The sequence below is a fragment of the Pseudomonas sp. GD04058 genome, from assembly GCF_029836855.1.
GTDB lineage: Bacteria > Pseudomonadota > Gammaproteobacteria > Pseudomonadales > Pseudomonadaceae > Aquipseudomonas > Aquipseudomonas bharatica.
In genome coordinates this window covers 111801-169471 of sequence record NZ_JAOECN010000007.1, presented here as the reverse complement: position 1 = coordinate 169471, position 57671 = coordinate 111801, and the positions used below count along the sequence as shown (strand labels likewise).

The window sequence follows — 57671 nt, the reverse complement described above, 5'->3', positions numbered from 1 at the left end:
GTTGCCCAACCTGTCGTACCGCTACAACAGTGCGCGCAACGACTCCGAGGTGACCCAGTCGACCACGGTCGGGAATATCACCCAGCAGCGCGACTACCGCAGTTACTCCTCGACCCTGACCCTGCAACAGCCGCTGTTCGACTACGGCGCCTGGGCCGAGTATCGCCAGGGCGTGGCCAAGGCCCTGCTGGCCGATGCGCAGTTCCGTGGGCGCGGGCAGGAACTGGCGGTGCGCCTCTTCCAGGCCTACAGCGAGGCGCTGTTCGCCAACGAGCAGATTGCCCTGGCCCAGGCCCAGCGCCGGGCCTATGCCGAGCAACTGACCCTCAACGAGCGGCTGCTCAAAGGCGGCGAGGGCACCCGCACCGATGTCCTGGAAACCCGCGCCCGCTATGAACTGGCAAAGGCCCAGGAGATCGAGGCTACGGACAATCTCGATGCCGCGTTGCGCACCTTGCGGGCCATCGTCGGCGAGCCGCTGGAGGTGGAGGATCTTGCACCGCTGGCGGACGACTTCCAGGTGGAGCCCCTGGCGCCAGGCAATTTCGAACATTGGCGCAACCTGGCGGTGAGCAACAACGCCCAGCTCATTGCCCAGCGACATGCCGTTGAAGCGGCGGACCAGGGCATCGAACGCAATCGCGCCGGACACCTGCCGAGCCTCAGCGCCTATGCCAGCACCGGACGTTCCAGCTCCAGTTCGGAGAGCACCTACAACCAGCGCTATGACACCGACAGCATCGGCATCCAGCTGAACGTGCCGCTGTTCGCCGGTGGCGGTGTGTCGGCGGCGACCCGTCAGGCGGCGGCGCAGCGCGACCAGGTGCAGTACCAGTTGGATGGGCTGCTGAGCGAGACCCTCAACGAACTGCGCAAGCAGTTCAACCTGTGTGCCAGCAGCGCGGCGAAGATCCGTGCCTATGAGCTCGCGGTGGAGTCGGCGGATCGCCTGATCGAAGCGACGCGCAAGAGCGTGGCCGGCGGGGAACGGGTCAATCTCGATGTGCTGGATGCCGAGCAGCAGTTGTACGGCGCCCGGCGTGACCTGGCCCAGGCCCGCCATGACTACTTGCGGGCCTGGTTGCAGGTTCACTATCTGGCGGGGACCCTGGAGGCCAGTGACTTGCAGCGGCTGGACAGGTACTTCGCCAGCCGTGGTGCAAGAGCATCCGCCAGCCGTTGACCACCCGGCAGCGGCCAGCGCCAGCGAGCCTTGCGGGCCGGGAGCAGGCGTTCGTACGCCAGCCAGACCATGCACGCCAGCATCAGCAGGCTGTGGCCCTGTTGCACCAGGCTGGGTAGCAGCATCGCCGGCCAGCAGGCGCCGATGCACCAGAAACCATTGGTCAGCCCGTAGCGCAGGCAATCCCGCAGCATCGGCCAGCCGAAGGCGGAGATCCGCGGCGGATAGTGGCAGTTGTTCAGGCAGTGCTGCTTGGCTGGCGAGGCCTGCCAGAGCATGCACAGGACGAACACCAGCCCCAGCATGAGCCACGGGCTTTCGCTGCCCAGCAATTGCGCGGTAACACTGAGCAAAGCAATAAGCACCCCGGCGGCAGTCCACACCAGGCAATAGCTGAGCAGGAACAGCCCGATGGCCAAGGGGCGGCGGCGGCGCAGGCTACGCTTCCACAGGTAGACCAACGGACCACCCAGCAACAGCGGCATCATCGCCAGCAGCATCAGCAGCCAGGCGACCAGCAGGCCCTGCGGGTCGAAGGTCAGGGCCAGGGTCCAGGCGGACCACAGCCCATCGGAGACCCGCGAAGCCACCGAACCGCAGAATGCCGGGAGCATCAGCTGTGCTGGTGCCCCGAGCATTGCCGCCCAACCGGCGAGACTGGCCACGGCCAGCCAGGGCCATGGTCCGTGCAGCAGCCTCGCTGCGAATTGCCGGTTGAACATCGTTACTGGCCCTGGCGGTAGACGCTGATGCGACCGATGGAGATATCGGCCGCCGGCGTCAGGTCGGTGCTGGCGAACAGGCTGATGTGCAGATGATCCAGGTTCAGGTCACCTTGTACATTCAGACGGTTGACGATGTCGGTAATGTCGAGGACCGCTGTCAGGCCGGCCCCGGCGTGACTTTCATCCTTCTGGCTGGCTACCCGTACGCCGAACAATCCGATGTCGCCTGCGTAGAGTTCGGGATGGGCCTCCGGCGACGCGCCATCGGGCAGGTTGACGTAGAGCGAGAGGATCACGGCGTTGAGCTTGCCACGAATATTCTCCACGTTCAGGTAGACCCGCTCCTCTGGTAACGGCGCCGCGTTGCCGGCCGTCAGCAGCCCGCGCGCGGCAAGTTTCTGCGCGACCTTGGCGATACCGGGCTTGTCCAGGCGTACAGGGCTTTCGAAACGACTGCCGAGCAGCTTGATCGGCTGGGCATTGGCACCGAGCAGTTCGGTGACTTTGGTATCGGCCACTGCCGTTGCCTCCACCTTCGCGGTGGCGAGGTTCGCCTGGGGTGGTGTTGGAAGGTCCTGGTAGGTATAGCCCAGGTCTTGCAGGCTGAGCATCTGCGAGACGATGTAGGTGTAGGTGCTGCCGTCCGGTGCCGGCATGATGAACGGGCGGCCACCCGAAGGAGGACCCTCGACCCAGGCCGGATCATCGACCGGGTTCTTGTGGGCCGGATTGCGATCGAGCCAGACCTGCCAGAGGCGGTCGATGTTGGCATGGTGGAGCCAGAATACGGGATCCAGGCCGGCCATTTGCGGGTCAGACATCAGGCCTTCGAACGGGTCTTTCTCGCCGGGCCTGTTGATGTGGCCACCTACAGCGATGTGCACTGGGTTATGCGGGTTGTTTTCCAGGCCGCCTTGTACGTCGCCGTCGAAATGGAAGACGGTTTCCGGGCCACCGAAGCCAGGCGTACCGCCCGTGGCGCCGCCGGTGAACAGGGCGATGTCCAGGGACTTGAGGTTGATTTTCAGCGGGTTGATAACCACGCGCCCGTCGATCGTGTTGCCAAAGCGCAGTTTCGGCAGGGCCAGCGGGTTGTTGGTGCCGTCGGGCAACTTGGCTTCGTAGAAGATGTGCGGCAGCGTGACACTGTGCAACCGGGTGCCGATCTCGTTGTAGTTCCAGTAGGGCAGGGCCCAGTCCGATGGGCCATTGAGCTGGATGATCGTCTCGCGCACGATGTTTTCGAACGCCAGCAGGTAGCCACGGTGCCAGGGCAGGAAGTACCAGCTCTGGTGCTGGCATTGGTTCCAGAACAGATCCTGGTCCTTCTGCGTGGGCAGGGGCGTTTCTTCGTCGATCTGCCAGTGGCTGATCCACAGGTCTTTCTTGAAGCCATGGATAGCGCCGAGGAATTGCCAACTGGTGTTGTCGGTGATCGGTCGCTTCTGCAATTCCTGTACGGCCTTGGCGTACCACAACATGGTGTCGTTCCAGCCGTCTCCCAGATCCCACAGATCCTTACGCACATATGTCATGTTCACGCTCTCCATATTCCATGTGAGGGGATGTTCCATACGGGCCTGCTCACGATAGGCCTGTGGCATCAAAGTGCCATATCCACGCGTCGGGATGTTGAAGGAAATATACGTGCGCCAACCAAACGAAAAGGGGCCGATGCTTGCGCATCGGCCCCTTGGGGGGACTGCCGTGTAATCAGTGCTCGGCAACGGCCTTTCGTCGCGGCGCCGTTGCGGCATGCTCATCCTCGGCCACCATCGGGATTTCCTTGCCGTCGGCATCGAACAGCTTGCCGTCCTTGAAGTAGTCGCCGTCACGCAGGGCGGAGATGTCGGAATAGACCACGGTGCGCTCATAACCGGCTGCGAATACCGATTGCTGGTCGGAGTTGCCGATCTTGAAGTGGTTGAACAGCAGGTTCAGGGAAATCGCCATGATCGCCGCCGAGCTGATGCCCGAGTGGAAGATGGTCTCGAACCAGTTGGGGAAGTGATCGTAGAAGTTCGGCGCGGCGATCGGGATCATGCCGAAGCCCAGGGAGGCGGCGACGATGATCAGGTTCATGTTGTTCTTGTATTCCACCTTGGACAGGGTGCGGATCCCGCTCGCCGCCACGGTGCCGAACAGCACGATGCCCGCGCCACCCAGCACCGAGGTCGGTACTGCGGCAATCACCCGGCCCATGATCGGCAGCAGGCCGAGGATCACCAGGATCACGCCACCGGTGGCCACCACGTAGCGGCTTTTCACGCCGGTGACTGCGACCAGGCCGACGTTTTGGGCGAAGGCGCTCTGGGTGAAGGAGCCGAAGATCGGCGCCAGGATGCTCGACGCCATGTCGGCGCGCAGGCCGTCGCCGAGGCGGCGCGAATCGACCTTGGTGTCGATGATTTCACCGACGGCGAGGATGTCGGCCGAGGTTTCCACCAGGGTCACGATGATCACGATGCACATCGACAGGATCGCGGCGATGTGGAAGGTCGGCATGCCGAAGTGGAACGGCGACGGCATCGCCACCAGCGGGCCGTCCAGCACCTTGCTGAAGTCGGCCATGCCCAGCGACCAGGCGATCAGGGTGCCGATGATCATGGCCAGCAGGATCGACAGGCGCGAGATCGAGGCGCTGCCGAGCTTGCTCAGCGCCAGCACGAAGGTGAAGGTCAGGGCGGCCAGGCCGATGTTCTCCATGCTGCCGAATTCCGGCGACTTGCTGTTGCCGCCCATCACCCAGCGCGCCGCGACCGGCATCAGGGTCAGGCCGATGGTGGTGATGACGATGCCGGTCACCAGCGGGGGGAAGTACTTGGTAATGCGCGAGAAGATCGGGGTGATCAGGAAACCGAGGAACGAGGCGGCCATCACCGCCCCGAGCACGCCTGGCAAGCCGCCGCCGCCTTCGGTGGAGAGGATCGCGCCCATGGTCGCCACACCGGCGAATGACACGCCCTGCACCAGCGGCAACTGGCAACCGAAGAACGGCAGGCCGAGGGTTTGCAGCAGTGTCGCCAGGCCACCGGCGAACAGCGATGCGGCGATCAGCAGGCCAATCTCGGCAGGGCCGAGGCCGGCAGCCTGGCCAAGAATCAGCGGCACCGCAACGATACCGCCATACATCGTCAGAACGTGTTGCAGACCATAAGCGACGTTGGCACCCAGGCCGAGGTTTTCATCTTCCGGACGAGGCGCAGTGGAAGACGTGCTTGGTGAGGACGTATTCATGGGAGCAGGATCTCGGTATTTATTGTTGTGCCGCTACTGTAGACATCTGTTGCCAAACATTGCCAGATAAATTGTATACAATTTATCGATTGACTCAGGAACAGTAAGGCCATTGATTTGGCCTGGTAACGGTTGCAGTAATCGTTCCAAAAAGGCGAGACGCTGTACCACGGTGTAGGAAAAAACCGTGTACAGCGCTAAATAAGCTGTCTGGTTGGACAGGAAATGCAGGCGGGGCGAAAAGGTTAGGGCGCTAAAAGATCTTGATCTTCGATCAATTGATGGAATTCGCGCTCCAGTTCGGTGCGGTCTGCCAGGTTAAGCTCCACAAGGCGGCGCAGGTGCTCCATCGACGCCAGGTCGATGTGCAGGCAGATGAAGCCCAGCTGGGTTTCCTCTATATGGCGCAATTGCACCTGCATCAGCACCTTCGCATCGGGACTGAGGGTGACCTCGGCGTCGAACAACTGTTCGCCATCGGCATCCCAACTGGACGGGACCTCCACCAGCAGCCCCTTGAGGGAGATGTCGACCAGCGCGGCCTTCCAGCGCCGGGTGCCCTGGATCAATTCGGTAGGGGCATCGAAGGCAATGCGTTTGAAGCGTCGACGTTCGTTCTGCTCGCTCATGCTCGGCCCTCCGGGTGGGTTCGACAACTATAGTCCAGCCCTTGCCAGTACCGCCCAAGGGGCGCAATCTTCGATAGTGGCGAAGGGCTTCAGAGGCTCTAGACCAACGTGGGGGCTGGCCTTTCCGGCCAGTGTCGCTAGACTCGAAACGCTACCTTTAATCAATTTGCTGGAAGCGAACCATGAACAACAATAATAGCCTGGCCCGCCATATCCCCTGGCTGGTGCTGGCAGTACTAGGGGCCTGTGCGCTCGGGGTGGTTGCCCTGCGGCGTGGCGAAGCCATCAATGCCTTGTGGATTGTCGTCGCCTCGGTGGCGATCTACCTGGTCGCGTACCGTTACTACAGCCTGTTCATCGCCACCAAGGTGATGCAGCTGGACCCTCGCCGGGCCACTCCGGCGGTGCTCAACAACGATGGCCTGGATTATGTCCCGACCAACAAGCACATCCTCTTCGGCCACCACTTCGCGGCCATCGCCGGCGCGGGGCCACTGGTCGGGCCGGTGCTTGCCGCACAGATGGGCTACCTGCCCGGCACCCTGTGGCTGATCGCCGGTGTCGTGCTGGCCGGTGCGGTGCAGGACTTCATGATCCTGTTCCTCTCCACCCGTCGCAACGGTCGCTCCCTGGGCGACATGGTGCGCGAGGAGATGGGCCGGATCCCGGGCACCATCGCCCTGTTCGGCTGCTTCCTGATCATGATCATCATCCTCGCCGTGCTGGCGCTGATCGTGGTGAAAGCCCTGGCTGAAAGCCCGTGGGGCATGTTCACCGTGATCGCGACCATCCCGATCGCGATGTTCATGGGCATCTACATGCGCTACATCCGCCCGGGCCGCATCGGTGAAATCTCCATCATCGGCGTGGTCCTGCTGCTGCTGTCCATCTGGCTGGGGGGCCAGGTTGCCGCAGATCCGGTATGGGGCCCTGCATTCACCTTCACCGGCGTGCAGATCACCTGGATGCTGGTGGGCTATGGTTTCGTCGCCGCCGTACTGCCGGTATGGCTGGTGCTGGCACCGCGTGACTACCTCTCCACCTTCCTCAAGATCGGCACCATCGTCGGCCTGGCCATCGGTATCCTGATCATCGCGCCAGAGCTGAAAATGCCGGCGCTGACCCAGTTCACCGACGGTACCGGCCCGGTCTGGAAGGGCACCCTGTTCCCGTTCCTGTTCATCACCATCGCCTGTGGCGCGGTGTCCGGCTTCCACGCGCTGATCTCTTCGGGGACCACGCCGAAGCTGCTGGATAACGAAGTCAACGCCCGCTACATCGGCTACGGCGGCATGCTGATGGAGTCGTTCGTTGCCATCATGGCCATGGTCGCCGCCTCGGTGATCGAGCCGGGTGTCTACTTCGCCATGAACAGCCCGGCCGCCGTGGTCGGTGCCGACGTCGTGTCGGTGGCGCAGACGGTCAGCAGCTGGGGCTTCACCATCACCCCCGAGCAACTTGAAGCCACCGCCCGCGACATCGGCGAGCACACCATCCTGGCCCGTGCCGGTGGTGCGCCGACCCTCGCAGTGGGTATCGCGCAGATCCTCCACCAGGTATTGCCGGGTGAAAACACCATGGCCTTCTGGTACCACTTCGCGATCCTCTTCGAGGCGCTGTTCATCCTCACCGCGGTGGACGCCGGTACCCGTGCCGGTCGCTTCATGCTGCAGGACCTGCTGGGCAGCTTCGTCCCGGCGCTGAAACGTACCGAGTCCTGGGGCGCCAACCTGCTCGCGACTGCCGGCTGCGTAGCGCTCTGGGGTTACCTGCTGTACCAGGGCGTGATCGATCCGCTGGGAGGCATCAACACCCTGTGGCCGCTGTTCGGCATCTCCAACCAGATGCTCGCCGGCATCGCCCTGATGCTCGGCACCGTGGTGCTGATCAAGATGAAGCGCCAGCAGTACATCTGGGTCACCCTGGTGCCTGCGGTGTGGCTGCTGATCTGCACCACCACGGCGGGCCTGATCAAGCTGTTCGACCCGAACCCGGCGGTCGGCTTCCTGGCCCTGGCCAAGAAGTACAGCACCGCGCTGGACGCTGGCCAGGTCCTGGCCCCGGCCAAGGACATCGGGCAGATGCAGCACGTGATCTTCAACGCCTACACTAACGCGACCCTGACCGTGCTGTTCCTGGTGGTAGTCTTCAGCATCCTGTTCTTCGCCCTCAAGGTCGGCTACGCCGCCCTCGGCAAGAAGGAGCGCAGCGACAAGGAAACCCCGTTCCAGGCCCAGCCGGAAGCTTGATAGAGGAATGCAGTGATGTTCAACGACCTGGGTCGACTGGGTAAGTACCTGGGGCAGGCAGCCCGCCTGATGGTCGGCATGCCCGACTACGACAACTACGTCGAGCACATGCAGAAGAAGCACCCGGACCAGCCGGTGATGAGCTACGAGGCGTTCTTCCGCGAACGCCAGGAAGCCCGTTACGGCGGCAAGGGTGGGCCGAAGTGCTGTTGAGCTTCGGCCGCTAGCGACAAACCTGTGGGAGCCCGGGGCACCGGGCTCCCACAGTCATTTTCAGCGTCAGGAGAATTCGTGTGCATTCCCCCATTCCCGTAACCGTGCTCAGTGGTTTTCTCGGTGCCGGCAAGACCACCCTGCTGCGCCATATCCTCAAGGCCGAGCACGGCCTGAAGATCGCCGTCATCGAAAACGAATTCAGCGATGCCGGCATCGACACCCAACTGCTCGGCGACGCGCCGGTCGAGGTCATGACCCTGGCCAACGGCTGCGTCTGCTGCAGCATCCACACCGACTTGACCAAGGCCCTGTTCCTGCTGTTGGAGCGCCTGGACAGCGGTGAGATCGCCTTCGACCGCCTGGTGATCGAATGCACCGGCCTGGCCGACCCGGCGCCGGTGGCGCAGACCTTCTTCATCGATGAGGAACTGCGTGATCGCTACATCCTCGATGGCATCATCACCCTGGTGGACGCGGCCCATGCCGACCTGCACCTGACCCAGGCCATCGCCCAGGCCCAGGTCGGGTTCGCCGACCGCCTGCTGCTGAGCAAGACCGACCTGGTGGACGACTTCACGGTCGAGGCACTGACGGCACGGCTCGGCCGGATCAACCGTCGCGCGCCGGTGCGGGTGGTGGACCACGGGCAGATCGACCTGGCCGAATTGCTGGATGTGCGGGGTTTCAATCTCAATGCCGACCTCGGTGGCGGCATGAGCCTGCGGCCGGTACTGGCGACCACCACCCCGGACCGGATTTCCAGCCTGGTGCTGCGCACTGAAACGCCTCTGGATATCGACCGGCTCAGCGAGTTCATGAACGAGCTGCTGGAGGAGCATGGCAAGCAGCTGCTGCGCTACAAGGGCGTGCTGAATATCGCCGGGGAGGATCGGCGCCTGGTGTTCCAGGGCGTGCTGAAGCTGTATGGCTTCGACTGGGACACCGAATGGGCCGAGGGCGAAACGAGGGAAAGCGTGATGGTGTTCATCGCCGATCAGTTGCCGGAAGAGAAGATCCGGGCGGGGTTCGAGGCGTTGAGTCGCTGATCCAGAGAACACCGCAGGCCCGGGCCGGCCTCATCGCTGGCAAGCCAGCTCCCACAGGGGGCTTTGTGGGAGCTGGCTTGCCAGCGATGAGGCCATCAGCCACACCGCAAATTCCAGCTACAAAAAAACCGATGCCGGTCACCCGGCATCGGTTTTTTCAGTACAGCCCTGAATCAGTTGCCGTAGACAGGCAGCTTCTTGCAGATGGCCTTGACCTTCTCGCGAACGGCGTCGATCACCGCTTCGTTGTTCAGGTCAGCCAGGATGTCGCAGATCCAGCCAGCCAGTTCCTTGCACTCCGCTTCCTTGAAGCCGCGAGTGGTGACGGCTGGAGTACCGAAGCGCAGGCCCGAAGTGACGAACGGGGAGCGCGGGTCGTTAGGCACGGAGTTCTTGTTGACAGTGATGTAGGCGCGGCCCAGGGCAGCGTCGGCATCTTTGCCGGAGATCTCCTGCTTGATCAGCGAAAGCAGGAACAGGTGGTTCTGGGTGCCGCCGGAAACGACGTCGAAACCACGCTCGATGAACACGCTGGCCATGGCCTGGGCGTTTTTCACGACCTGCTGCTGGTAGGCCTTGAACTCAGGCTGCAGCGCTTCCTTGAAGCAGATGGCCTTGGCCGCGATCACGTGCTCCAGCGGGCCGCCCTGGGCGCCCGGGAAGACTGCGGAGTTCAGCTTTTTCTCGATGTCGGCGTTGGCACGGGCCAGGATCAGGCCGCCACGCGGACCACGCAGGGTCTTGTGGGTGGTGGTGGTGACGACGTCGGCGAACGGAACCGGGTTCGGGTAGACGCCTGCGGCAACCAGGCCGGCCACGTGGGCCATGTCGACGAACAGGTAGGCACCCACTTTGTCGGCGATGGCGCGGAAGCGGGCGAAGTCCAGGACCTGCGAGTAGGCCGAGAAGCCGGCAACGATCATTTTCGGCTTGTGCTCGACCGCCAGGCGCTCGACTTCGTCGTAATCGATCAGGCCGTTACCGTCGATGCCGTACTGGATGGCGTTGTACAGCTTGCCCGACGAGCTTACCGACGCACCGTGGGTCAGGTGGCCACCGTGGGCCAGGCTCATGCCCAGGATGGTGTCGCCAGCCGACAGCAGGGCCAGGTAGACCGCGGCGTTGGCCTGGGAGCCGGCGTGCGGCTGGACGTTGGCGTAGTCGGCACCGAACAGTTCCTTGGCACGATCGATGGCCAGTTGCTCGACCACGTCGACGTACTCGCAACCACCGTAGTAGCGCTTGCCCGGGTAGCCTTCGGCGTACTTGTTGGTCAGGACCGAGCCCTGGGCCTCCATCACGGCCGGGCTGGTGTAGTTTTCCGAAGCGATCAGCTCGATGTGCTCTTCCTGGCGCTGGGCTTCCTGCTGCATGGCTTCGAAGAGCTCGGCGTCGTACTTGGCAATGGTCAAATCACGGCTGAACATGGCGGTCCTCAAGGATCGGGCTGAAATAGGCCGGCATTCTACCCCATAGACTTTTGTCTGGCATATGAAAGGGCGTCATCTGGCGGACAAATGGGATTCAAGCAGGGGAAAACCGGCTGCTATTCCAGCATGAACAGGGTTTCGTTGCTGAATTGCGCCTCGAACTGGTGGGCCGGCATCGGCCGGCCGAACAGATAACCCTGGACTTCGTCGCAGCCATGTTCGCGGAGGAACTCCAGCTGTTCATGGGTTTCCACGCCCTCGGCGATCACCGCCAGGTTGAGGCTGTGGGCCATGGCGATGATCGCCCGGGCGATCTGTGCGTCCTGCTCGCCCTCGGGAAGGCCGTCGACGAAAGTGCGGTCGATCTTCAGCACGTCGATGGGGAACTGCTTGAGGTAGTTGAGCGACGAGTAGCCTGTACCGAAATCGTCGACGGCGATGCTCAGGCCGAGGTTCTTCAGGCTGTCGAGGATCTGCATGGCCTCGTGGACTTCACGCATCAGGATACTTTCGGTCAGTTCCAGCTCCAGGCACGTCGGCGGCAGGCCGGTGTCCTTGAGTATGGCGGCGATGCGGTTGCCCAGCTGGCCGTCGGAGAACTGCCGCGCCGAGATGTTTACCGAGACCTTCGGCACCCGCACCCTGGCCTGGTGCCAGGCCTTGAGCTGGCGCGAGGCTTCGGCGATGACCCAGTCGCCCACATCCACCACCAGGCCCAGTTCCTCCATCACCGGGATGAAATCCCCCGGCGGCACCAGCCCGCGCTGCGGATGCCGCCAGCGCAGCAGGGCCTCGGCGCCGGTCAGGCGCTTGCCGTCGCCGCTGAACTGCGGTTGGTAATAGAGGATGAACTCGTTCTGCTCCAGGGCATGGCGCAGGTCGCTTTCCAGCTCCAGGCGCTCCAGGGCGCTGGCGTTCATGTCGGCCTGGTAGAACTGGAAGTTGTTCTTGCCGCGTTCCTTGGCGTGGTACATCGCGGTGTCGGCGTTCTTCATCAACTGGCTCAGCTCGCTGCCGTCCTGCGGGCTGAGGGCGATGCCGATACTGGCGGTGACGAAGAACTCGCGGTTCTCCAGGACGAACGGCCGCACCAGGCTGGTGAGGATCTGCTCGGCCACATGCACGGCGCGGTGCAGCGCCATTTCCCGGGTCGCCCGCGGCTGCAGGAGCAGGGTGAACTCGTCGCCACCCATGCGCGCCACCGTGTCGTCGTCATCGACGCAATCGAGCAGGCGCTCGGCCATGTCCTTGAGCATGCGGTCGCCGGCGGCATGGCCGAGGGAGTCGTTGATCGGCTTGAAGCGGTCGAGGTCGAGGAACATCAGCACCACCCACGACTTGTGCCGCTCGGCCTGCTGCAGCGCGGTGTACAGGCGGTCCTGGAACAGCGTGCGGTTGGGCAGGTGGGTGAGGGCGTCATAGTAGGCCAGGCGATGGATGCGCTGTTCGCTGGCCTTGCGCTCGCTGATATCGGTGAAGAAGCACACGTAGCTGGCCAGGTCGCCTTCGTCGTCGAGCACCGCGGTGATGCCGACCCACGCCGGGTAGTGCTCGCCATTGCGTCGCTTGAGCCAGATCTCGCCTTCCCAGGTGCCGTGCTGGTGCAGTTGCTTGAGGATGTAGCGCAGGGTGGAGTCCTGCTGGCCGTCGACCGTGAGCATGCTCGGTACCTGGTCGAGCACGTCGCGCACGGCATAGCCGCTGACCCGGCTGAAGGCTTCGTTGGCCTGGACGATGTAGCCGGCCGGATCGGTGATCAGGATCGCCGACGTGGAATGCTCGAAGACCGTCGCGGCCATGCGCAGGTCTTTTTCCGCACGGCGCTGCTGGCTGATATCGCGACCGACGCCGAGGATTCCGCCGAACTGGTCATGTTCGTCCCAGACCAGCACCAGGCGCAGTTCGATAGGGATTTTGCGGCCATCGGCGCGCAGGCAGTCGAAGAGGAACAACTGGGTCGGCACCTGGGTGCGCAGCGCGGCCAGTTGCGCGGCATCGCCGAGCGCGCGGTTGACCCGCTCGACCAGGGTATACAGCCCGGCCAGTTGTGCCGGGTTGGCGATGGTCGACTGCCAGCCGTTGCTGAAAATCCACTCGACGTCGTAGCCCAGCACCGAGTGCACCGAAGGACTGACGTAGTTGAGCTGGAGGCGGTCGTCGGTGGAGAAGATCACGTCGCTGATGCTTTCGGCGAGCATGCGATAGCGCTGTTCGCTGTCGCGCAGGGATTCGCTGGCCTCCAGCTGGTCGGTGACGTCCTTGGCCACGCCGATGATCCGCGTGACGTTGCCGGCGGCATCGCGGGTCAGCACCTGCTCGCGGATGTCGTAGCGGCGCCAGCGCTGGTCGTGATGGCGGAAGCGCAACTGGCAATGCAGTTGCTCGACATAGCCGCTTTCCCGCTGCTGGCGGCGCAGGTCGCGGTACAGCTCGGCGTCTTCCGGGTGCAGCAGGATCTCCCAGAAGAACTCGCCCATGCGCGCCAGCTCGTGGCGCTCGTAGCCGAGGGTCTGCCCAAGATGGCGGTTGCTGAAGATCATCCGCAGGCTTTGCACGTCCTGGACGTAGAGCTGGTCCGGCACGGTGCGGACCACGTCGGACCAGAAACTCTCGCGCTCCAGCAGTGACAGTTCGACACGCTTGCGGCTGGTGATATCGCTAATGCTGAGGATCACCGCCCGATAATCGCGGCGTTGCTCGGGGAAGCGCACCATCAGCCACAGGTGCTGGTCCAGGCCATGCGCCGTCGGCAAGCGGACTTCCAGTTCCAGGCGCGCCTGGCGGTCCAGCACCGCCGCTACCAGTTGCTCGCCGACGCCGCCGTTTTCCAGGGCATTGCCGGCGATCAGGTGCCGCCAGGTGCCTTCGCAGCAATCGACACCCAGCAGTTGCAGGGCAACCTGGTTGACTTCCGTCACCTTCAGCTCGCGCAGCAATTGCTCGCGCAGGGTCGGGTCGGCGTCCAGGCGTTGTTCCAGTTCCAGGCGGCTGCGCAGGCGCAGGCGGTCGAGGATTGGGTCCAGGCCCGACAGGTCCAGCACGCACAGGGCGACGCCGGTGCTTTCGAAGATGTCCTGGTAGCGGCGGCGCCCGGCCTGGAGCATCTGGTTGCGCCGGCGCATGTTGAACAGTGCCAGCACGGGCAGCAGGGCGCAGAGCAGGCCGAGCAGGGCCTTGCCGACCAGCGCCGGGAGCAGTTCACCGCGGGTGCGCTCGGCATCGTGGAAGCCGCGCAGTTGCCAGTCGCTGTTATCGACGAAGGCCAGCATTACGCTTTGCAGCGGTGCGGTTTCGGTCGTCGGCGACGTCGCCTGTTGGCGTTGCAGGTGCTGGTGGATGATCGCGGCGGTCTGGCCGTTTTCCAGTTGCCACTGGAGAGGGTCGGCGGGCTCCAGGCGTTCGGCCAGTTGCTGGTACCAGGACGGTTCGAAGCGCAGCAGCCAGTAGCCAGCGCCGTCGTGCTGGCGCAGCAGCAGATAGACCCGCTCGTTGCCGGGCGCATTGCTGAAGTGATGATCCTGCTCGTGGTTCAGGCGCAGCAGTTCGGTCATGGCCGCCTGGTCCGGCGACGGGCCAAGGCTGTCGCGCAGGATCCGCCCGTCGCCATCGAGCCAGGCCAGGCTGGCGAGGGCGGGCTGGCGCTGGTGCAGGCGGGCGTACAGCCCCGCCAGCACGTCGGTATCTGGTGCAGTGGCACCGACCGGCAGCAGGTTGCGTGTGCGTTCGGCTTCCAGGGCCAGGCTCAGGTTGAGGCGATCGGCAATCTCGGCGCTGGCATCGATGCTGTGCTGGCGGCGTTCGGTGACGGTGCGGCGGTATTGATCGAAGGTTTGCCACAGCAGCAGGGCCAGCAACAGCAAGGCCAGGGTGGCCAGGGCACCCTTGAGCGAGCCGCGCAGGGGCTGACCCGACGCAACGGCGGCTTTGCGCAAGGAAGGCGGCTGATTGAGGTCGGTCAAACGGTGTTCCTGCGGTATGGCTGGCTGGTCGTCGCAGCGCGCACTATAAGCCGGACGCCCGAAGGGCGGCTAGCATGCCCTGACTTGTGGCAAAGTGCCAGTCCTGTTCATCGGGCCGGCACCTGCCCGGCTGTGCTGCCCCTGCCCGGCGGCGTCCAGTTGGGGTAACCTTGGCGGTTCCGATTATCCGTTACCGAGGGTGAGGCCGCTGCCCGTGCCCGCCGTGAGCCTGCCCTGACAGAACACGGCGCTCCACCCCGATACCCGGTTTTTGTCCAGCCCTGTCCCGTGGACGGGGCTTTTCCAACGATTCGAGCGAGGTCCGCATTTTGGCTCAATATGCATATCTGCGCTATTAGTTTTTGGTCGCGTTTTCTGATTGAGAGATTTTTCCCCTACAGTTCTGGGCTCCAGCCTATCGGCAATGGCAAAAAATCTAAAAAACGTTGCCTTGTCTAAATTTTAGTAACCTTTTGGCGCTTTTGGGGCCAGATCTAACCTCGAAACTTAACTTTTTTCATCTGGCAGAAAGCTCGGTTCGCCGGTCATCGCATGTGTGGCGCAACTCTAATCTCTAAAACTGCAGGTCCTAAGCACCCTACATGCTGAACAGACAGCTGAAAGTTTGATAGCTGTATAAGTTTGCAGAATTTGTAGGTGTTCTGGTGCACGCATGGATCATGCTTGGTGTTCGACTTTTTAGTTTTAGCAAAAGTTATCTAGTTGCAGATGCTTGCAGGTTCTCCCGGCCAGCATGCTGCTTCGCGGGTACCTGGCTATCCTTGGAGTGGCATTTTTACAGAGGGCGGCTCATCGTCCTCGCAAGCAAAGCCGCTCGTCGACTGTCATTGAAAATCCGAGCTGAGGCTTTGGAAATACTGGACAAATAGCCACCCTAGGCGATACTCTTGCAGTAAGCTTAGTGTAAGAGTTTTTAGAGTTTGCACTATAGCAATTATTGGAAAGGAGTCCGTTCATGTTAGCTCTCATTGATTCAGCCTGTTAGTTGTACTGCTTAGGGCAAGAATTGGTTTCATGAGTTGACGACTCTGAGAAACAACCTAATTGCAGGACCTATCAAATGGCTAACGGAAAAATACTACGGCAGCTCTTCAAGGCCGGAACGCTCGGAGATCAGGCGGCCTTCCGTCGTGCTTCGGAAGCTATTATCGAAGAAGAGCGGCAAAAACAGCACCACCTTCTGGCTAACGATTTGGAACAGATTCTTTACGGCGGCGACATGCATGTTCAGTCCGCACGTAAACCGCAATTTACCGCTGACATTCCTGTAGATAAGGAGCGTGGACTTCCGCTTCTCGATATTAGGCCGCCCAAGCGATCGCTTGAAGAGATCATCCTCCCTGAGAGCAGTTCCGTCATGATCGAGGAGATGCTTGAGGAGCATCGCCGTTCTGAGGTCCTTCGCAGTTACGGCATGAAGCCATCAGGCAAGGTCATTTTCTTCGGTCCACCAGGTTGCGGTAAGACTCTTGCGGCTGAAGTGATCGCCTTCGAGTTGGACCGGCCACTGGCTATCGTCCGGCTCGACGCACTGGTGTCGTCGTTCCTCGGAGAAACTGCCGCCAACCTGCGAAAGGTGTTTGAGTTCATTTCCAAGCATCAGTTGGTTGTTTTGTTTGACGAGTTTGATGCGATTGGCAAAGAGCGTGGTGATAGTTCTGATCACGGTGAGCTCCGCCGTGTGGTCAATGCTGTATTGCAGATGATGGATGCTTACGATGGTCAGAGCCTCATTTTGGCAGCGACCAACCACGAAAGTATTCTTGATTCAGCAATTTGGCGCCGGTTTGATGACGCCATTGAATTTCCACTTCCTGATAGGAAACAGCTTACCTCGTTGTTGCAGCTAAAGTTGCGGGGTATTCGCCGACAATTTGAGCTAGATGACGGCGAGTTGCTGGCAGAGCTTGAAGGGAAAAGTGGTGCCGATGTCGAACGAGTTGTTCGGCGTGCCATTAAGCGTATGATATTGCGAAACCAAGAGTTCCTCACCATCAAAGAGCTTCGTAGTGCACTGGTGCGAGAGGGGCTTCGAAAACACTGATCCGCTGCAATCAAGGACGATGAATGGCAACGTACAAGCACCTGAGCTTTGAGCGCGAAAATCTCGACAATGCCCGCCGGACAAAAAATCCGCCGAAGTTCGCCAAGCGTGGTGACTTGCGCGGGCATGGTCAAAAGCTGAACGGCTACTTCGCCACTGCCGCAGGCATTGCGCGCCAGCAAATCAAGTCTGCAGAAAACTCCCCTTTCGTGCTTAAGTTGCAGTACGACGGCGCGATGACCTTCGAAAATCTCCAAAAGCATGGCCTAGAGTTCATCAGTCAGGAAGGCAAGCAGGTGTGTGTCGTCTTCGCCACCGAGCAGGGCCTAGCGGTTTTCCAAGATCACCTGAACAAGCTCGGCGTCCTGGGTCAGACCGTAAGCTATAAGCAGATTCTCGAAGCCATCGAGGGTATCGACGCCTGGTCTGCCGAGGATAGGAAGAGCTGGGCGCTGCGCAATCTTGGCCTCCCCGAGGGGGAGCACTTCAAGCTGGATGTTGAGCTATGGCCTCACTACGTCATGAATCACCCAGCACGGATTCGCCTCGTCACGGGTTTTGAAAAATGGTTGGAAGAGGCTGGCATGCAGACAGTGCACAAGCTGAATTACGACAGCTTGGTCATGTATCGCGTCGAAGCTACGCAGGCGCAGGCTGACCTACTTTTGAATCACAGCGATGTGCGTCTGGTCGATCGGATACCGCAGACTGGCATCACTTATGCCCAGCTGAACCGAGATATAGCTGAGCTTCCAGGCAATATTCCGCAACCTGCTCTCGAAGCAGCACGAGTATGCATTCTCGACAGTGGGATCAATACGAACCATCCACTTCTTAGATCCGCAATTGCCGAGAGTGAATCATTCGTTGAAGGCCAAGACGAGTTTGATGAAGTGGGGCATGGTACCGCTGTAGCCGGCATCGCTCTGTATGGTGACGTTGAAGCTTGTGACCGCAGTAATTACTGGCGTCCGGAGTTTTGGCTCTACAACGGCAAGGTCATGCGGAAATGTCCAGATACCGAAAATCCTATTTACGACGAGCACACCGTTGAGGCTACTCTGACGGAGGCTGTTGAGCACTTCGTAGGTTTAGGGTGCAGGATCTTCAACCTCTCATTGGGGAACAGTAATGCTCCCTATGACGGCAGCCACGTTCGCGGGTTGGCTTACATCCTGGATGTGCTTGCGCGTAAGCACAACGTCCTGTTCGTAGTCTCGACCGGTAACTTCATGGGGTCATCTGACCCAGCTGTACCTATCAATAGCTGGCGCGAAGAGTACCCAGAATACCTGTTGCACGAGAGCAGCGTCATCATTGATCCAGCACCTGCGATGAACGTGCTAACGGTAGGCAGTATTGCCCGACACGATGCCACCGTGGATAGTCAGCGTTATCCTGAAATTCATCAGCTATCCCCGTCCTGTGAGAATCAGCCATCACCATTCACGCGGCATGGCCCGTCGGTTAAAGGCGCGTTGAAGCCGGAGCTGGTGGCTCATGGAGGAAACCTGGCGTGCCCGGTACATTTCAGGAACAACCAGTGGAAGACGGAAATGCGCGGCCTGGGCGTTCTGACCTTGAACTACCAGTTTCAGGGCAATACGCTGTTCAAAGAAATCTGCGGTACTAGTTTCTCTGCCCCCTACATCACCTACCTTTCCGGCCGTTTACTCAATGAATATCCGGACGCCTCGGCCAACTTGCTGCGAGCGATGCTGGTGAATCACGCATCGCTGCCGAGCGAGATTGAGACCGCTTTCCCTGACGAAATGAGGAAGGGATACAAGGTCAACAAAGCCACCTATAACCGTGAGATTTCTCGCGACGTTGCCGGCTATGGGCAGGTGAACGAAAGCGATTTGTTTCGATCCTCAGATCACTGCGTAGTGCTAATGTGCGAGGAGACGATTGAAAAAGACGCCTGCCAGTTCTTCGAGTTGCCACTGCCAGCGTCTTATCTGCGCAAAGCGAGAGGGCTGAGGGAATTGAGCGTGACCCTCGCTTATTCGCCAGCTGTGAGAACCACGCGGTTGGATTATCTCGCCACGCAGATTAGCTACAGGTTGGTCAAAGGTAAGTCGCTTGATGAAGTGCAGGCGCACTTCAACAAGGAAAACCAGGACGAAGCAGAGACACGAAACGACGATGCAGCCACCAATCGTGATATCTCTGCGCAGCTGCGAAGCAGAGGTACTGTGCAATCCTCAAAATGGACCTTCAAGCAGCGCAATCCGGACGAGAAGTGGTTCGTGGTGGTAATTCGCCAGGATCGGGAGTGGAATCATCCGGATGTGCTGGTTGAAGAACCCTACGCGCTTGTAGTGACGGTTTCAGACCGTGATAACGAGCAGGCGCAATTATACAGCGAGATTCAAGCCACCCTAGCTCTGCAGTTACAGGCAAGAGAGCAGGCACGTCAGCGGGCCGCGATATAGTTTGCAAAGCGAGAGAGTCTAGCCAGAGCTCTCTTGTTTACTCTAAGTTGACGGGGCCACCACCCCAACTGCAGTACGGATTGTGGTGGCTCTTCCTAGTTGCTAGTCTGAGAGTATCAGCTATGCATCACTCGTCTATTTATTGGGTAAGCGGATTAAATGGTTGATCTTACCTTTGCATGAGAGTGAGACAGACCGGCATCTCATCGGATTATCTGGTTGATGCTTCACCTACTGCTGGTGCATGTTTCCTTCGCTAATTCCAGCAAGAACCCCACACGCCTCAACTTCCCGGTCATCGTTGCAACTCGCTCTCAGTGAAACGAGTTGTTTCTCAAGCGCTTGCAGAGCGGTTATCTGCGACCGCACATGAGAGATGTGATCATCGAGCAAGGCGTTGACGGCGGTACAAGGCTGATGAGGGTCGTCCTGATAGCGCTTTAGTTCGTGAATTTCTGCCAGTGACAGATCCAGGATGCGGCAGCGACGAATAAAGGCCAGCCGCTCAACGTGTTTCTCGGTATAGACACGGTAACCGTTGTCCTGCCGATCAGGCGGCGGCAACAAGCCCTGCTGTTCATAGAAGCGGATCGTCTGTGTTTCGACCCCTACCAACTGCGCCAACTGACCAATGCGCATCAGCCTCCTCCCCAACGGATTCTTTACTCTATTGACCTTATAGTAGCTTTATAGTTTTAAATGGTACCACAACATTGTTCAAGTGGAGTCGTATCATGAGCAAATCCTGTGGTGGCGCCTGTGGCGGTGATGCAACGTCCGCAGCGGATACCGATATACAGGCCTCCTCCGAGGCGCCAGGGAGATGGGTCAGTGTTTATGCCGTGCCGAAGATGGACTGTCCATCAGAAGAACGAATGATTCGCCTAGCCCTGAACGGCTTTGAGGAGATTCGGGCGCTGTCCTTCGACTTGTCGAACCGCCGGCTGAAGGTCGTGCATGACGGCGAGGTCGAGCCCGTCACCTCGAAACTGAAGACCTTGGGGCTAGGCGCCTCGCTTCAGGAAACCGTCGCTGCAAATCCGGAGACCATCAAGGCCGCCGAGTTTTCGGCAGCTTCTGCTAAGCAAGAATCCGGGACCCTGCGCTGGTTGCTCGGCATCAATGCACTTCTGTTCGTGGTGGAAATGACTGCCGGTCTGATCGCCCGGTCCACCGGCCTGATTGGAGAATCCCTGGACAATTTTGCCGATGCGGCGGTGTACGGGCTTGCCCTTTATGCGGTTGGACATAGCGTGAAAATGCAGGTACGTGCCGCGCATCTTGCTGGTGTACTGCAACTGATCTTGGCTGTGGGCGTGCTCGTAGAGGTGGTGAGACGCTTTGTATTCGGTAGTGAGCCTGAATCGCTGGTGATGATGGCTATCGCATTCGTCGCATTGATTGCCAATACCAGTTGTCTGCTGCTCATATCCAAACATCGGGAAGGCGGGGCGCACATGAAGGCAAGCTGGATATTCTCGGCCAACGACGTGGTGATCAACCTGGGGGTCATCACCGCCGGCGCCCTGGTCGCGTGGACCGGTTCCAATTATCCGGATCTGATTATCGGCACCATCGCGGGGGGCATTGTACTTAACGGTGCCAGACGCATTTTGGCGTTGAAGGGTTAAATAATGCTCATTATTGGCAAAAAGCTCTCGCCGTATGCCCTATTGTCCATATCGGGCCTGCTGGCAGCGTCTGATCAGGCTGTAAAGTGGCTGGTGCAGCAATCAATGGCCTATGGCGAGTATGTTTCGGTGACCCCGTTCTTTAACTGGGTGCACCTATGGAACACCGGTGCCGCATTCAGTCTTTTTGCGAATGGTGGAGGCTGGCAGCGCTACTTTTTTATCGGAATCGCGGTAGTGGTCTCGATTTTTCTGATCAAGCTGATCCTTGAAAATCGTCATAAAGGAGAAGCCATCGCTTACAGTCTTATCCTCGGTGGCGCCATGGGCAACCTGATTGACCGGGTCTTTCGCGGCTATGTTGTGGATTCCTTTGATTTCTATTGGCGAGACTGGCATTGGCCGGCCTTCAACCTGGCTGATATTGCAATTGTCCTCGGTGCCTTACTTTTCGTTTCCAGCAGCTTGTTGGGTAAAAAAGCAAACACCAATGCCGAGTCGGATGGATCTGACTGACACCTACGCCTATACAACACCATGACCGAACTTCCCGACAACATCCTTCACCTGCCGCAATACCAAGTACTGGGCTGCAAATCAACCGACGACGAAATGCACTTCCAGGTGGACGTGCCCGATCCCATCGCCTGCGAGGAATGCGGCGTGCAGGGTGAGTTCGTACGGTTCGGCAAGCGTGACGTTCCCTATCGTGATCTGCCCATCCACGGCAAGCGGGTCACTCTCTGGGTGGTCCGCCGCCGATACACCTGCCGGGCCTGCAAGACAACATTCAGGCCCCAGCTACCGGAGATGGTGGACGGATTCCGTATGACACTGCGGCTGCATGAGTACGTGGAGAAGGAATCCTTCAACCACCCCTACACCTTTGTGGCGGCACAGACCGGCCTGGACGAGAAGACGGTGCGCGACATCTTCAACGCCCGCGCCGAGTTCCTGGGGCGCTGGCACCGCTTCGAGACGCCCCGCATCCTGGGCATTGACGAGCTATACCTGAACAAGCGCTACCGCTGCATTCTGACCAACATTGAGGAGCGAACCCTGCTCGACCTGCTGGCCACCCGCCGCCAGGACGTGGTGACCAACTACCTGATGAAGCTGAAAGACCGGCAGAAGGTCGAGATCGTCAGCATGGACATGTGGAACCCCTACCGGGCAGCGGTCAAGGCTGTGCTGCCCCAGGCCCGTATCGTGGTCGATAAGTTCCATGTGGTGCGCATGGCCAACGATGCCCTAGAGAGAGTGCGCAAGGGCCTCAGAAAGGAGCTGAAACCGTCCCAGAGCCGGACTCTCAAGGGAGACCGGAAAATCCTGCTGAAACGCGCTCACGAAGTCTCAGACCGGGAGCGCCTCATCATGGAGACCTGGACAGGCGCGTTCCCGCAACTGCTGGCCGCCTACGAGCACAAGGAGCGCTTCTACGGCATCTGGGACGCCACCACACGGCTCCAGGCAGAAGCCGCCCTGGACGAGTGGATAGCCACCATCCCGAAGGGCCAAAAGGAAGTCTGGAGCGATCTGGTCAGGGCAGTGGGAAACTGGCGCGAAGAGACCATGACCTACTTCGAGACGGACATGCCCGTCACCAACGCTTACACGGAGTCCATCAACCGACTGGCCAAGGACAAGAACCGTGAAGGGCGCGGTTACTCCTTCGAGGTGATGCGGGCACGAATGCTCTACACCACGAAGCACAAGAAGAAGGCACCGACTGCGAAGGTCTCTCCTTTCTACAAGAAAACCATCGGTTACGGACTGCCGGACTTCGCAGAGGAACTCAACTACGGAGTCGATCTATCAACCATCTGAGGGTGGTATCAGATTGATGGGGTGAAGGTGCCCCATCAACCATTAAATCCGTATACCCTATTTATTTAGGTGGAGTATAAAGTCAGCCTAAATCAAAGCATGTTTGCACAACTCTGACTGCTCTTGAATCGAAAATGGCATTCAAGTATTACAATGCGGATAGTGACGAATAAGATATGCGGAGCCTCTCGTGGTAATTCAGGCAGGTGACGCGTCTTTTTTAGCGACGAGTTCGATATTGTCTGCCTGAACGACAAGCGTCCAGATGATGCTGATCAGAAGTAGCTTTCGTTCGGCGTGTCGCCGAGCTACGCGATGACTGACCAATTGAACCTGCTCAACGAAGTTTGGCGAGGTCAGTGGAGGCACCAAAAATATCAATCTCTCTTTCTCGTGGTCGACGCCCAAGCTTTATTGTTTATATCCCCGAATGACTTTTAGTGCAATTGTCGGAGCCTGAATTCCAGAATCGGTCGCGACAACGGAGATGTTAGTTGTATCTTGATTTGAGGATTTTATTGTTCCCTAAATCTTTCAGTTCGCATTTATAGCGCAGTTGGCCAGTGCTGAGCGCATCCACTTGGGCATTTTGCATGCCATGAGCTTTTTGAATTCTTCAGCGCTGAGCGAGTTGGCAATCTTGCTCGCGACCTGCTCATTCACCCCATTTTCTCCGAGATAGAAAAAAGCAGTCAGGGCCGTACCTATTCGCGTTCCAGCTTGCTGAAGTCGTTGGCGAGACGCATGGCGCAGCCGAACAACCGCGCTACCTATCTTGATCTCACGGGTCGCTCCACTGGTGTAGTAAGTAGGCAAAACCTGCATCTGAACACTCAGTCCAAGTCGACGAACAGCTTCTGCACCATGGATCTGGATAGTCTCGCCTCTTGCCCTGGCAACAGCTTCCATTACAGAAATCGGGTTGGCTCGAACCCTTTTGCCCGTGTATTGGCTGTACTTGGGACGCATGTAAACGCCGCGGGCCACACGCTCTAGGTAACCCCTGAGTACCATCCGAGACAGAGCTTTGTTCACCGCAGAGCGGGAGCCCGCTCGCTCGAATACCGCCCTAACAAAGGGCCTTCCCTTAGGCATGCGCTTGATACAGTTGGAAATAGATTCTGCGACAGACACAGCTAATCCTATGTCATGCGGGTTGACAGGTCGTCTGGATATGAACCTACCGGCGTTAAGCGTAGACACCGTACTCAATTCGACCTAGAAGTGTCACCACCTGCTGGTAGCCCGATCCGGTTTCCAAGATGTTGCAAGGCACTTGATGCCTTAGGCCGATCGCTGGCTTGTATAGCCATTGTGCGGCAAGTACTCGACTGCCAAGTACTCGCGTTGCCAGGTGCCCGATTTGCTCGCACCTTCCCTTGAAGCATCGGTGGCCGATGCTCCAGCACCCCAACGGTGAACTGGGGCAAAGCGCCAGTATCTGTGGATCGTTCATTTGCACACCTCAAATGTGAAAGCGTATCTCTCAACCGGCAAGTCGGCCAACGGGCTCCATTCTCTTGCCGGCTTGTGCCGCGATATCGAGGAGCTTTCCTTGCGTCTGTGCCCGCCCTCGCAAAAGCTCTTGGGCGCTGCCTTCCTGTTCCGACTTGATACGCCACTTCTCAGTCTTTACCTTCCGCCGGCCTTTCAATGTCTCTCCTTTTCTGCATAGGTAGGGCCCAGGCGCAACCCAGCCACTGGGTCAGGCAGCGCAGACTTTGATTGCATCAGACAGTACATCTCAGCCCATGCTGAAGGAGGCAGGTGCCCATCCTCATCGGTCAGATGGCGTCACGCTGAGCTCCTCACGAACGCGCTGAATGATTGAATCCAGAGTGGCATCCTTGTCCATAAAAAGGTAGCACTGGGTCAAGATCGTCAAAGGATGAACATTCATGACAGTGGCGAGCCCATGCACCATTTCGAGGGTAGGGCCTTTTCCACCGGCTTCCAGTTGACTGAGGTAGGTTTGGCTGCTGTGGCCACCGAAATCTTCTTGGTTGAGGTTGCGGGATTTTCTAAGCTGCCTCATTGCTTTCCCAAATGCCTGTTTCAGTTCCATTTTTTCATTCCTACAAAAGGAATGATGAAGCCGTCTTGAACGTCGGACATCCATTAACTATTGTTAATATTTTGAGGATTTTTCGATGTTCAAGACCTACAGGCACGCCGAACTCAGCTCAGCCGACATTTTCGGAGAGCCTTCCAGTCGCCGCTGGAAATTTATTGAGCTGGAGCTGCACCACCCATGGTTTTACGTGGAGCTCGTGCGTGATTATGGTGATGACATCGTGGGCAGCATGCTGATGATCCCTACGGTACCGATTCTTCAACAGATGCTTTCGGAGCTTGATGACCGCTCATGGCTTGCGCAGGCTCACCTGATGTCTCCTGGTCACATGAGAGGCGGGAAGGACTGGGTGATGGAACCGCTCCAGGAAGTGAGCATTGCTGAATGCGATTCAGGAGCTGAAGAGGGTTATATCTATAAGGTAGTAGGTGGGGCTTGTTACAGCATCCATCTCTCGCCTCGGCAAGAAAAGCTCAAGGTCACAGAAATCATTTTTTCTGCTGAGCGCGATCTGCGCGTGAGTGGATGAGTTAAAGGGCTTGTGCATTTCATTTTTCGCTACCACTCGTTAAAAACCAAAGCAACTACTTCAGTGTCGTTCACTGAATCGCCCCTGGTTTCGTAGACATTTCGAAAGGAAGCTCTGGGTCGATTCCTGCCGGTCAAGATGTGCCCGTGCGCTGGTCACGTCCGATGCAAATGGCTGGTCAAGTCGAATGCAAAAAGGTGGTCAAGTGGGATGCAAACGCTTGGTCAAGTCAGGTGCAATTTCCCACGAGTGCCAAATTGGCATTCCTTGATCCAATAATGGGGCCTGGCGTCTCATCCCTCTGTGAGAAGAGGTAAGACAGTCCTTTAGTTGCATGTTTCAGGGCATGAGTGGCAGCTCATTAGGTCGCAGATCAAACACGAGCACTTCTGCGTCACGGCCGTTGGAAAGCTCAATTACCTGCTCTTTCCTCATCCGAACACCATCACCTTCGCGAAGCAATTGGCCATTCAACTCAATGCGCCCACGCGCAACATGCACATAGGCATGGCGGTTGTCAGCCAGAGTCAGAGAGGCATGCTCGTCGCCGTCGAAAAGGCCTGCATAGACGCGTGCATCCTGGCGAACCTGAAGCGAACCCTGCTGGCCATCAGGCGAAATGATCAAACGGAGCTTGCCGCGCTTTTCATCATCACTGAAATGCTGCTGCTGATAACGGGGAGTCGCACCACGTACATTGGGCACAATCCAGATTTGCAGGAAGTGAACCGGCAGCGCTTTGCTGTGATTGAACTCACTGTGAGCGACCCCGCTGCCCGCGCTCATCAATTGCACATCGCCCGGTTTGATGACCGACCCGGTACCAAGGGTGTCTTTGTGCTCCAAGGCACCTTCGAGCACATAGGAGAAAATCTCCATGTCACGGTGCGGGTGCTGGCCGAAGCCTTTGCCAGCGATCACCCGGTCATCGTTGATGACCAGAAGGTCAGAAAATCCTCGCTCATCGGGATCGTAGTAGTCAGCGAATGAGAAGGTATGAGATTACTTCAACCAGCCATGGTTAGCGCGGCCACGTTCTTCAGCGTTACGGACAGTGATCATGATTCGTCTCCTTGAGGCCTTGGTGCCTGCCTGTGATAAACCCACTTTACTGTCACGAACTTAAGACAAAAAGACGCCTTCAATGGAATTGCTGTCTCATAAATAGGGACAATCTAATCGCAAATCATCTGAGCTCTGTGCGAGCTTGGTTGGTAACCTTTGACCACGATGAACGACCATCTCGACGCTTAGCGCCCCATCTTCGGAAGCAGATCTGTGATGAGTGCGGAAGGCAACAATAGATTGAAAACGAAAACTCCCGACTGTCCGCTATCGACCCTAAGCAGACATCCAAAGCAGCTATGAATTACGTAGCCGTATTATTAGAAATATTCTCCCCCATCTGGAAAGATAACCCCCTCAATGGATCAGGGGAGTGTCTAGATGAAAGCCCATGCAGAGCGCTTGTTGGATGTAGTCATCATTGGCGGAGGACAAGCGGCGCTGGCAACGGCGTACTTCCTGCGTCGAACAGATCTCTCGTTCATCATCTTGGATGCCGAGCCGGGCGCCGGCGGGGCTTGGCGACACAGCTGGAATTCCCTGCGGCTATTCTCGCCGGCTACCTGGAGCTCTATTCCCGGTTGGATGATGCCGCCTGTGGAGGATGGCTATCCTTCTCGCGAGCATGTCATCGACTATCTCACCCAGTATGAGGCGCGCTATCAGTTTCCAATGGAACGGCCGGTGCGCGTCACCTCGATCGAGCGCGTTGCCGGCGCGTTACGTGTCCATTCAGAGTCTGACCATTGGGATGCCAAAGCAGTGGTCAGTGCTACAGGCACTTGGAGCAATCCGAACATACCTGCCTACCCCGGCGCTGAGCTGTTTCGTGGCCTACAGCTGCATTCGGCGGACTACGTTGAACCGCAGACCTTCTCTGGCAAGCGCGTGCTGGTCGTCGGCGGTGGCAACTCCGGCGCCCAGATTCTCGCAGAGGTTTCCAAAGTAGCGGATGCGACCTGGGTAACTCCCACCGATCCTCTCTTCCTACCTGATGATGTCGATGGCCGAGTACTGTTCGAGCGGGCCACGGAGCGCTGGAAAGCGCAGATGGAGGGGCGTGTCATTGAGCAGCCGGTCGGCGGGTTGGGCGACGTGGTCATGGTCTCGCCTGTGGTGGAGGCGCGTGAGCGAGACGTTCTGCACGCGGTGAGACCCTTCGTTCGTTTCACCCCTGACGGTGTGGTCTGGGCAGACGGCTCGGAAACCGCAGTGGATGCAGTGATCTGGTGCACCGGGTTCAAACCCGCCCTGGGACACCTCGCCAGCCTTGGGGTTGTTACTGAGCAAGGACGTGTAGAAGTCGAAGGGACCCGATCTGTGAGTGAGCCCAGACTGTGGTTGGTGGGCTATGGCGAGTGGACAGGCTCTGCATCAGCAACCTTGATCGGTGTGACTCGGACAGCCCGCAGTACTGCAGCTGAAATCGAGCAGTTTGTGGTGAAAGCGGAGGCCTGATGGCCTCCGCATTTCCTCACAGATCAGTGCACCTGCTGTGCCATTTCACTGTGCCTGGGCAGCGCGATCGAGATGAGTGCGGCGGCCAATACGAAGATGCTGGAAACCCACAAGCAAGCCTCCAACCCATAGGCCTGAAACACCCAACCTGACAGCAGCGTGCCGACCAAGCGACCCAGGGCGTTGGACATGTAGTAGAAGCCCACATCCAGGGAGACTCCGTCTTCCTTGGCATAGCTGACGATGAGGTAGCTGTGCAGCGATGAGTTCACGGCGAACAGCACGCCGAACAGCATCAACCCACCGAGCAAGACTACCTGCGCCGACCAGCCTGTCGACAGGCCCACGGCAATGAGTGCAGGCAGCCCGGCCAGGGCGATTGCCCAAATGAAGGCTGCTCGGCCGTCTGGTACATGACCACGCTTCTTGCCGGTGATATGGGGGGCAAACGACTGGACGATTCCATACCCGATTACCCACGCGGCCAAGAAGCCACCGACCAGCCAGAAGTCCCAGCCAAACGCAGAGCTTAGGTACACCGGTAGAGCCACCACGAACCAGACATCCCGCGCACCGAACAAAAACAGCCGTGCAGCCGAGAGGATGTTAATGGCCCGGCTCTTGGACAGCATGTCGCGGAACTTCGGCTTGGCCTTGGCCTTGCCCAAGTCCTTTTTCAGCAGGATCAGACTGCCGATCCAGATCAGGGCCAGCACCGCCGCCATGGCCAGTACCGCCTGGGTAAAACCGAGCAGCGCAAGCAGTGCTCCCCCGAGGAAGAAGCCCACGCCTTTGAGCGCGTTTTTCGAGCCCGTCAGGATGGCCACCCATTTGTAGAGGGTGCCTTGCTGGCTGTCCGGCACCAGGAGCTTGATAGAGCTCTTGGCGCTCATCTTGTTCAGGTCCTTGGCGATGCCGGAGAGCGCCTGGGCAGCCATCACCCACGGCACCGTCAGTGAGGCTGCTGGTACCGTGAGCATCAGTAGGGCGACGACCTGCATACCGAGGCCGATGTTCATGGTGCGGTTTAACCCCAGACGGGCGCCGAGGTAGCCGCCCACGAGGTTGGTGATCACGCCGAACACTTCATAGAACAGGAACAGCGCCGCAATCTGCAGCGGCGTGTAGCCCAGCGAATGGAAGTGCAGTACCACCAACATGCGCAATGCGCCGTCGGTGAGGGTGAAGGCCCAGTAGTTGCCGGTAATCAGCAGGTACTGACGCACTTCCGCAGACACGGCTGACAACGCCTTCATGATCGCCGGTTACTCCGCTGCGCCGACCAAGCGTGCCAGTTCAGCTGCACGGTTGGCGTAGCCCCACTCGTTGTCGTACCAGGCGTAGATCTTCACCTGGGTACCGTTGATAACAAGGGTGGACAGCGCATCGATGATCGAGGACCGCGGATCGGTGCGGTAGTCGATGGACACCAAGGGGCGCTCTTCGTAGCCCAGGATGTCCTTCAGCGGCCCTTCGGCAGCGGCTTTCAGCAGCGAGTTGACCTCGTCAGCCGTCGTCTCACGTTCCACTTCGAACACGCAGTCGGTCAGCGAGGCGTTGGCCAGCGGTACACGCACGGCATGACCATTCAGCTTGCCGCGCAGCTCGGGGAAGATCTCGGCGATTGCGGTGGCCGAGCCTGTGGTGGTCGGAATCAGGCTCATGCCCGAGGCACGGGCACGACGCAGGTCCTTGTGCGGTGTATCGAGGATGCTCTGGGTATTGGTGAGGTCGTGAATGGTGGTGATCGAGCCGTGACGGATGCCCAGGTTCTCGTGAATCACCTTGACCACCGGGGCCAGGCAGTTGGTGGTGCATGAGGCGGCGGTGACGATACGATGCTGCGCCGGCTCGAACAGGTGCTGGTTGACGCCCATTACCACGTTCAGTGCGCCTTTCTCCTTCACTGGAGCGCAGACAACCACGCGTTTGACGCCCTGATCCAGGTAGGCCTGGAGCACGGCTACCGACTTCATCTTGCCGCTGGCCTCGATGACCAGGTCGCAGCCCGACCAGTCGGTGTCCGCGATGGTCTTGTTGGCGGTGACCTTGATGCGCTTGCCCTCGATCACTACCGCGTCGCCCTCTGCGCGGGCTTCACGGTGCCAGCGTCCGTGGATCGAATCGAAGTTGGTCAGATGGGCATGGGTCTCGGCGTCACCGGCCGGATCATTGATCTGCACAAACTCGAATTCCGGCCAGTCCCAGGATGCGCGAAGCGCCAAGCGACCAATACGGCCAAACCCATTGATACCTACTTTGATAGCCATGTTCTTGTTCTCGAATCGCGATTAGCGAAAGGTCAGAGGGTGTCGCTGAACTGGTTGATATACCCAACGTGCGCAGGGTTCTGGATCGCACGTGGACGCAGGGCCTGGACCTGGGAAACAGCTTCCTGCACAGGGATGCCGCACTCGATCATCAGGCGGGCGGCAAACAGGCCGGTGCGACCAGAGCCGCCCTTGCAGTGAATGGCGATCGTCTTACCGGTCATCACGAGCTCTTTCAGGCGTTCCCGGTGAGCCTCCCAGGCGGCCGCAAACGGCTCACTGGGCGCTTCGTCGTCCTCGACCGGCAGGTGGAACCATTCGAGGCCCAGCAGTTGGCACTCCTCGGGAAGCAGATCGATCTCGTTCTGCAGCAGTTCTTCACTCGGCATCAGGGTTACCAGCGCGCTCGCGCCGGCATCGCGCAGCGTTGCCAGAGCCTGAGATACCGATGTCTCCTTGGTACCGGGGCACGGAGTGAAGATCAGCTGGCCGACCAGTTCGGAATTAGCCAACACGGAATACGGGTGCAATTGCATGCTCACAAAGCCTCAAATGGATCGTTGATTGACACGCTTGGATAGTTCTTCAGCCGACTCTTTACGTTCGGAGTAGCGATCGACCAGGTAGTCGGAGCGATCACGAAGCAGCAGGGTGAACTTCACCAGCTCCTCCATTACGTCGACGACACGGTCGTAGTACGAAGAGGGCTTCATGCGGCCCGCCTCGTCAAATTCCAGATAGGCCTTCGGCACGGACGACTGGTTAGGGATGGTGAACATGCGCATCCAGCGGCCGAGGACGCGCAGCTGGTTGACCACGTTGAACGACTGCGAGCCGCCGCAGACCTGCATCACCGCGAGGGTTTTGCCTTGAGTGGGGCGCACGGCGCCCATGCTCAGTGGAATCCAGTCGATCTGCGACTTGAACACGCCGGTCATTGCACCGTGGCGTTCCGGCGAGCACCAGACCATGCCTTCGGACCACAGCACCAGATCGCGCAGCTCCTTGACCATGGGGTGGTCATCGGGCACGTCATCCGCCAGTGGCAGCCCGGTCGGATTGAAGATCCGCGTCTCGGCACCGAAGTGCTCTAGCAGGCGTGCCGCTTCTTCCGTCAGCAGGCGGCTGAACGAGCGTTCGCGGGTCGATCCGTACAGCAGCAGAATGCGAGGCTTGTGGGTGGACTTTGGCTCGACTGCCAACTTGTCTGCTGTCGGCAGGTCGACCAGATCGTTGTCGATATTGGGGATGTGGTGTTCGGTCATGATTTACTCCTGAGACAAGGCGCCAGATGGCTGATCGAACCAGCGGCGCTTGAGCCACAAGGCCACGCCCACCAGGGAGATCAGTACCGGCACTTCCACCAAGGGCCCGATGACGGTGGCAAATGCGACCGGCGAGGCAAGACCGAAGGTGGCGATGGCCACGGCAATGGCCAGTTCAAAGTTGTTGCTCGCTGCGGTGAACGCCAGCGCAGTGGTACGTGGGTAGTCAGCTTCCAGCAGCTTGCCCATCCAGAAGCTGATGAAGAACATCACCACAAAGTAGATGGTCAGCGGGATAGCGATGCGCAGCACATCCAGCGGCAGTTGCAGCACCATGTCGCCTTTCAGGCTGAACATGGCGACGATGGTCAGCAGCAGTGCCACGAGGGTCAGCGGGCTGATCTTCGGGATGAAGCGCTCCTGGTACCAGGTCTCGCCCTTGCTGCTGATCAGAATCTTGCGGGTCAGGAAACCAGCCAGGAACGGGATGCCCAGATAGATCAGCACCGATTGGGCGATATCGAGGAAGCTGGTCTCAATGACGCTACCTTCAAGGCCAAACAGCGGCGGCAACAGGCCCAGGAATATCCAGGCGTACACGCTGAAGAACAGGATCTGGAAAATGCTGTTGAAGGCGACCAGACCGGCCACGTACTGGTTGTTGCCACCGGCGATCTGGTTCCACACCAGCACCATGGCGATGCAGCGTGCCAGGCCGATGAGGATCAGGCCGGTCATGTACTCAGGCTTGTCGGAAAGGAAGACAACGGCTAGCCCGAACATCAGGACCGGGCCGATCACCCAGTTCTGGATCAGCGACAGGGCAAGGATGCGCTTGTCCTTGAAGACTTGCGGCAACTCCTCGTATTTCACCTTCGCCAGAGGTGGGTACATCATGACAATGAGGCCAATGGCGATGGGGATGTTTGTCGAGCCTACCGACAGGCTATTCAGCCACGCAGGCAATCCCTGGAACAGGCTGCCCAGACCAATGCCCAGGCCCATGGCCAGAAAGATCCAGACCGTCAGGTAGCGGTCTAGGAATGAAAGTCGGCTTTTGCTCATGGTGGATCTCCCTAAACGTCAGAGCGTTCCGATGCGGGCCAGCTCGACCTTGAGCTGCGCGGCATCCAGTTGGTCGAAAGGCAGTGCGATGAATGCCTTGAGGCGTCGCTTGATCTGCTCAAGCGTGTTGTCGAATGCCGCGTCCAGCTCGGCGGCACTACCGTGCAAATCCGAAGGGTCAGAAAGTCCCCAGTGGGCTTTCACTGCTGGTCCGAAGAACACGGGGCAGGCTTCGCCAGCGGCCTTGTCGCAGACAGTGATGACAAAGTCCGGTGCCAGCTCGGCATGCGCGTCACTGGACTTGCTGCTGAGGCCCTCGGTGGAGATACCGGCACGCTGCAGCGCGGTGATGGACAGCGGGTGCACCTCACCCTTTGGCTGGCTGCCGGCGCTGTAGGCCTTCATGCCGGCCGGGGCCAGATGATTGAAAACAGCCTCGGAGAGGATGCTGCGGCAGCTATTGGCGGTGCAGAGGAACAGAACTTTCATCGGTTTTTCTCGGCAATGATCAGCAGCAGGAGGCGACGCGTTGAGGGCGGTCACCCATGGTGTCCAGTCGTTTGGTGCTAGTACTTAGCCATTCGCGGTTGGCTTCCAGCGTCGTCGCCAGGACCTCACGTACCCAGGCGGGAAGCGATGGATGCAGCCGGTAGTAAACCCACTGGCCCTGACGGCGGTCTTCCAGCAGGTCACAGGTGCGCAGTTGCGCCAGGTGGCGAGAAACCTTGGGCTGGCTTTCTTCCAGCGCGCAGGTCAGTTCACAGACGCAGAGTTCTTCCTCGCGAGCGATCAGCAGCATCATCCGAATGCGGTTCTCGTCGGCGAGGCATTTGAAAACCTTGGTGGGGGTCAGCGAGTCAGTCATAGCAATTCTCAGTGTTTGGTTTTCACCAGGACGAACATCTTGATGCGCTCATGAATCTCGTGAAGCGTGTGTCGGAAGGCATCGTGTTGGTCACTGGTGACAGGGTCTTCGAAGTTCCACGCCAGAACATCGCCGAAGGCAGGCAACGTAAGGCACTCATGGGCTGCCTTGTCGCACAGGGTAATCACGTAGTCGAACCGTTCCCCTGCGAACTCGTCGATGGACTTGCTGCGTAGAGCCTTGGTATCGATATCGAGATATTCGAGGGCGTCATAGGTGCGCGGATCGACTTGGCCAGGCTGAGTGCCGGCGCTGAAGGCTTCGAAGTGAACAGGGTCTGTGTGCCGGAGCAAAGCTTCGGCGAGCTGGGAGCGAGCGGCGTTTGCGGTGCAAACAAACAGGACGCGGATCTTGCCAGTCATCACTTGGTACCCTGCGCGCATATGGTTTTTCGAATATACGCTTTTCCGAATGTATCGCAACCCCTCGATGATGGGTGGCTTTACATGTGCACGTTTATGCACATATATTGGCCGCATGACGACCAACCAAAATCTCCGTGCTCAAGCCATCGACGCCGCCATCGAGTCGCTGGACGAGGCCTTCTTCAAAGCGCTTTGCGAGCCTTCCAGAGTCGCGGTTTTCAAGCGCGTGCTTTTGCTCGGCCGGGCTGATGTCGGCGAAATCGCCAAAGAGCTGCCACAGGAGCGCTCGGTGATCTCCAGGCACCTGCAGGTATTGCATGACGCCCAGATCGTGAAGGCCACCAAGGTGGGCAGGCAGGTGTTCTATGAAGTGAATGGTGGAGCGATCGTCGAGCGACTGGAGGGCCTGCTCCAGCGAACCAAAGGTCTGGTTTCGCTGTGCTGTCCGTAGCCCGGCCTTTTTTTGTCCCTATATATGCATGGGTGCGCACATATGAATGATTCGAATCGCGTTCTGGATGTGGTCGTCATCGGTGGTGGACAAGCAGGTTTGGCGACTGGCTGGCAATTGCAGCAGCAAGGATTGGAATACCTCATCTTGGATGAGCAGACATCCCCAGGCGGGAACTGGCGTAACTACTACGAAAGCCTGCAGCTGTTCTCACCAGCTGAGTACTCTGCGCTGCCGGGACTGGCGTTTCCTGGCGATCCCAAGGGCTACCCGCTGCGAGACGATGTGGTGCAGTACCTGGAGGCATATGCCGCCGAGTTTCAGCTGCTTTTCCAGGGCGGTACCCGAGTCGTGGCGGTCGTTCAGAAGGACAAGGCATTTGAGGTTCGCACCGCCAACGGAGCGACTTTCACTGCGCGTGCTGTGGTAGTGGCATCAGGGGGCTTCAGCTGTCCTTTCATGCCTGACATTCCTGGGCTGGAGAACTTTTCAGGACACTGTCTGCATAGCTCGGCTTATCGAACACCTGAGGCCTTTGCCGGCCAGCGTGTTGTCGTTGTGGGGGCAGCGAACTCGGCTGTTCAGATTGCCTATGAGCTTGCCGGCGTTGCACAGGTAGTGCTGGCTACCCGCGAGAAGATCCGCTTCTTCCCTCAGCGGATTCTTGGACTCGATTTTCATGCCTGGCTGAAACTCACCGGGTTGGGGCAAACACGATGGTTGAGTGATCAAAGCACTCCAGTGCTCGACACCGGCAAGTACCGAAAGGCACTTAGCAGCGGCAGAATTCAGCGCAGAGCCATGTTCCAGCAGGTACTGCCCGACGGTGTGATTTGGCCAGACGGAAGCAGCACCCAGATTGACGCGCTGATATTCGCAACAGGTTTCCGCCCTAACCAGGAGTTTCTGGCGCAGCTCCCAGTCGTTGACCGGCACGGGCGTACGCTACAGCGAAACGGCGTGGCAATTCAGGTGCCTGGCTTGTACTTCGTGGGTCTGCCCAAGCAAAGGAATTTCGCCTCGGCGACCCTGCGAGGTGTAGGACCCGATGCGGCATACCTGATGCCGCGGCTGCTTGAGCATTTGAACGATAGGCGATTGCCTCACCTGCCCACTTCGCCCCGCACGATTTGAACTCGTGCAGGGCGGAAGAGCAGTCTCAGAGCATGGGGTTAGGCGCGGCTTGCCGGTGTGCAGCAGCCCGACTTTTGGGCTGAAGGCGTTGTCAGGGATTCCGGTGATGCACAGCAACTGGTTTGAGTAGTGGCCTCGGGTGCGCAGCAACTGGAAGCTTCACCTTGCTCCTCGAACTGAAGGCTGCAGACACCGGTTTCAGGCAGTTCGAGCTCGACACGCCGTGCCGCTTCCCAGTCGCCTGCAAGCCCGGCCATGATTGAGCGCACCTGCTCATACCCGGTAATCATCAGGAATGTCGGAGCACGACCGTAGCTCTTCATGCCTACGATAAATATGCCTTCGTCGGGATGAGAGAGCTCATCAATGCCATGGGGGCGAACGGTACCGCAGCTGTGCTCATTCGGGTCGATCAACGGGGCCAACTGAACAGGGCTCTGTGTAGCCGGGTCGATAGCCAGTCGTAGCTCGCCCAGAAGCTGCAGATTAGGGCGGAAGCCAGTGGCGACGATGATCTCATCCACCTCTGGCAGAGCTTGGCCATTGCTGTGCACGACCAGCCCCTGTTCGGTTGTGTCGACCTGGCTGATGGAGATGTCCTGGTGTAGCGAAATCTTTCCTTGTTCGAGCAATCCACGGATTCGCAGACCCAGGCTGCCGCGTTCGGCCAATTTGTCATTGGCACCACCACCCAGAATTTTATCTAGCGAGTGTCCGCGAATAGCCCACGAAACCTGGGTACCGCGCAGTTGGACCAGATCCTGAAGAGCGTTGAATGCCGAGTGTCCGCCACCTACAACCAGCACTCGGCGCCCGAGATAACGATCGCGCGCATTGCCGCTGACATCGGGAATCCCATAGGCAATATGCGCTTTGGCGTTCAACTCTCCCAATGCTGGAATGCCGGATGCGCCCATCCAGTTTGGGGTCTCGTACGTGCCCGAGGCATCGATGACTGCGCGAGCTTGGATATCTTGCTCACCCTTTGGCCCTTTAACACGCACCAGGAACGCGGCAGATTCGCGGCCTTTGGTTTTCTGCACATCTGCGCCGACTTTCGTCACAGCAGTGACGCGGGAGTTCAGATGAAGTCGTTCCTTGATGACTGGCAGCTCAGCTAGCGGGAGCAAGTAGTGGTCCAGCAGTTCCCGACCTGTGGGGTACGTGTCGGAGTCAGGCGCTTGCCAGCCCGTTGCCGACAGTAACTTTGCAGCCTCCTTGTCTACGTTGTATTCCCACGGCGAGAACATGCTGACGTGGCCCCATTGGCTGATGCTTTCTCCAGCCTGGCTGCCTGCTTCAAAAATGAGTGGGTTCATACCCCGGGTTAGTGCGTGCGCAGCAGCCGCCAGCCCCACGGGGCCGGCGCCGATGATTACGATGGGAAGATCAGATTGGCTCATGCTCGTTCTCCTGTGTCAGGTTGGTTGGAGGGGAAGACTCGTTCAACGATGGCGCAATCAAGCCAGCGTCCTTCAAGGCATGCGTGTTTTTCATAGACGCCGACCTTTCGGAAACCGCAGGACTGGCAGAGCGCGAGGCTCGCTTCGTTGAAGGTGAAAATGCGGGAAAGGACTTTCCAGAAGCCCCGTACCTCTGCTTCGCTCAACAGTGCGTTCAGCAGTGCCTTGCCGATGCCACGCCCACGGACATCTCGCCGCAAGTAAATCGAGAAATCAGCGATGCCGGCATAGCAGGAGCGCGCCCGGTAGCTGCTCAGGTTTGCCCACGCCACTACTGCGCCGTCCAGCTCGACGACCAGCACCGGGAAGCGAGACATATCGGCAACCCAGGGCTGTACATCCATAGCGGTCCGAGGCTGGGTCTCAAACGTAGAGCTACGGTCATCGATCCCTTGGTTGTAAATCTCGGCGATGGCCTGAACATCACCGAGCTGAGCGGGGCGAATGTGCATCTGGCTTCCTTATTAAGTTGGTAGTGACAACAATTTAGATAAAAAAGGGGGATCTCCCCCTCATTGTTCTTGCGGCTTCGCTGAGCAACTCTCGTTTGCCAAGCCACAACGTACCTCAGCAGCGCGGGTCAGCTGCCGCAGGAGCGTCAGGGCTCCCTGGCGTACTTCCGGTGCCATGCAACTGATCATCGCCTTTTCTTCATTGATGAGATCATCGCGGATGCGCTCATACAGGTCGGCACCGGCTTCGGTAGCCTGGACACGCACGGCACGACGGTCTTCCGGATCTTCCACGCGGGAGACATACCCTTTGCGCTCCAGCGTATCGACGACACGGCTAGCCGTGCTCTTGTCCAGGAACATTTCCTCGGCCAGCGCTTGCAGACGTAGTGGTCCCTGCTTCACCAAGGTCTCGATGGCGTAGCACTGGGTGACGGACACGTCATAGCAGCAGATGCGATCGCGATCCCTGAACTGGTAGACGCGCACCAGCTGGTTCAGGGCTTCGTAGAGGTCTTCAGCATCACGGCTAAGGTCGTCGTTGTGCTCGTTCAGCATGTCATTTCCAGTTAGTTGTTACCTGCAACAATATGGGCGATGAGCGCGCTCGTCAACTGACCGGTCATCAGATTGACCTTTCAGAGCTCCGTCGACTACATTGGTTGTTACTAACAACCATAACAAGGACTGCCGTGACTCGACATGAACAGCTCCTGCCAGCCAACGTGGGTCGCGCTCGGTTAGTGTTCACCTTGGGCATCACCCAGATCTTGGCTTGGGCGTCGACGTTCTACCTGCCGGCGGTCCTGGCAGGTCCAATTGCTCGCGATACGGGCTGGTCTCTATCGTTTGTCGTGGGCGGACTGTCCTGGGGCATGCTGGTTGCTGGCCTTTGCTCTCCGCTGGCTGGCCGACTGATTGATCGCCGCGGCGGGCGCTCGGTCCTTGTTTTCAGTTCGCTGATGCTGGGTGCTGGGCTCACGGTGATGTCGATCGCCAGCTCTCTGTGGCTCTATTACCTGGCTTGGTCGCTCCTCGGCGTAGCCATGGCCACCGGGTTATATGACGCGGCATTTGCCACTCTGGGGACGTTGCTGGGAGAGCGTGCGCGGGGTGCAATAACGGGACTGACCTTGATTGGCGGCTTTGCCAGTACTGTCGGATGGCCCGCGTTGGCGGCACTGGAGTCATGGATCGGCTGGCGGGATACCTGCTTGGTGCTTGCTGCGATACATGTTCTGGTCGGCCTGCCTGTTCATTGGCTGGCGGTACCGAAACCGCCCGGTCCAGAAAAAGAATCTACCTCGGAAGAAGGTGTACCGGTGACGCTCGATGAACGTAGCCGCCGCCTTTTCTGGCTTGTTGCAGGGCTGCTGACCGTAGTCGCTTTCGTAATGGCCAGCCTCTCCGTTCACCTGCTCGCCGCACTCAAGCAACTGGGCCTGCCAACGGTCACGGTATTGGCAGTCGGAATGGTCATTGGGCCGGCCCAGGTAGTGGCCAGAGTTCTGGAGTTCTCGATTGCTCGCCATCTGCATCCGAGCTGGTCAGCCCGTGTTGGTGTATTGGTGAGCTTCATCGGCATCTGCCTGTTTATCCCTGGTGTGCCTTGGTTGGCATTTCCTGGTGCCGCACTGTACGGCGCGGGCATGGGGATTCTGACCATCGCTAGAGGTACGTTACCACTGGTGCTATTTGGCCCTCAGGGATATGGCGCACGGATGGGAGCACTGGCGCGTCCCATGCTTCTCGCTCAGGCCGCTGGTCCATTTGCTGCAGCTTTTGTGTTGAGTGCTCAGGGCGCCCCAATGATGCTGTTGCTGATGGCGACTATAGTCGCTGTGGCATTAGGGGGATGCTTCAAACTGCCGACAAAACCGTTTCATGACCAGCACCCAGAGTGAAGGTGGAACGGACTATCTATAATGGGTCGAAAGCAGTCTATGGGCGGATTCCGCGATGCGGGTTTAGCTGGCCCTGAACCGCTCCGCGAAGCGAACCAAGGGGGTGAAGCTTGACCTTCGAACCTACGCTTATCGACTGGCCAAAAACAGCCATTCGCAGCAAGGACAAATCGACGAGATTACAGCCCCATAGCCTGCGTCATACCCAATGGTCGATGGCACAAGCTGCGCAAAATGGGTAACCTGTGGAGGATTGCTCTGAGACTTTGTTGGCCATGGCCTCCCCTCGGAGACACTTGATAGCCCGCCTCACATGGCGGGCTTTACTATTTTTTACTGGAATGCTGGTGAACAGCCCCAGCTTACCGCTCCCAACGGCGCCATTGTGAAGGCGAGTTGGCTCATGAAAGCGTGGGCGAGCCGCAAAAATCAGCGGTCGGGGTAATTGGCTTCCTCTCTCGACTGGCTGTCATGCCATTCCGCCCAATGCTTTCGCACTGCTTTGAATTGCTCGGGACAGACCGTACGTGGCCTGCACTCTTCGATATCTCGCGTATCTGTTGCAAACACATAGTGATGGGCCCCGGTCAAAATCATCGTCCTGAAAAATGCTGCTTGAGCGAGACTCAACGTGGTGCCGCGCCGAGGTGGCGGTGAGCCCACACACGTGAACAGGAGATGCTTGGGGCTGAGTGGCATGAACAGCTGTGTGCCTGGCACATCCCAGCCGCCCTCAAGACTAATTGTTCCATTCGTACCAACTCCTACCCTCATGAAAGGGTTGTCGGACGTTGGCCAGGTGACTCCAGGTGGAGCGTGTAGAATGGTCCAACGATGATTTGGCAACCGATTGATGGTGCTCTTGAGCACATGTTCGATCTGCCAGAGCCAAAATTTCCGCCCGATTAGGATTTCGGCTTTGATGCCTTCTTCGCCATCCTCACTCTTCGCACGGTGAATTTTCAGCGGCAGCTTGCCGTAAGGGTCTACAACCGGAGGGGGTTCAGACTGAACTCCGGCGGCTGAAGCTGCCTCGATTTGGCTGATTGACCACTCCATGGTCTCTGACAGAAATGCCTCAAGCGTTTCAGTTTGGCGTTTGAAAAAGCTCTCCATTTGGGCAGGAGTACGGACAGATTGCGCAACAGCAAAGCGGAATAAGTTGTTCCAATCCTCGCGGGTCAACTGCGACTCGCTAACTACCTTTTCGATGGATGCGAATCCAGGCGTTTCGAAGTCACGCTCAAGCCATCGCTCGACTTCGTCACTGGCTTCAGAACCAGACAAGCGAGTATAAAGATGCCGAAGCACCGCCACGCTTTTGGTTGAATGCGGCTTCCAAACCGCGCTTTTTTCATGGGGCACTAGCAGACGATAGGCAAGGACTTTGCCCTCTATCGTCCAGTGCTTCAGATACGACTGCGGTACGTAATGGTTGTCCTTTTTGAAACCTTTCATTCCCTGCTATTTCCTTGAATTTCTTGCCACTTGGCAGCCGTGCTCGCATCCGTGTCTTTCTCGGCAGCTGCTTGCTGATCATCAGAAGATGGCCAATGGGTACCAAATTCCCTCACCAAATAGCGGTTAGTCCGGTCAAATTCCTACTCGCTCTGAAATTCCCCTGGCCTGAACGATATCAGCCGGGAATCGTACAGTCGGGTGATGGCATCGGCTACCTGATGCCTGAGCATCTCCGTGTAGTGGTCCAGGCGATCATAGCTCTAGGTCGCAATCCCTCTGCGGTCTCTAGAGGCGAGCAAAGTGAGGTAGATCTTCAACGCGTGGACGTCCAAGGAACAGGCCAACGATTACCGGGGACGCTACGGGAAAGCTGCGCCCCACGCGAGCGCCTGGTCAAGTCGATGCAAACGGGTGGCCAAGTGAATGCAATTACGCACAATTGCGCAATCATCTCTTCTTTTGAAGCTGTGAAACCGGCCGCTCCAGCATCGATTGCGTTAGACCGTGTAGATCAGCATTGGCTTGCCAGATCAAAAAACGGCTATGCATATCTCGAACAGCAGCTAACAGCTTTTGGTTGCTCGCTTTCAGTTCCTCAATGCGCTCGTTGGCTGCTTGTATATCGGCAATCCAGCCCGGCTTTAGCTTCTTAGCCTTCAATGCCGCCTTGGAATTCTTCATCGCTAAATCCACGGCAGGTAGATTCATCAGGGACTGGCGAACACGACTGATACCCAGTTTTTCTTTGCAGGCCTCAACGAGCAAAGGCCAAGTTAGCTTCGGCTCTGACCATTCCTCAATTAGCTTAATGATGCGTTTCTCATCCTTTGGCGTTAAATGCCCCATCGTTAGCCCTCGATCTCATCTAGCAAAGCCAAGACGTCATCCAACGATGGCAACGCCTTTTGCACCTGGTTCTCTTCAATTACTTTGACTTCGATCAGTCCCGACATTGCGGCGGCGTTCTTGGTCAGCGTCCAACCGTTATCGGCGTTCCACACAATGGCACCGTTTTCGAGCTCCGGGTTTTCCAGCATTTGCATGAGCGCCTCGCACTTAAAGAGCTTCTCACCCAGTTTTTTGGCCGACTCCGACGCCCCAAATACACCCCTAGACTGCGCATCCAGGGCTTTATCGAAACGGCGTTTGAGGTCGTCGCGTTCTTCCTTGAGGTTGGCCAGCTTCACGTCATCCCCCTTGACGCAGCCAAGCCGCCCGCAGTCCAAACAGGCACCCATTTTCGGGCAGGGCTCGGACGCAAAGTTGTGCACACAAACGCCGAGATGGGTTTGATGGATAATGCGGTCCTGCTCACCCTCGCGTAGTTCCATTACATCAGCAAGATTCAGAGGCTGATTGGTTTTTACCTTGTCCAGACGCTGAGCAGCGGTGCTGTTTTTCGTTTTGGGGTGGTAAGCCGCAACTCCTTGGGTGCGCTCCTCGATGGTCTCGTGGTTGTAAACCGATCCCATCGTCGTGCGCCCGGAGAAGGCGTCAATCAGGAGCTGCGACAGACCGGCCTGTTGCATCCGCGTGTTCAATTCGTGTCGAAACGCATGCGTGTTGACCTTGACACCGGGGTAGCCATGGCGCTCGAACAGACTTTTCCTTGCCGGGTTGTTCATACTGGCTAATTGCGCCTTCATTCGGTTAGGGTTCGCCGCGATCTCTACGCCAAACCCGTGCGTCACGGCAGTGCCACCTGCGTCTTCAGCCAGCGCTCCCGTGCGCACGGTGAATAAGGCATCACGAAACTTCACCCGCGCCTTGCCCTCCGTGTACGGCGTGGTGTAGGGAAAATCCTTTGGGAGATACTTCTCACGCAGCAGCACATTGAGCGTGCGCAGCGTGATCACACACCGGCCGTCCAACTCAACACCCTGGACTCCTGGCTTGTCCTTCACGTATATCGGCGTCCCTCTAATGGCATCCAAACCATCACGAATCTCGGCCAAAAGGGCTCGGGCGGCGGGGCTGAGAGCCTTGTTCTGCTCCATGGGTTTTAGGAAACCCTTTTGGAATGTAATTCGCGGGTTGTGGTTCTCATGAACACTGAGTTTCAGCGCGGCACAGGCTTCGGCAAAGGTGAGCGGTTCATCAGGCCCCTTGGGTGGCAGCCCTTCATGGGGCGGAAACTCATCGGGATGCTCTTCCAGCCAGGCGGCGTAAGCCCGCGCCTCATCGGTGATCGGTTTTAACAAGGTGATGACCCGCTCGACGACCGGCTCCATCTCGGGCTTAACGACTGGCTTCAGCGTAACCTGGTTTATCTTTTCCGCGTACCAGCGCAGGAACATGCGCCGTTTGCCGTGGGTATCCTCTTTGAACACCCGACAATCCAATTCAACATCCGCCAACTCACCCACGCGACTCGGGGCGCTCAGCAACAGCGCACAGGCGGATGTCACAACGATATCCAGAGGGCGGGTCAAATCGTTAGTGAACACTTCCCCGAGCGCTTTGATCGCTTCGGGGTTGGGCAGTTTCTGTTCCCAATCCGCTTTTTGCTGCTTGAGCGTGCCACGCGGCTTCATCGTCAGCGGAGAGGTCCACCGAAAATCGGTCTTGAGCAGTTTTTTGGCCCGCATCAGTGAGATGAGGGCCTCAAGTGCCTTGCTGCTACAGTATGCGTTGTTGCCTTTTGCCCAGTGACGACTCAGTTGCTCGCACGCTTCATTGCAGGCAGCGGCGGACACCTGCGTCACATCCCGCGTACCGGTCAGCTTGACCAAGGCAGCTTCCAGCACCTTCAGGGCACTTAGCCAGTCTTTAATTGCCTTTTTCTGCAAATACACCCGTCGGTACACCATGATAGCCTTGGCAAACTCCGTGAAGGGTGCCTGTATCGCCTTTGGGGCTGCCTTGGTCGATCCCTGCGCCGTGAAGCTACAGAATTGGACGCCATGCTTGTGCCAACTGCCGTCCTCCCAGCAAATACTCGAGTGCACGCGATTGGGAATGCCTTTCGGCAGGGTCTGTTTTGCCCATTCGATAAACGCCGCGAGCTGAGCCTCCGCAGCCAGTTGGCTCCTAGGCTCGAAATCAACAATGTTGTTCGTCAGTTCAGAATCAAACGCATCGGTCATTCGCCTTTCCTCCCTGATTGGCGCGTGGCCTCACAATCCAGAATCACCTTGCGGCACGCCAGAATGGCCCGATCCCAGAGCACGCCGGTCGTTTTATCCGTGGCAATGGTTTGCGCCCGCCGACGTTCCAGTCGCTCAAGGACAGCGCGGTGATTGGCATCCAGAAGGGGTTGGAATTTTCCGCATGCGTAACAGGTAAAGGGCGCATCGAGATGGCAGGCGGCATTGGCACCGCACACTGCCAGATCCTCGATTTGTCGATCCGCTCGATCCCCGTTTTTTGCTGAGGTGCGATCCGTGACGATGATCCCGGTGAACGCATTCACAACCAAGGCCAGATGGTCGCTCATCTTCGCGTCGATCAAGGCCAGCAGCTCCGGCGACACCTGGCGGTACTTTCGCACTGTCCGAGTATTCTTGTGCATCAATGCGCTGGCCATCGTCCACTCATCCAGCCCGGTATTGGACAGGTCCGTGCCGAGGGTGTGCCTGAACCGGTGCCCCCGCGTCACTTTCAGCGGCTGATGGGTGCGAGGCGAAATCGGAAAGCCCTCAATCCGCTCGATGCGATCAAGCCATGCCTGAACCGTGCCTGCTCCAACATGAAAGATTGGCTGCGGCGCCTTTTCGAGGGCTTTTTGCAGGGGGCTATCGAGTAAAATAGGGGGATTCACCCGATTCGGAAATTCTGCTTCATCATCCATCTTCCGGCGAAAGAGCGGCACATTCTCAATGGCTGCATCCCAGTCGGCGCGGTATGGATAGGTTTGCCAGAGTTTCGCCAGAACCATGGCCTTGTAGGCCTGCACGGTGGTGTACAGGTCTTCATCCAGACTGAAGATTTCGGACTTTGCTCGCCAACCCGCCTCGCCGTCTTTTTGCTTTGCCCAATGAAACCTGACCTTGCAGCCCTTATCGGTCTTCGTGAAATCACCAAAAACCATCATGCGCACCTGAGCGCCACGCTGCCCGTAAATCATCAACAGGCGCAGATACAGGTATTGCTCGGGATCTAGCTGACCGTGACAGAACCGCTCATGTATCCATTGGTGCAGCGCGTCCTGCTCCACCTGGGTGAACGGACCCTGTTCGGGGTCCAGGCTGAGGATCACATCGTGGCTGGATTTCTTTTTTCTGGGCAGTGCCTGGTAGGCCTCGATCAGGGCTTGTGGCGGACGTTGTTCGAGGGACTCGCAGTCGCACCAAAACGCCATGAAAGCGGCGAACTGACTGAACTCGCTGACGTTAAAGCGCTCCCGCAGAGCGATTAGGTGATCCTCGTTGAGCGGGTCAAGACTGGCCTGAGCAGCCCGCGACAACACACTGCCGACTTTAGCAACCGAGCCCGTTGCATGATCAGCCATTCGATAGGCCAGGGCGGCGTGCAACCAGGGCTGCCAATCCGGCGAAACACAGGCAAGGGCCGCTTTCCAGTTGACTGGGTTTCTGGCCGATTTATCGGGTTTCCACATGGGGTGAGTCGGTGTGAACACCTCCCCACATTTCGCCAGGCGAGGCGTGCTCAGCCATGCATCGAGGCTGTCCTTCGTGGGGGCCTGAAGTGCTTCGACGGCGATGTTCACGCTGAACCTCCTGGTGTCATGCCGGCCTTCTGACGGCTGGACGTAAACCGCTCGGCCCGTTTCTGTATCGCTTTGTCTGCCTCCTCCTTCCAGAACTTTGCGCCGTAGAGGCCGGGCATGTTCGACTCGGGACTCCAGCCGAACATCCATGTCAGAGTCTTTTGAACTTGCGTGGTACGATCCTCCGGCGTGAGCGCTGCCAGTTCCTCACGCATGCTTTCCAGCATGGTGTAGACCGCGTCATGCCTGAGAATATGCGGGTGGACATGAGCCAGTTCCGGCGCTATTACTCGAATCCTCGACAGAACGCCATCCACTGCCTTGATGGTTAGAGGCCCGCCCTCATTTCGCTTGTGCGCCACAAGCAAAAACGGATGCTTCCTTGCTTGCGATGTGCCGCTACGGGCCTTTCTGTGGCGATATTTCGATTCGTACTCAGTGATCGCGTCATACAGGTCATCGGTCATCACCAGCATGCGCTCGTGGGTTTTAAATTGCGGGGCCATGGTTCGTGGATCGATGCTCTCATCCTCCAGGTTGACCACCGCCAGTTGACGACTGTGCCAGTGAATATCTTTGGTCTTGATCAACAACATCTCGGAGCGTCGCAGCCCCATGTCGAGACCCAACAGCAAAATGATGTAGTTACGCAGCCTGATGGCATCATCTGAAAAGGGATTCTCGGCGCTATCCGGATGCATGATTTCCAGCAAACGGGTTCGCTCCTGGGCAGTAAGCCCCTTCATTTGGTCCGTTCGCGTTTTTTTCCACGCAAGCCTGGCCGCTTTGATCTTGCGGTTTATGCGCTTCTTCAGATCGTCAACTGCCTCATATCGTGTTGAGTGATCACCCAACTTGTCATAGAGGAAGGCCAGATAGTCGCGTACCGCCTCGATTCGCTGCTGCGCATGGACTTTGCTAACGGATTTGTAGGCGGTCGGATGCAATCGCATCCCCGCATACTTCATGGCCAAGATTTCCTTGCTGAACCCCGCGTCCGACACAAACCTGGAAAGCTCACTGTCTGTTAGGTACCGGCTGTGAGGGCGCTGTTCGAGGTGAGAAATCAGATCAATGGAGGAAAACGCCAGAAAATCCTCAAACACAGCTAGATGCTCAAGATATTTCTTGGTTGTTTCGAGGGCTCTGCCCGAGTGCTCCATGGTGATGTATAGGTTGGGGTAGTACACAGGGATGTAGTCTTGCACCAACAGCTTTCTTCGAGCAGCATTCACTACCTGCTCTATGACCTGGAAACCCATGATGCTCCCTCATAAACATAACTTTTCTAAGTATAGTCAGGGGTATCGGGCGGTCAACGCAAAACCTAACGTTTTACTCTCCAGGGTTTGAGCGCCTGTCTCTACCCTCAAAGCACTGAAAATACAGGATTAAAGGCGAATCAAACCATGTCAAAAAATGACAAATCAGGCAAAACAGGCTCTTACGTTTACACCATGCACCGGCTGAGCAAGGTTGTTCCGCCCAAGCGTGAAATTCTCAAGAACATCTCCCTGTCGTTCTTCCCTGGCGCCAAGATCGGCGTCCTGGGCCTGAACGGCTCGGGCAAATCCACCTTGCTGAAGATCATGGCCGGCGTCGATACCGAGTTCGACGGCGAAGCCCGCCCGATGCCGGAGCTGAACGTCGGCTACCTGCCGCAGGAGCCGCAGCTGGATCCCTCCAAGACCGTGCGCGAAGTGGTCGAGGAAGCGGTCAGCGTGATCAAGGACGCCCAGGCCCGCCTGGACGAGGTCTACGCGGCCTACGCCGAGCCGGATGCCGATTTCGACAAGCTGGCCGCCGAACAGGCCAAGCTGGAGGCCATCCTGCAGGCCAGCGACGGCCACAACCTGGAGCGCCAGCTGGAAGTCGCCGCCGACGCCCTGCGCCTGCCGGCCTGGGAGGCCAAGGTGGAACACCTGTCGGGTGGTGAGAAGCGCCGCGTCGCCTTGTGCCGCCTGCTGCTGTCCGCGCCGGACATGCTGCTCCTCGACGAACCGACCAACCACCTGGACGCCGATTCCGTCGCCTGGCTGGAACACTTCCTCCACGACTTCCCGGGCACCGTGGTGGCGATCACCCACGACCGTTACTTCCTGGACAACGTCGCGGGCTGGATCCTCGAACTCGACCGCGGCGCCGGTATTCCTTACGAGGGCAACTACTCCGGCTGGCTGGAAGCCAAGTCCGAGCGTCTGGCCCAGGAATCCAAGCAGCAGTCGGCCCATGAAAAGGCCATGAAGGAAGAGCTGGAGTGGGTGCGCAAAGGCGCCAAGGCTCGCCAGTCCAAGTCCAAGGCCCGTCTGGCACGCTTCGAGGAAATGCAGTCGCAGGAATTCCAGAAGCGCAGCGAAACCAACGAGATCTACATCCCGGCCGGTCCGCGCCTGGGCGACAAGGTCATCGAATTCAAGAACGTGACCAAGGGCTACGGCGACCGCGTACTGATCGACAACCTGTCGTTCGTCATGCCAAAAGGCGCGATCGTCGGCGTTATCGGCGGTAACGGCGCGGGTAAATCGACCCTGTTCCGCATGCTGATGGGCAAGGAACAACCGGACTCCGGCAGCATCGAGATCGGCGAAACCGTGCAGCTGGCCTGCGTCGACCAGAGCCGCGAGGACCTGGACGGCAACAAGACCGTGTTCCAGCAGATCTCCGACGGTTCCGACCAGATCCGTATCGGCAACTACGAGATTCCGTCGCGCACCTACGTCGGTCGCTTCAACTTCAAGGGCGGCGACCAGCAGAAGTTCGTCAAGGACCTGTCCGGTGGTGAGCGTGGCCGCCTGCACCTGGCCCTGACCCTGAAAGAGGGCGCCAACGTCCTGCTGCTCGACGAACCGTCCAACGACCTGGACGTGGAAACCCTGCGTTCGCTGGAGGAAGCCCTGCTGGACTTCCCGGGTGCCGCCATCGTGATTTCCCACGATCGCTGGTTCCTGGACCGTGTCGCGACCCACATCCTGGCTTACGAGGATGATTCGCAGGCGGTGTTCTTCGAGGGTAACTACACCGAGTACGAAGCCGATCGCAAGAAGCGCCTGGGCGAGGCTGCTGCCCAGCCGCACCGGGTACGGCACAAGAAGCTGGCCTGATAAGGCTGGTCGATTGATGCACAGGAATGGGGCCCTAAGCGGCCCCATTTTTGTGCCTGAATTTCAGGCCGGTGGTGGCCCATCGCTGGCAAGCCAGCTCCCACAGGGGCTGCGTGCACCGTCCTTGTGGGAGCTGGCTTGCCAGCGATGAGGCCCTTAGGTTCTGTATACATTTACAGAAATGCACCAAAAAAATTCATAAAAACGACATTTCGCCCTGTTCCAGTGCGATTGCTTCTTGGTAAAGTCCCGAAAAAACCAAAAAGTCCAACTCCCTCGGTGAGATGTCTACTCATGACTGAATCTGTCGATCACTTCCTGGCACGGCTGAAACAACGCGACCCTGCCCAACCCGAATTCCACCAGGCTGTCGAAGAAGTCCTGCGCAGCCTCTGGCCGTTCCTCGAAGCCAACCCGCACTACCTCGAAGCCGGCATCCTCGAGCGCATGGTCGAGCCCGAGCGCGCCATTCTGTTCCGGGTGTCGTGGGTCGATGATGCAGGCAAGGTCCAGGTCAACCGGGGTTATCGCATCCAGATGAGCAGCGCCATCGGCCCGTACAAGGGCGGGCTGCGCTTCCACCCGTCGGTGAACATCGGCGTGCTGAAGTTCCTGGCGTTCGAGCAGGTGTTCAAGAACTCCCTGACTTCCCTGCCCATGGGCGGCGGCAAGGGTGGTTCGGACTTCGATCCGAAGGGCAAGAGCGACGCGGAAGTTATGCGTTTCTGCCAGGCCTTCATGAGCGAGCTGTATCGCCACATCGGCGCCGACCTTGACGTTCCGGCCGGTGACATCGGTGTCGGCGCGCGCGAGATCGGCTTCATGTTCGGCCAGTACAAGCGCCTGGCCAACCAGTTCACGTCGGTACTGACCGGCAAGGGCATGACCTACGGCGGCAGCCTGATCCGTCCAGAGGCCACCGGCTACGGCTGCGTGTACTTCGCCGAGGAAATGCTCAAGCGCGAGGACAAGCGCATCGATGGTCGTCGCGTGGCCATTTCGGGCTCCGGCAACGTTGCCCAGTACGCGGCACGCAAGGTCATGGACCTGGGCGGCAAGGTGATCTCGCTGTCGGACTCCGAAGGCACCCTGTTCGCCGAGGCCGGCCTGACCGACGCCCAGTGGGATGCGCTGATGGAGCTCAAGAACGTCAAGCGCGGTCGCCTGAGCGAATTGGCCGGCCAGTTCGGCCTGGAGTTCCGCGCCGGCCAGCGCCCCTGGAACCTGCCGTGCGACATCGCCCTGCCATGTGCGACCCAGAACGAGCTGGACCTGGACGATGCCCGCGCCTTGCTGGCCAACGGCTGCATCTGCGTGGCCGAAGGCGCCAACATGCCGACCACCCTGGAAGCGGTCGACCTGTTCATCGAAGCGGGAATCCTGTTCGCCCCGGGCAAGGCGTCCAACGCCGGTGGCGTTGCGGTTAGCGGCCTGGAAATGTCGCAGAACGCCATGCGCCTGCTGTGGACTGCCGGTGAAGTGGACAGCAAGCTGCACAACATCATGCAATCGATCCACCACGCCTGCGTTCACTATGGCGAGGAAAACGGCCGCATCAACTACGTCAAGGGCGCCAACATCGCAGGCTTTGTGAAAGTCGCCGATGCCATGCTGGCCCAGGGCGTGGTCTAGGTTTCAGGCTCAGGCTCGATGGTGACGACTTCGATCAACTGATCGCCCGCCGGTCGCCGCCACACCACCTCGTCACCGGGCGCCGCTCCGAGCAGCGCCCGGCCCAGCGGGGAACCCCAGTTGACCAGGCCGGCAGCGATGTCGGCCTGGTCTTCCCCGACCAGTTGCACCCTGTGCTCGTGATCCTGCTCATCGACGTAGGTCACGCGGCTGCCGATCTGTACCTTTTCCCTTGACGTCGCCGTGGGCACCACCTGGGCGCTCTGTTGCCGTGCGCTGAAGTAGCGCAGGTCGCGCTCGGTATCGGCCAGGCGTTGCTTGTCGCCCCGTTCGCCCTGGGCCAGCAGTTCGCTGCGCAGGCGATTGAGCTGCGCGACGCGCTCCTGCAGAAGCGCAAGGCCGCGGGCGGTCACGTAGTTGGGCTGCTCGCTGATGCTGCGCTCGACCGGCTGGCTGGCCTGGTTGGCAGCCTGGTCTTCGTTGACGAATGCTCGGCTCATGAAGGTCTCCTTTGCCAGAAGACCATGCTGACAGGCCCGGGGTTGCAGGGGATGTCCGATTACGACCTGTTCAGCGCCGATAGGCCCTGGCGGCGTCGCGGTCCTTTTCCTGCTGCCAGCGTTCCTCGCGTTCGTCCCAATGGCGGTCGTAGTAGCGTTGCTGGTCCTGGTTCTGGCGCATCGCCTGGCATTGGCGGAAGCCGTCGTCCCAGCCGGTTTCGTACTGGCGCTCGTGCAGGTAGCGTGGCACGTTCTTGCGGAACGCCCCCGCCATCACCCCGGCGGCCTGCTGGCCGCTGCCGCAGCCGTCCTGGAAACCGTCGGCGTAGGCAGGCGGATACCCCTGGTCAAGCAACTGCTGGTGGGTCGACTGGCAACCGGCCAACAGCAACAACACAACAAAACAGTACCGCCGCATCGCAACACTCTCCGCATGATGGGGAAAGTCTAGGTGGGGGAATGTCAGTGTGGTGTCAAAAGGCCGTGAAACTCTCGCTGTCTGACAGGGCCTCATCGCTGGCAAGCCAGCTCCCACAGGTGCGGTGAATACAGACCCTGTGGGAGCTGGCTTGCCAGCGATGAGGCCCCTGAGAGCGACATCAACTCAATAGTTGTACCACTTCAGTTCCAGCATCACCTCGTTCTGCGCCGTCGCCAGCTGGCTGAACTCGCGCTTGGCGCTCAACCTCAACCCGAGGCTGTCACTCAACTCCCATTGCTGGTTAAGGCTGAGGCTGCGCCGCACCTCGCCATTGGTGAAGTAATCGCCCTTGGCCTCGACGCTCAGGTTGCCCAGCCCGTTGCGCCAAAGCACCCCGGTGTTGAACCCGGCCGCCGGGGCGATGAACTGGGCGAAGTCGTTGTGATGCTCGACGCGCACCGTGCCGAGGGCAAAGCCGAGCATGTCGTCACCCAGTTTCCAGGTGCCGCCCGCGCCGCCATTGACATGGCTGACCAGCACCTCATCGTCATGCTTGCCCGGTACCCGTTCCAGCCCGCCGGAAACCTGCCACGACCAGGGTTTCAACAGGTCATTGCGCGGCGTCAGCGAGCGGATGGTCGCTAGGTCCAGGCGCTGCACTTGCCAGTCGTTGCCTTCGTACTGGCGCAGCTTGAGCTGCAGGATCTCGATCTGCGCACCGAGGGGGAATCCGTAGGCATTGTCATTGAGGTCGTGATAGGCCATGCGCAGGCCGTACTCGGCGAATGCACGATCTTCCCGGGTGCCGACCCCGAGCTGCCAGGTGCGCGACTCATGGCCGTCTTCCGGCAGGCCCGGGCGCTCGATCTCCAGCGGCGGCGGTGGATTGCGATTGATCGCCCGCAGCAGCTCGAAGCTGCGCCTGGCCTGGTCCGCATCGCGTTCCTGGCCAGTGGCGCGGTAGCGTTCCAGGCGGTAGGCAGCATCCTGCACCAAGGCCTGGCGGGGCTTGGGCAGGGCAGTGAATTCGGGGCTTTGCAATTTGCCGGTATCGGCGGCCACCGCCAGCACCTGTTGCTGTTCGGCCTTGTCCAGTGGCTCGGCACGGGCCAGCAGTTCGCGTTCACGCGATGGCCGGTAGTCCACGCGTTCCACCAGGCCGGCCTTCTTCACCGCCTTCACGGTATCGGTGGGAATCGCCGTGAGCGGGAAGTGCGAGGTCAGGTCCAGGCTCGGGCGGGCGACCTGAAGCAGTTCCAGCAGACGGTAGGAGCAGTTCTCGTCGAAGAAGAAATAGTCGAAGCGGATCTGCTTGAGTTCCCAGATATGCTCGACCATGCGCCCGGTTTCCTCGGGCGTGAGGTTCAGCCGGTACTCCCACAGGTCGCGGTTTTCCAGGCTGCGGTACTCGGAAAGCTTTTCTTGGTAGGGAACGAAGGCGAACAGGCCGGGATAACCGCCCATCAGGCCCTTCCAGGCGTAAAGAATGCTGTTGTCGTTGCCTTCGATATAGGCCCCGAAGTTGACCGCATAACTGAGCAGGGCGGTCTCGTTGCTTTGCACGTCGGCCTGGTCGATGCGCAGCAGGGTGTGGCCGAACATGGACGACGGGCTGTTCAGGTAGGCGGCGGGGAAGATCAGCACGGCGCTGTGGGGCGACACGTCCTGGAACCAGCGTTTGTACTCGGCGCAATCAGGGCTGGGCAAATCGGTCAGTTGCAATTGTTCGCGCAGCCAGCGGGTCCGTGCCGGGTACACGCACTGGGCATGCTGGTCGCCCTTGCTGGCCGGGGCGTAGAGTGCCTCGAGCGTGGCGGCGAGCTCGCGATCCGGGTGATGGGCACCGTCCTGGGCGAGGAAGAAGCGGTCGTCATCGACGTAGCTGCGCCAGCCGCCCAGCTTGCCCGTTTCATAGTGCCCCAGGGCGATCCAGTAAGGATCGGCGGCCAGGGCCTGCAGGCGCGATTCGTCCATGGAAGGTGCCGCGTGCAACGGTGCACAGGCACAGAGCGCCAGATAGGCGAGGCGTTTGAGCATGTCGGGCGACTACTTCTCGAATGAAGCCGATGGGAAACACAACCCGCCTCGTCGCCGAGGCGGGGTGACGCAAGGTCAGGCTCAGGCCGGGGTAGCGTACTTGGCCAGGCGAGCATCCGACTTGAGGACGGCGAGGGTGTTGTTGTGAACGTCTTCAGCGGTGATGTCCGCGGTCTTGAAGATGTCCTGGAAGTGCTGGTGGGTGACGGCGGCGAAGTGCGCGCGGTCTTCAGGTGCCACACCGAGAACCACGGCGTAGGTGGTCAGGGCTTCGCCCTGGCCCTTGGCCATGTCTTCGGAGAGCTCGTTCATCATGCCGTTCATGGCGAACCAGGATTTGCCACCATAGGTCAGCGCGGCGTTGGTCGAGCAACCGTTGGTGCCCGAGGTCATGCCGAAGGTGGCGTTGCCCGAGGTGCCGTTGGTGGTGGAAGCGAGGAAGTGAGCGGGAGTGCCGCGTTGGCCTTCGAACAGCATGTTGCCCCAGCCGCAGTCCGGGCCGCCTGGCGCCTGGGCCATGGCGTTGATCGAAACCGCGGTGAACAGAGTACCCAGAAGAATCCGTTTCATAGCTTTGTTCTCTTTCTGATTTGCAAACCAAAGGTCAGGGTTTCCGGCGTGCCTTGCAACGGCTGCCGGATCGGGTCCGGTTATCTACCCGGCCGCGCAGTGTAGAGTTTAGGCACGATCCTGAGGTTCCGTAGTTAATTGCGAAATATTGCGTTCACATAGGCGGTGCGTCACGTTTTGGCCCCCTGTAGGCAATTGCGCCAAGAGCCTTGCAACCCGGGCGCGGGCAGCGCCAGAATGCCGGCATCTGCCCCGCCGAAGTAAGGAAGCCCGATGCCCGATCCTGTCGCTGCGAGCCTGCGTCTTGCGCCCGAAGCCCTGACCCGGCCGTTTTCCGCTGAACAGTTCGCTTTTTCCACAACCAATGATCTGGAGCCATTTCGCGGTGTGCTGGGCCAGGAACGCGCGGTAGAGGCGCTGCAATTCGGTGTCGCCATGCCCCGCCCCGGATACAACGTTTTCGTCATGGGCGAACCGGGGACCGGTCGCTTTTCATTCGTCAAACGCTACCTCAAGGCCGAAGGCAAGCGCCTGCAGACGCCTTCCGACTGGGTCTATGTGAACAATTTCGACGAGCCGCGCGAACCTCGCGCCGTCGAGCTGGCGCCCGGTAGCGCGAACACCTTCATCGCCGATATCGGCGCTTTGATCGATAACCTGGTCGTCACCTTCCCGGCAGTCTTCGAGCACCCGTCCTACCAGCAAAAGAAGAGCGCCATCGACCGCGCCTTCAACCAGCGCTACGACCGCGCCCTCGATATCATCGAGCGTGCCTCGCTGGAGAAGGACGTGGCGCTGTATCGCGACAGCAGCAACGTCGCCTTCACTCCGATGAGCGACGGCAAGGCACTGGACGAAGCGGAGTTCGCCCAGTTGCCGGAAGCCGAGCGCGAGCGCTTCCACAACGACATCGCCGAGCTCGAGGAGCGGCTCAACGAAGAGCTGGCGAGCCTGCCGCAATGGAAGCGCGAGTCGAACAACCAGTTGCGCCAGCTCAACGAAGAAACCATCACCCTGGCCCTGCAGCCGCTGCTCGGCCCGTTGTCGGAAAAGTACTCGGAAAATGCCGAGGTCTGCGCTTACCTGCAGGCCATGCAGGTGCACCTGCTGCGTACCGTGGTCGAGCAACTGGTGGATGACAGCAAGGTCGATGCCGTCGCGCGCAAGATGCTCGAAGAGCAGTTGTCGCCGAGCCTGGTGGTCGGTCATTCGGTCAATGGCGGGGCACCGGTGGTGTTCGAGCCGCATCCGACCTACGACAATCTGTTCGGCCGCATCGAATACAGCACCGACCAGGGTGCGCTGTACACCAACTACCGGCAGTTGCGCCCGGGTGCGCTGCACCGCGCCAATGGCGGTTTCCTGATTCTCGAAGCGGAGAAGATGCTCGGCGAGCCGTTCGTGTGGGATGCGCTCAAGCGTGCCCTGCAGTCGCGCAAGCTGAAGATGGAGTCGCCCCTGGGCGAACTGGGGCGCATCGCCACCGTGACCCTGACCCCGCAGATGATCCCGTTGCAGGTCAAGGTCATCATCATCGGCGCGCGCCAGCTCTACTACGCGCTGCAGGACCATGATCCAGACTTCCAGGAGATGTTCCGCGTGCTGGTGGATTTCGATGAGGAAATCCCGATGCACGACGAAAGCCTGGAACAGTTCGCTCAGTTGCTGAAGACCCGCACCAGCGAGGAAGGCATGGCGCCGCTGACTGCCGACGCGGTGGCGCGCCTGGCGACCTACAGCGCTCGCCTGGCGGAAAACCAGAAGCGTCTGTCGGCGCGCATCGGCGACCTGTTCCAGTTGGTCAGCGAGGCGGATTTCATCCGCCACCTGGCCAACGACGAGATGACCGACGTCGGCCATATCGAGCGCGCGCTCAAGGCCAAGGCCACCCGGACCGGTCGGGTCTCGGCGCGGATTCTCGACGACATGCTCGCCGGGATCATCCTGATCGACACCGAGGGTGCCGCCGTCGGCAAGTGCAACGGCCTGACGGTGCTGGAAGTGGGTGATTCGGCCTTCGGTGTGCCGGCGCGGATTTCCGCCACGGTGTACCCGGGGGGCAGCGGGATCGTCGATATCGAGCGCGAGGTCAACCTTGGCCAGCCGATTCACTCCAAGGGCGTGATGATCCTCACCGGCTACCTTGGCAGCCGCTACGCCCAGGAATTCCCGCTGGCGATTTCCGCGAGCATTGCCCTGGAGCAGTCCTACGGTTATGTCGATGGCGACAGCGCGTCCCTGGGCGAGGCCTGCACGCTGATCTCGGCCCTGTCGAAGACTCCGCTCAAGCAGTGCTTCGCGATCACCGGCTCGATCAACCAGTTCGGCGAAGTGCAGGCGGTGGGCGGGGTCAACGAGAAGATCGAGGGCTTCTTCCGCCTGTGCGAGGCCCGCGGCCTGACCGGGGAGCAGGGGGCGATCATCCCGAAAGCCAACGTCTCCACCCTGATGCTCGACGAGCGGGTGCTCCAGGCTGTGCGCGCCGGGCAGTTCCATGTCTATGCGGTCAGCCAGGCCGACGAAGCCCTGAGCCTGCTGGTGGGCGAGCCGGCCGGCGAGCCGGATGCCGACGGCCAGTTCCCTGAGGGCAGCGTCAATGCCCGGGTGGTCGAGCGCCTGCGGGTGATCGCCGAGATGATCAGCGAGGAGGAGTTCAAGGAGGCGGAAAAAGAGCAGGCCGAACAGGCACTTGCCGAAGTGAAGCCGGCCTGACGGGCCGGGCGCGGGCGCTGCGGTGACATGACCACTCGGCGCCCATTGCCCGTGAGGCGCTTGTACTGGCCGGTTTTCTTCTATCCTTCAAAGCATGGATAGTCGTCGGTACAGGATGGAAACAGCCTTGTCGAAGGCTGAACGAGGTTCTACCGAGGGTCTTCGCCATGCCGCGCAGCCTCAGCCTTACCCGCCAATGCCTGGGTCTGGTGACCCGCATCGAATGCAGCATCCGTCCGCTGGCCGGTGACAACGGCATGTGGACCCTTCTCTTCGCCGCCGGCATGGCAGGCGAACAACCTTCCGCGATCAAGGCCCAAGGGCCGTTCCATGGGCCCTTCGTGGCCGAGTCGGTACTCAACGCCATCGTCGACAGCCTGACCCTGCACGGCTACCAGCTGGCCGATGACCCGCAGATCTGGAGCGTGCACCTGCAAGCCCAACTGCGCCGGGTCAACGGTCACGTCCATCACTGAGGGAGCCTGCGGCAGCGCGTCGCGGGCTTTTTCCTTCACGTCCGGCTGATATACTCCCGGCCGATTTTCCCCGCCTTCAGGTGACTAGCTCAATGGAACGCTTTATCGAAAATGCGATGTACGCCTCGCGCTGGCTGCTCGCACCGATCTACTTTGGATTGTCGCTGGGCTTGCTGGCGCTGGCGCTCAAGTTCTTCCAGGAGATCTTCCACGTTCTGCCGAACGTCTTCTCCCTGGCCGAATCCGACCTGATCCTGGTGCTGCTGTCGCTGATCGACATGGCCCTGGTCGGTGGCCTGCTGGTGATGGTGATGATTTCCGGCTACGAGAACTTCGTTTCGCAACTGGACATCGACGAGGACAAGGAAAAGCTCAACTGGCTGGGCAAGATGGACTCCTCGTCGTTGAAAATGAAGGTAGCGGCGTCGATCGTGGCGATTTCCTCGATCCACTTGCTGCGGGTGTTCATGGATGCGCAGAACATCTCGTCGAACTACCTGATGTGGTACGTGATCATCCACATGACCTTCGTGGTGTCGGCCTTTGCCATGGGTTACCTGGACAAGGTCACCAAGCACTGAGCAAGGCGTCGCCTGCGTCACCGACCGCCCGTCCGTTGCAAAACGGACGGGCGGTTGCGTTTCGCTCTTGTGCTTTGCAATGGGCTGTACAAAAAATGAGCGGTCAACGTCGCGAGGTACGCCCATGAACCTGCACGAACTGAACACCCAGGCCCGAGCGGGCCGTATCGACGAGCTCAACCTGATCGCCATCGAAGGCGGCGACTATTTGCTGGAAGCACGTTCCCACGGCCATGCCCACGCCCTTACCGACGCCCGTGGCGGGCGTTTGAAAGTGCATTCGCTGGAGCAGGCGCACCTGCTGCTCGAAGGGTTGCCGCAGATGCCGATGCACCTGGTGCACTGGTCGGTACAGGACGAAATGTGCGGGATGGCCAGCGTGGTCGAGGAAGACCTTAAAGTGCCGTTGTCCAGCCGTAGTGCCCGATAGCTGATTCGCTTCGCCGCAGTGTGCTA

49 protein-coding genes and 1 pseudogene (1 of these 50 only partly in view) are annotated in these 57671 nt (G+C 59.3%); 20 read left to right on the top strand and 30 right to left on the bottom strand.

Annotated elements, in window-relative coordinates; genetic code table 11:
- Window positions 1-1183 carry the 3' portion of a TolC family outer membrane protein gene (locus N7650_RS08975; RefSeq protein ID WP_279897914.1) on the top strand. It extends 167 nt beyond the left edge of the window, so the window shows 1183 of its 1350 coding nt (coding positions 168-1350); its start codon lies beyond the left edge, outside the window; the stop codon is at window positions 1181-1183.
- On the opposite strand, the gene N7650_RS08970 is transcribed toward N7650_RS08975, so the two are convergent.
- The 4 genes from N7650_RS08970 to N7650_RS08955 form a co-directional block, all read right to left on the bottom strand.
- Complete coding sequence (locus N7650_RS08970; protein WP_279897913.1) at window positions 1093-1905, bottom strand: DUF2182 domain-containing protein; 813 nt, start codon at window positions 1903-1905, stop codon at window positions 1093-1095. The two genes, N7650_RS08975 and N7650_RS08970, sit on opposite strands and share 91 nt — an antisense overlap.
- A gap of 2 nt (window positions 1906-1907) precedes the next feature.
- Entirely contained in the window at window positions 1908-3443 is a 1536-nt protein-coding gene (locus tag N7650_RS08965; protein ID WP_279897912.1) for a tyrosinase family protein, read from the bottom strand.
- Between the two features lie 178 nt (window positions 3444-3621).
- Window positions 3622-5145, bottom strand: coding sequence for a nucleobase:cation symporter-2 family protein (locus N7650_RS08960; RefSeq protein WP_037060104.1), 1524 nt, complete (start codon window positions 5143-5145; stop codon window positions 3622-3624).
- A 245-nt stretch (window positions 5146-5390) separates the two neighbouring features.
- A complete protein-coding gene (locus N7650_RS08955; protein ID WP_279897911.1) occupies window positions 5391-5774 on the bottom strand; it encodes a PilZ domain-containing protein in 384 nt (127 codons plus the stop codon).
- 182 nt (window positions 5775-5956) lie between these two features.
- On the opposite strand from N7650_RS08955, the gene N7650_RS08950 reads away from it, so the two are divergent.
- The 3 genes from N7650_RS08950 to yjiA all read left to right on the top strand — a co-directional run bounded on the left by N7650_RS08950 (window position 5957) and on the right by yjiA (window position 9285).
- On the top strand, window positions 5957-8023 hold the full coding sequence (locus N7650_RS08950; RefSeq protein ID WP_009398968.1) for a carbon starvation CstA family protein: 2067 nt from the start codon (window positions 5957-5959) through the stop codon (window positions 8021-8023).
- Between the two features lie 15 nt (window positions 8024-8038).
- Window positions 8039-8236 carry a YbdD/YjiX family protein gene (locus N7650_RS08945; RefSeq protein WP_064303554.1) on the top strand — a complete coding sequence of 66 codons (198 nt, stop codon included), beginning with the start codon at window positions 8039-8041 and terminating at the stop codon, window positions 8234-8236.
- Window positions 8237-8316: 80 nt separating this feature from the next.
- A complete protein-coding gene (gene yjiA / locus N7650_RS08940) occupies window positions 8317-9285 on the top strand; it encodes a GTPase (protein WP_279897910.1) in 969 nt (322 codons plus the stop codon).
- 173 nt (window positions 9286-9458) lie between these two features.
- On the opposite strand, the gene glyA is transcribed toward yjiA, so the two are convergent.
- Both glyA and N7650_RS08930 read right to left on the bottom strand, forming a co-directional pair.
- Complete coding sequence (gene glyA, locus N7650_RS08935) at window positions 9459-10712, bottom strand: serine hydroxymethyltransferase (protein ID WP_009398971.1); 1254 nt, start codon at window positions 10710-10712, stop codon at window positions 9459-9461.
- Between the two features lie 119 nt (window positions 10713-10831).
- Window positions 10832-14674, bottom strand: coding sequence for a bifunctional diguanylate cyclase/phosphodiesterase (locus N7650_RS08930; RefSeq protein ID WP_279897909.1), 3843 nt, complete (start codon window positions 14672-14674; stop codon window positions 10832-10834).
- 1081 nt (window positions 14675-15755) lie between these two features.
- Here N7650_RS08930 and N7650_RS08925 point away from each other — a divergent pair.
- Both N7650_RS08925 and N7650_RS08920 read left to right on the top strand, forming a co-directional pair.
- Window positions 15756-16739: an ATP-binding protein gene (locus N7650_RS08925; RefSeq protein WP_051096024.1), complete on the top strand. Its 984-nt coding sequence runs from the start codon at window positions 15756-15758 to the stop codon at window positions 16737-16739.
- A 23-nt stretch (window positions 16740-16762) separates the two neighbouring features.
- A complete protein-coding gene (locus N7650_RS08920; protein WP_075043698.1) occupies window positions 16763-19177 on the top strand; it encodes a S8 family peptidase in 2415 nt (804 codons plus the stop codon).
- 231 nt (window positions 19178-19408) lie between these two features.
- On the opposite strand, the gene cadR is transcribed toward N7650_RS08920, so the two are convergent.
- A complete protein-coding gene (gene cadR, locus N7650_RS08915) occupies window positions 19409-19816 on the bottom strand; it encodes a Cd(II)/Pb(II)-responsive transcriptional regulator (protein WP_010794431.1) in 408 nt (135 codons plus the stop codon).
- Window positions 19817-19911: 95 nt separating this feature from the next.
- Here cadR and N7650_RS08910 point away from each other — a divergent pair, with 95 nt between their 5' ends.
- Genes N7650_RS08910 through N7650_RS08900 form a run of 3 tightly spaced genes read left to right on the top strand, consistent with a single transcriptional unit; the run spans window position 19912 to window position 22635 of the window.
- Complete coding sequence (locus N7650_RS08910) at window positions 19912-20808, top strand: cation transporter (protein ID WP_004364974.1); 897 nt, start codon at window positions 19912-19914, stop codon at window positions 20806-20808.
- Window positions 20809-20811: 3 nt separating this feature from the next.
- Entirely contained in the window at window positions 20812-21324 is a 513-nt protein-coding gene (lspA, locus tag N7650_RS08905; protein ID WP_003821921.1) for a signal peptidase II, read from the top strand.
- Window positions 21325-21345: 21 nt separating this feature from the next.
- Complete coding sequence (locus N7650_RS08900; RefSeq protein ID WP_004574636.1) at window positions 21346-22635, top strand: ISL3-like element ISPpu12 family transposase; 1290 nt, start codon at window positions 21346-21348, stop codon at window positions 22633-22635.
- A 534-nt stretch (window positions 22636-23169) separates the two neighbouring features.
- Here N7650_RS08900 and N7650_RS08895 read toward each other — a convergent pair.
- A complete protein-coding gene (locus tag N7650_RS08895; RefSeq protein WP_082056539.1) occupies window positions 23170-23769 on the bottom strand; it encodes a DUF6088 family protein in 600 nt (199 codons plus the stop codon).
- 643 nt (window positions 23770-24412) lie between these two features.
- Window positions 24413-24700 carry a helix-turn-helix transcriptional regulator gene (locus N7650_RS08890; protein ID WP_046784614.1) on the bottom strand — a complete coding sequence of 96 codons (288 nt, stop codon included), beginning with the start codon at window positions 24698-24700 and terminating at the stop codon, window positions 24413-24415.
- 85 nt (window positions 24701-24785) lie between these two features.
- Here N7650_RS08890 and N7650_RS08885 point away from each other — a divergent pair, with 85 nt between their 5' ends.
- Window positions 24786-25238: a hypothetical protein gene (locus N7650_RS08885; protein ID WP_046784613.1), complete on the top strand. Its 453-nt coding sequence runs from the start codon at window positions 24786-24788 to the stop codon at window positions 25236-25238.
- 339 nt (window positions 25239-25577) lie between these two features.
- On the opposite strand, the pseudogene N7650_RS08880 reads toward N7650_RS08885, so the two are convergent.
- Window positions 25578-26300 (bottom strand): annotated as a pseudogene (locus tag N7650_RS08880) (pirin family protein).
- Window positions 26301-26684: 384 nt separating this feature from the next.
- On the opposite strand from N7650_RS08880, the gene N7650_RS08875 reads away from it, so the two are divergent.
- Complete coding sequence (locus tag N7650_RS08875) at window positions 26685-27761, top strand: ArsO family NAD(P)H-dependent flavin-containing monooxygenase (protein ID WP_279897906.1); 1077 nt, start codon at window positions 26685-26687, stop codon at window positions 27759-27761.
- A 23-nt stretch (window positions 27762-27784) separates the two neighbouring features.
- Here N7650_RS08875 and arsJ read toward each other — a convergent pair whose 3' ends face one another.
- The 8 genes from arsJ to N7650_RS08835 are packed head-to-tail and all read right to left on the bottom strand — an operon-like array spanning window position 27785 to window position 33648.
- Window positions 27785-29017 carry an organoarsenical effux MFS transporter ArsJ gene (gene arsJ / locus N7650_RS08870; protein WP_279897904.1) on the bottom strand — a complete coding sequence of 411 codons (1233 nt, stop codon included), beginning with the start codon at window positions 29015-29017 and terminating at the stop codon, window positions 27785-27787.
- A gap of 9 nt (window positions 29018-29026) precedes the next feature.
- A complete protein-coding gene (locus N7650_RS08865; protein ID WP_279897902.1) occupies window positions 29027-30031 on the bottom strand; it encodes an ArsJ-associated glyceraldehyde-3-phosphate dehydrogenase in 1005 nt (334 codons plus the stop codon).
- A gap of 32 nt (window positions 30032-30063) precedes the next feature.
- Window positions 30064-30567, bottom strand: a complete 504-nt coding sequence (locus tag N7650_RS08860; protein ID WP_051096017.1) for a cyclin-dependent kinase inhibitor 3 family protein — start codon at window positions 30565-30567, stop codon at window positions 30064-30066.
- A 12-nt stretch (window positions 30568-30579) separates the two neighbouring features.
- A complete protein-coding gene (gene arsH, locus N7650_RS08855) occupies window positions 30580-31296 on the bottom strand; it encodes an arsenical resistance protein ArsH (protein WP_135192579.1) in 717 nt (238 codons plus the stop codon).
- A gap of 3 nt (window positions 31297-31299) precedes the next feature.
- A complete protein-coding gene (gene arsB, locus N7650_RS08850) occupies window positions 31300-32361 on the bottom strand; it encodes an ACR3 family arsenite efflux transporter (protein ID WP_135192580.1) in 1062 nt (353 codons plus the stop codon).
- Window positions 32362-32379: 18 nt separating this feature from the next.
- The gene (locus N7650_RS08845; protein WP_135192581.1) at window positions 32380-32850 is read right to left on the bottom strand and encodes an arsenate reductase ArsC; all 471 of its coding nucleotides are present in this window, start codon (window positions 32848-32850) and stop codon (window positions 32380-32382) included.
- A gap of 19 nt (window positions 32851-32869) precedes the next feature.
- Window positions 32870-33226 (bottom strand): metalloregulator ArsR/SmtB family transcription factor, encoded by a 357-nt coding sequence (locus tag N7650_RS08840; RefSeq protein WP_051096013.1) that lies wholly within the window; start codon window positions 33224-33226, stop codon window positions 32870-32872.
- 8 nt (window positions 33227-33234) lie between these two features.
- Window positions 33235-33648: an arsenate reductase ArsC gene (locus N7650_RS08835; protein WP_210172133.1), complete on the bottom strand. Its 414-nt coding sequence runs from the start codon at window positions 33646-33648 to the stop codon at window positions 33235-33237.
- A gap of 115 nt (window positions 33649-33763) precedes the next feature.
- Between N7650_RS08835 and N7650_RS08830 the strand changes: the two genes are divergently transcribed.
- Together N7650_RS08830 and N7650_RS08825 are read left to right on the top strand one after the other, a co-directional pair.
- Complete coding sequence (locus N7650_RS08830; protein ID WP_186661526.1) at window positions 33764-34102, top strand: metalloregulator ArsR/SmtB family transcription factor; 339 nt, start codon at window positions 33764-33766, stop codon at window positions 34100-34102.
- A 42-nt stretch (window positions 34103-34144) separates the two neighbouring features.
- Window positions 34145-35236 carry an NAD(P)-binding domain-containing protein gene (locus N7650_RS08825; protein WP_279897898.1) on the top strand — a complete coding sequence of 364 codons (1092 nt, stop codon included), beginning with the start codon at window positions 34145-34147 and terminating at the stop codon, window positions 35234-35236.
- A 38-nt stretch (window positions 35237-35274) separates the two neighbouring features.
- On the opposite strand, the gene N7650_RS08820 is transcribed toward N7650_RS08825, so the two are convergent.
- From N7650_RS08820 to N7650_RS08810, 3 genes are read right to left on the bottom strand one after another with little or no spacing between them, the layout of a single operon-like run.
- Entirely contained in the window at window positions 35275-36639 is a 1365-nt protein-coding gene (locus N7650_RS08820; protein ID WP_279897896.1) for an NAD(P)-binding domain-containing protein, read from the bottom strand.
- Complete coding sequence (locus N7650_RS08815) at window positions 36636-37151, bottom strand: arsinothricin resistance N-acetyltransferase ArsN1 family A (protein ID WP_279897894.1); 516 nt, start codon at window positions 37149-37151, stop codon at window positions 36636-36638. The genes N7650_RS08820 and N7650_RS08815 overlap by 4 nt, the downstream gene beginning before the upstream one ends.
- A 60-nt stretch (window positions 37152-37211) precedes the next feature.
- Window positions 37212-37709, bottom strand: coding sequence for a MarR family transcriptional regulator (locus N7650_RS08810; RefSeq protein ID WP_279897893.1), 498 nt, complete (start codon window positions 37707-37709; stop codon window positions 37212-37214).
- A gap of 185 nt (window positions 37710-37894) precedes the next feature.
- Here N7650_RS08810 and N7650_RS08805 point away from each other — a divergent pair, with 185 nt between their 5' ends.
- Window positions 37895-39055 (top strand): MFS transporter, encoded by a 1161-nt coding sequence (locus N7650_RS08805; protein WP_347815650.1) that lies wholly within the window; start codon window positions 37895-37897, stop codon window positions 39053-39055.
- Window positions 39056-39484: 429 nt separating this feature from the next.
- On the opposite strand, the gene N7650_RS08800 is transcribed toward N7650_RS08805, so the two are convergent.
- The 5 genes from N7650_RS08800 to N7650_RS08780 all read right to left on the bottom strand — a co-directional run bounded on the left by N7650_RS08800 (window position 39485) and on the right by N7650_RS08780 (window position 46447).
- On the bottom strand, window positions 39485-40513 hold the full coding sequence (locus N7650_RS08800; protein WP_051096006.1) for a DUF4238 domain-containing protein: 1029 nt from the start codon (window positions 40511-40513) through the stop codon (window positions 39485-39487).
- Window positions 40514-40963: 450 nt separating this feature from the next.
- Window positions 40964-41362 carry a hypothetical protein gene (locus N7650_RS08795; protein WP_051096005.1) on the bottom strand — a complete coding sequence of 133 codons (399 nt, stop codon included), beginning with the start codon at window positions 41360-41362 and terminating at the stop codon, window positions 40964-40966.
- 2 nt (window positions 41363-41364) lie between these two features.
- Window positions 41365-43602: a hypothetical protein gene (locus tag N7650_RS08790; protein WP_279897891.1), complete on the bottom strand. Its 2238-nt coding sequence runs from the start codon at window positions 43600-43602 to the stop codon at window positions 41365-41367.
- The gene (locus N7650_RS08785; protein ID WP_051096003.1) at window positions 43599-45185 is read right to left on the bottom strand and encodes a tyrosine-type recombinase/integrase; all 1587 of its coding nucleotides are present in this window, start codon (window positions 45183-45185) and stop codon (window positions 43599-43601) included. Before N7650_RS08785 ends, N7650_RS08790 begins: the two co-directional genes overlap by 4 nt.
- Window positions 45182-46447 carry a site-specific integrase gene (locus tag N7650_RS08780; RefSeq protein ID WP_279897890.1) on the bottom strand — a complete coding sequence of 422 codons (1266 nt, stop codon included), beginning with the start codon at window positions 46445-46447 and terminating at the stop codon, window positions 45182-45184. The genes N7650_RS08785 and N7650_RS08780 overlap by 4 nt, the downstream gene beginning before the upstream one ends.
- Window positions 46448-46594: 147 nt before the next feature.
- Here N7650_RS08780 and ettA point away from each other — a divergent pair, with 147 nt between their 5' ends.
- Both ettA and gdhA read left to right on the top strand, forming a co-directional pair.
- On the top strand, window positions 46595-48286 hold the full coding sequence (gene ettA / locus N7650_RS08775) for an energy-dependent translational throttle protein EttA (RefSeq protein WP_279897889.1): 1692 nt from the start codon (window positions 46595-46597) through the stop codon (window positions 48284-48286).
- Between the two features lie 294 nt (window positions 48287-48580).
- A complete protein-coding gene (gdhA, locus tag N7650_RS08770) occupies window positions 48581-49918 on the top strand; it encodes an NADP-specific glutamate dehydrogenase (RefSeq protein WP_064304850.1) in 1338 nt (445 codons plus the stop codon).
- Here gdhA and N7650_RS08765 read toward each other — a convergent pair.
- The 4 genes from N7650_RS08765 to N7650_RS08750 all read right to left on the bottom strand — a co-directional run bounded on the left by N7650_RS08765 (window position 49915) and on the right by N7650_RS08750 (window position 53446).
- On the bottom strand, window positions 49915-50418 hold the full coding sequence (locus tag N7650_RS08765) for a GreA/GreB family elongation factor (RefSeq protein ID WP_279897887.1): 504 nt from the start codon (window positions 50416-50418) through the stop codon (window positions 49915-49917). The two genes, gdhA and N7650_RS08765, sit on opposite strands and share 4 nt — an antisense overlap.
- 70 nt (window positions 50419-50488) lie before the next feature.
- The gene (locus N7650_RS08760; protein ID WP_279897886.1) at window positions 50489-50836 is read right to left on the bottom strand and encodes a hypothetical protein; all 348 of its coding nucleotides are present in this window, start codon (window positions 50834-50836) and stop codon (window positions 50489-50491) included.
- 186 nt (window positions 50837-51022) lie between these two features.
- On the bottom strand, window positions 51023-52876 hold the full coding sequence (locus N7650_RS08755; protein ID WP_064304847.1) for a DUF4105 domain-containing protein: 1854 nt from the start codon (window positions 52874-52876) through the stop codon (window positions 51023-51025).
- A gap of 81 nt (window positions 52877-52957) precedes the next feature.
- A complete protein-coding gene (locus N7650_RS08750; protein WP_009398981.1) occupies window positions 52958-53446 on the bottom strand; it encodes a DUF3015 domain-containing protein in 489 nt (162 codons plus the stop codon).
- A 273-nt stretch (window positions 53447-53719) separates the two neighbouring features.
- Here N7650_RS08750 and N7650_RS08745 point away from each other — a divergent pair, with 273 nt between their 5' ends.
- The 4 genes from N7650_RS08745 (at window position 53720) to N7650_RS08730 (ending at window position 57645) form a co-directional block, all read left to right on the top strand.
- A complete protein-coding gene (locus tag N7650_RS08745) occupies window positions 53720-56158 on the top strand; it encodes an ATP-binding protein (RefSeq protein WP_009398982.1) in 2439 nt (812 codons plus the stop codon).
- A gap of 167 nt (window positions 56159-56325) precedes the next feature.
- On the top strand, window positions 56326-56634 hold the full coding sequence (locus N7650_RS08740) for a hypothetical protein (RefSeq protein ID WP_009398983.1): 309 nt from the start codon (window positions 56326-56328) through the stop codon (window positions 56632-56634).
- 92 nt (window positions 56635-56726) lie between these two features.
- Complete coding sequence (locus N7650_RS08735; protein WP_009398984.1) at window positions 56727-57215, top strand: TIGR00645 family protein; 489 nt, start codon at window positions 56727-56729, stop codon at window positions 57213-57215.
- A 124-nt stretch (window positions 57216-57339) separates the two neighbouring features.
- Entirely contained in the window at window positions 57340-57645 is a 306-nt protein-coding gene (locus N7650_RS08730) for a DUF6482 family protein (RefSeq protein WP_064304845.1), read from the top strand.
- The last annotated feature ends 26 nt before the right edge of the window (window positions 57646-57671 follow it).

Excerpts from the sequence above, each read along its gene's own strand:
- N7650_RS08925 (WP_051096024.1), top strand. The coding sequence starts at position 15,756 with ATGGCTAACGGAAAAATACTACGGCAGCTCTTCAAGGCCGGAACGCTC.
- N7650_RS08730 (WP_064304845.1), top strand. The coding sequence starts at position 57,340 with ATGAACCTGCACGAACTGAACACCCAGGCCCGAGCGGGCCGTATCGAC.
- N7650_RS08970 (WP_279897913.1), bottom strand. The coding sequence starts at position 1,905 with ATGTTCAACCGGCAATTCGCAGCGAGGCTGCTGCACGGACCATGGCCC.
- N7650_RS08875 (WP_279897906.1), top strand. The coding sequence starts at position 26,685 with ATGAAAGCCCATGCAGAGCGCTTGTTGGATGTAGTCATCATTGGCGGA.
- N7650_RS08820 (WP_279897896.1), bottom strand. The coding sequence starts at position 36,639 with ATGAGCCAATCTGATCTTCCCATCGTAATCATCGGCGCCGGCCCCGTG.
- N7650_RS08865 (WP_279897902.1), bottom strand. The coding sequence starts at position 30,031 with ATGGCTATCAAAGTAGGTATCAATGGGTTTGGCCGTATTGGTCGCTTG.
- N7650_RS08900 (WP_004574636.1), top strand. The coding sequence starts at position 21,346 with ATGACCGAACTTCCCGACAACATCCTTCACCTGCCGCAATACCAAGTA.
- N7650_RS08830 (WP_186661526.1), top strand. The coding sequence starts at position 33,764 with ATGACGACCAACCAAAATCTCCGTGCTCAAGCCATCGACGCCGCCATC.
- N7650_RS08840 (WP_051096013.1), bottom strand. The coding sequence starts at position 33,226 with ATGACTGACTCGCTGACCCCCACCAAGGTTTTCAAATGCCTCGCCGAC.
- N7650_RS08755 (WP_064304847.1), bottom strand. The coding sequence starts at position 52,876 with ATGCTCAAACGCCTCGCCTATCTGGCGCTCTGTGCCTGTGCACCGTTG.
- N7650_RS08885 (WP_046784613.1), top strand. The coding sequence starts at position 24,786 with ATGTTCAAGACCTACAGGCACGCCGAACTCAGCTCAGCCGACATTTTC.
- lspA (WP_003821921.1), top strand. The coding sequence starts at position 20,812 with ATGCTCATTATTGGCAAAAAGCTCTCGCCGTATGCCCTATTGTCCATA.
- arsJ (WP_279897904.1), bottom strand. The coding sequence starts at position 29,017 with ATGAAGGCGTTGTCAGCCGTGTCTGCGGAAGTGCGTCAGTACCTGCTG.
- N7650_RS08945 (WP_064303554.1), top strand. The coding sequence starts at position 8,039 with ATGTTCAACGACCTGGGTCGACTGGGTAAGTACCTGGGGCAGGCAGCC.
- N7650_RS08890 (WP_046784614.1), bottom strand. The coding sequence starts at position 24,700 with ATGGAACTGAAACAGGCATTTGGGAAAGCAATGAGGCAGCTTAGAAAA.
- N7650_RS08965 (WP_279897912.1), bottom strand. The coding sequence starts at position 3,443 with ATGACATATGTGCGTAAGGATCTGTGGGATCTGGGAGACGGCTGGAAC.
- N7650_RS08760 (WP_279897886.1), bottom strand. The coding sequence starts at position 50,836 with ATGCGGCGGTACTGTTTTGTTGTGTTGTTGCTGTTGGCCGGTTGCCAG.
- N7650_RS08845 (WP_135192581.1), bottom strand. The coding sequence starts at position 32,850 with ATGAAAGTTCTGTTCCTCTGCACCGCCAATAGCTGCCGCAGCATCCTC.
- N7650_RS08950 (WP_009398968.1), top strand. The coding sequence starts at position 5,957 with ATGAACAACAATAATAGCCTGGCCCGCCATATCCCCTGGCTGGTGCTG.
- N7650_RS08780 (WP_279897890.1), bottom strand. The coding sequence starts at position 46,447 with ATGGGTTTCCAGGTCATAGAGCAGGTAGTGAATGCTGCTCGAAGAAAG.
- cadR (WP_010794431.1), bottom strand. The coding sequence starts at position 19,816 with ATGCGCATTGGTCAGTTGGCGCAGTTGGTAGGGGTCGAAACACAGACG.
- N7650_RS08750 (WP_009398981.1), bottom strand. The coding sequence starts at position 53,446 with ATGAAACGGATTCTTCTGGGTACTCTGTTCACCGCGGTTTCGATCAAC.
- N7650_RS08735 (WP_009398984.1), top strand. The coding sequence starts at position 56,727 with ATGGAACGCTTTATCGAAAATGCGATGTACGCCTCGCGCTGGCTGCTC.
- N7650_RS08810 (WP_279897893.1), bottom strand. The coding sequence starts at position 37,709 with ATGCTGAACGAGCACAACGACGACCTTAGCCGTGATGCTGAAGACCTC.
- N7650_RS08920 (WP_075043698.1), top strand. The coding sequence starts at position 16,763 with ATGGCAACGTACAAGCACCTGAGCTTTGAGCGCGAAAATCTCGACAAT.
- N7650_RS08740 (WP_009398983.1), top strand. The coding sequence starts at position 56,326 with ATGCCGCGCAGCCTCAGCCTTACCCGCCAATGCCTGGGTCTGGTGACC.
- arsH (WP_135192579.1), bottom strand. The coding sequence starts at position 31,296 with ATGACCGAACACCACATCCCCAATATCGACAACGATCTGGTCGACCTG.
- N7650_RS08860 (WP_051096017.1), bottom strand. The coding sequence starts at position 30,567 with ATGCAATTGCACCCGTATTCCGTGTTGGCTAATTCCGAACTGGTCGGC.
- N7650_RS08815 (WP_279897894.1), bottom strand. The coding sequence starts at position 37,151 with ATGCACATTCGCCCCGCTCAGCTCGGTGATGTTCAGGCCATCGCCGAG.
- glyA (WP_009398971.1), bottom strand. The coding sequence starts at position 10,712 with ATGTTCAGCCGTGATTTGACCATTGCCAAGTACGACGCCGAGCTCTTC.
- arsB (WP_135192580.1), bottom strand. The coding sequence starts at position 32,361 with ATGAGCAAAAGCCGACTTTCATTCCTAGACCGCTACCTGACGGTCTGG.
- gdhA (WP_064304850.1), top strand. The coding sequence starts at position 48,581 with ATGACTGAATCTGTCGATCACTTCCTGGCACGGCTGAAACAACGCGAC.
- N7650_RS08910 (WP_004364974.1), top strand. The coding sequence starts at position 19,912 with ATGAGCAAATCCTGTGGTGGCGCCTGTGGCGGTGATGCAACGTCCGCA.
- N7650_RS08790 (WP_279897891.1), bottom strand. The coding sequence starts at position 43,602 with ATGACCGATGCGTTTGATTCTGAACTGACGAACAACATTGTTGATTTC.
- N7650_RS08795 (WP_051096005.1), bottom strand. The coding sequence starts at position 41,362 with ATGGGGCATTTAACGCCAAAGGATGAGAAACGCATCATTAAGCTAATT.
- N7650_RS08960 (WP_037060104.1), bottom strand. The coding sequence starts at position 5,145 with ATGAATACGTCCTCACCAAGCACGTCTTCCACTGCGCCTCGTCCGGAA.
- N7650_RS08835 (WP_210172133.1), bottom strand. The coding sequence starts at position 33,648 with ATGACTGGCAAGATCCGCGTCCTGTTTGTTTGCACCGCAAACGCCGCT.
- ettA (WP_279897889.1), top strand. The coding sequence starts at position 46,595 with ATGTCAAAAAATGACAAATCAGGCAAAACAGGCTCTTACGTTTACACC.
- N7650_RS08825 (WP_279897898.1), top strand. The coding sequence starts at position 34,145 with ATGAATGATTCGAATCGCGTTCTGGATGTGGTCGTCATCGGTGGTGGA.
- N7650_RS08800 (WP_051096006.1), bottom strand. The coding sequence starts at position 40,513 with ATGAAAGGTTTCAAAAAGGACAACCATTACGTACCGCAGTCGTATCTG.
- N7650_RS08765 (WP_279897887.1), bottom strand. The coding sequence starts at position 50,418 with ATGAGCCGAGCATTCGTCAACGAAGACCAGGCTGCCAACCAGGCCAGC.
- N7650_RS08745 (WP_009398982.1), top strand. The coding sequence starts at position 53,720 with ATGCCCGATCCTGTCGCTGCGAGCCTGCGTCTTGCGCCCGAAGCCCTG.
- N7650_RS08955 (WP_279897911.1), bottom strand. The coding sequence starts at position 5,774 with ATGAGCGAGCAGAACGAACGTCGACGCTTCAAACGCATTGCCTTCGAT.